This window comes from Ensifer sp. ENS06 (assembly GCF_014852205.1).
Taxonomy (GTDB): Bacteria; Pseudomonadota; Alphaproteobacteria; order Rhizobiales; family Rhizobiaceae; genus Ensifer; species Ensifer adhaerens.
Genome location: NZ_JACVBC010000012.1, coordinates 57,672 through 115,342, shown reverse-complemented (window position 1 = coordinate 115,342; position 57,671 = coordinate 57,672). Strand labels below are relative to the sequence as shown.

Here is a 57,671-nt window from a genome sequence, read left to right as displayed (position 1 = left end):
CTACCTATGCTTTGATGTGGTTTGTCTTCTCGGCCAATGCGCCGGAACATCAGGCCCTGTTCCAATCGGGTTGGTTCATCGAAGGGCTTCTTTCGCAAACACTCGTCGTTCACATGCTACGTACGCAGAAAATACCGTTCGTCCAAAGCACGGCATCAACCCCAGTGCTCCTGATGTCGGCTCTCGTTATTGCCGTTGGCATTTACATCCCATTCTCTCCGATTGGAGAGATCGTCGGCATGGTGCCGCTTCCATGGTCCTACTTCCCTTGGCTCGTTGGCACTTTGTTGGCTTACTGCATCGTCGCTCAGACGATGAAAGTCATCTACGTTCGCCGCTTCGGACAGTGGTTCTAGAGGACCAGATCAACGTCGGTGGAGCAGCAATGGTTGCTCCACCGACATGTTCACAGATTTGAAAATTCCCCAGCCGCATTCGCTCTCAAGAGGCCGAAACAGCAATAACAAAAGGATCACGGATATGTCCAAAGCTGCCGCAAGGTCACAAGTCAACTCCGGACCACACAATTCACACCGCCCAAAGCGTTTGCCGCAACGCCTCGACGGTGTACCGCGGGGCCAGAACGGGATGGCGACGCAAGTCCGTCACGCTTCCGAGCGCTCGGTTTGCTGGATGCTGGCGTTCATGGGTTCGCGTCTCCTGCACACGACCCGGATGTTGGCTCGCTATGGTATTCTCTCGCACCTACAGAGCCGACAACTCCTGCAGTGGTCGACAAAGCTGCAGAAGGCGTCGATCGGGCTCCTTCGAAGGGGCAGATGGTAGGCGCTGTTTGAGGCGGTTTGCCTTTCGATAGGAGGCCGACACCCGCTTCACGAAAAGCCCGCCCGGTGATTGACAGTGTTCGCATCCCGGTTGAACCGAGCTTATTGAAAAGGCCTGCCGTTCGGAATAGAACGTCAAGCCGCCCAGCCGCCGATCAAATGCAAAATGCGCCCCGATCCAAGCGTCAGATGCGCTCGTAATTGATTTGTCGATCGGTGCTAGTTATGAAGCCCCCCAGTAAACGGATGTCATCACGAGCAAGGGTCACGTTGGCGGGCTTTTCTGCCGTCATGGCCATCATATTCATTGCCGATACGGCCACGGAATATGCGATCGCAGCAGCAGTTTTCTATACCACTGTTGTCCTTGCGGCTACGCGGGTTTTTCAAAAGCGCACTGTGGTCATGTTGGCGTTGGTTTCCGTTGGCCTTATGATCGTCAGCTTCCATCTGACCCATTCGGGCGACTATGAGATTGGGCTTATCAATACTGTCTTCAGCGTCGTTGCGATCGGCATCACGACCTACCTCGGGCTGAAGTTGGTATCGGTTGAAGCTGCCGCGCATGAAGCCAGAGAGCGCCTCTTGCGAATTGCGCGGGTCACCACATTGGGACAGTTGACAGCGTCTATCGCTCACGAAGTCAGTCAGCCGCTCGTTGCTATTTCGACAAGTTCAAGCGCCTGCAGGCGATGGTTGGCACAAGATCCGCCAAACCTCGACAAGGCGCGTGCGGCTTTGGACCGAATAGCAGCTGATACGGATCGCGCCAGCACGATCCTGTCTCGAGTTCGCAGCCTGGCAAGAGGGGAGGCGCCTTCACGCTCCGCGTTCGATTTCAACGAAGCACTTCTTGAAATTGTTGACCTCTCGAGCGGCGAGGTAAGCAAGAACGGGATTTCGCTGATGATGTCGTTGCAGGATGGTCTGTCCCCCGCCTTGGCTGACAAGGTTCAGATCCAACAGGTTATAGGCAACCTCATTTTGAATGCCATAGAGGCCGTGCAGGAGAGTTCGAATGAGCGAAAGCTCAAGATTTCGTCGCTATCGAACGCGACCGGGATCATGTTTTCGATTTCAGACTCCGGCGCCGGTATACCGCCGGCCGCGCGCGATAATATCTTTGACGCATTCTGGACTACGAAGAAGGGTGGATTCGGGTTGGGATTGACCATATGTCGCTCGATTATTGAAGCAAACGGCGGAACGATCTGGATCGGCGATAGTCCATTTGGCGGCGCAACCATTTTATTCGATTTGCCGGTTCAAAGGATGCTATGAATGAACACGGATCTTGAGAATGGGAACGTCGTTTATGTTGTGGACGATGACCGATCCGTACGGGCGTCTTTGGCTGACCTTTTTTCATCGGTGGGGCTCGATGCGCTGACATTTGAATCCGTCAAGGAGTTCGTCGACCACTCGCTCGAGACACGGCCGGCTTGTCTTGTCCTAGATGTGCGCATGCCAGGACAAAGCGGCATCGATTTTCAACAGCGTATGGCCGGCCTAGGCCTGCGAATGCCGGTGATCTTTATCACCGGTCACGGCGATATCGCCATGGGCGTGAAGGCCATCAAAGACGGTGCTTTCGAGTTTCTCTCGAAACCGTTTCGTGATCAGGAATTGCTCGACGCGGTTCATCAAGCACTCGAAAGAGATCAACACCGCCTGCAGCACGACGCGGAAGTAGAGGAACTTCGGTCGCGCATGCTCAGCCTCTCGTCAGGTGAGAGGGATGTGTTCGAACTGGTTGTGCAAGGCCAACTCAACAAGCAGATCGCCGCAAAGCTGGACGTCAAGGAAGTGACGGTTAAGGTCCGGCGCGCCCATGTCATGCAGAAGATGCAGGCCCGCTCATTGGCGGATCTTGTTCGGATGTTCGACCGTCTGGCCCATGAACCTGCAGTCTGAACGCGCTGACCCCCTTTAAATGTGCGGACGCTTCTTCTGCAGCGAATGACCAAATATGATTTCAGTCAGCGCGTTTCTGCCGCCGCCGACAGTCGTCCGCGGACGGCGCTCTGTAGAGGCCGTATCTCCGCTGTAAAACCGCTTCTACCGGCGGAAGCATCAAGAGCAGTTTTTCACATAAGGCCATGCATTCAGTTTTTCGTGCTGCCCTCCCAGGTACCGTGCGTGACGGCTTCCTGCTTTTCCATCTCCGTGATGACGGCTTCAATCTCATCAGGGTCGATCGCTGTGCTCACAAGGGTCGCCACGATTTCAACCTTCTCAGGTCCGTGTTCAATGATCTCGACGTCGCTGACCGGATAATCAGCCTCCTCAAGTCGATCGACAAGAAGTTCCCTTATGGTCGGCATGGCGGAGCGATTGGCCATCACGCGCACTTCGTATGTTGCTTCTGCAGCTTGCTCGTTGATTGGAATGCGGTTGATCGCATTAACTAGGGGGCGCAACAGCGTATTTCCTGCCAGCACGAACACTGTCAACAAGGTCGCCTCTGCGAGCATGTCCGTTCCGGCGCAGGAACCCACAGCCGCCGAACACCAAAGCGTGGCAGCTGTGTTCAAGCCGCGAACGTTCATGCCCTCCTTCATGATGACGCCGGCGCCCAGAAAGCCGATGCCTGAGACAACATAAGAAATGACTCGGACCGCTTCAGTGGTTCCCGCAATCCGTTGTGCCAAGTCGACGAATGCTGCGGCTCCGACAGCGACAAGAACGTTGGTGCGCAACCCGGCCGTACGTTGCCGATACTGTCGCTCGGCGCCGATCAACGCTCCGAGAACAAATGCAGCCGCAAGGCTCAGTGTCGTATCCAGAAATGGTAGGAGCTCGAATGTCTGACTGAACTTCATGGTTAAACCTAAACCCGTCAATATGACACCTGCTGCTGTCCTTAGCCGAAGGCAGAATGGAGCGTTTGCTGAAGAGATCGAAGATCAGCATTGGAGAACGAGGATCGTTCAGTTGGTCATGCGATCGGTGAAAATATCTGCGCGTCCTCGGCTCCGATCTAACTTTGAAGGGAAGCTCCAGTCTTGCAGCTCGTGCGACTTCGACCGGCATGGGCCGTAACCGATTGCCCCGCAATCAATTTGCCGCAATGGGCATGACAGTGAAAGCGCTTGGAGGCAGGCAGCCTATCAAGCACCATTAACGGGAATTGCTCTGCATGGAGCGCTCTCATCGGAGCGCGCAGTGCTGAGCCTGACATTTCGAACGAGGAACGAGCACCAACTGCCGCTCATGTTGCAGTGTCAGGGAGTTGAACTGCCAGATGGAAACCAATTTGAGGCGTTCGGCCAGTGGTGCCAATTCCGCACTATGGGCGCACGCACAAGGGCAATTTTTGTTGGAGGGCCGGCGGATTTGGGCGCGAGCACGAAAGGCCGTTCCGTTCTTCATTGCATTCACCTTTGATGGCTGACTTGCAGCAAGCCATCTGATGAGGGCGAACCGATATTCTAACGGCTAGTCATCAGTTTGCGCACGCAGGCTTGCCAATTTGATTCTCGATCGATCGACGAGTTTTTTCTGTGGGGGCGACTACTGTGGCTTTCCATTTCTAATCCGATCAATCGCTGTCTATTTCCCTTGTGGACAGACAGTTATGCATTTCTACGTGATATTCAATAAATTTGTTCGAGAAAAACGGCGAAATATACGATGGTATAAGCTAGATATACATTGGGAAATCTCTTAATGTCTTTATCGATATTTGCAGTTGGCGAATAGTTTATGGCGGCCGGGAATTATTGGCCGATTTCCTGAAAAGAGAGCTAAGAACGAGGCAGCCGGGGCAGCGATGATTTTTCAACTCCTCGGCGCAACGCATTGTCGGCGTAGGTGAGATGGAGAGTTGGATAATCTTCTGTGACCGACTGTGCGGGCGTGACGGCGAGCCCGCCGGTGACGCGGGAGTCGGGCTTCAGGCACGGGGCAACGACGAGGTGGGCATTCAACGGAAAACGAGCCCAAAAGGGGGCTCGCCTCGTCCGGCAAAGCAGCGATTGAAGACGGCGGCCATTTCCGCCCTCCTGGTCAGTCGCCCACACATCAGATCCAATTATGCGGCAATCTAGTGCTGCTACAGATCGAGATCCGCCATCATGATCGGGGGAATGCGGAGCTTGAGCGGCGCACAAGCCTTAGCGATTTCCAGCCCTTCTTTGGCTGCCCCCCTTTAGAAGTACGACTTCGCGGCCAGGCTGCGCGGACCGTGCTGAATGCGTCTGGTTGTCGAGCTTGAATCTGGAAATCAACTGGGCGAGCGTGTTTACCTCATCGTCGAGTCTGTTCGTTCCAGCGGTCGACTCTTCTACCATGGCGGCGTTTTGCTGCGTTACCTGATCCATCTGGTTGACCGCCGTGTTGACCTCGGCAAGTCCTGTCGATTGCTGTCTGGAGGCAACTGCGATCGAATGGACGTGATCGTTGATTTTGACGACATGGCCTTGGATGAGCAGCAGAGCCTCGCCGGTGGCCGTTACCAACTTGACACCGGATTGAACTTCCTCGCTCGATCGATTGATCAACGCCTTGATATCCTTGGCAGCGCCAGCGGAGCGCTGCGCCAACTCGCGGACTTCCTGCGCCACGACCGCAAAGCCTTTGCCTGCTTCTCCAGCCCTTGCCGCCTCCACGCCGGCATTGAGCGCCAGAAGGTTGGTCTGGAACGCAATTTCGTCGATCACATTGATAATCTGACCGATTTCCGCCGAAGCATTTTCAATCCGACCCATTGCCGATACCGCATCACGGACCACAGCACTTGACCGCTCGGTGCTGGCGCGAGCCTCGTCTACCATGTGGCTGGCCTCAAGTGACCGTTCGGTCGAATTTTTGACGGCAGAGGTGATCTGCTCGAGGGCAGCTGATGTTTCTTCCAGTGAGGCGGCCTGTTGCTCCGTGCGGCGGGAGAGGTCATCGGATGCCGCGCGCAGTTCGCCGGTGCCGCCGCCAATTGTGTCGGTTGCGGATCTTACCTCGCTGAGAACCTTGCGTAGGCTCGACACCGCGGCGTTGACGTTCTGCTGTAGCTCGTAGAAGGCACCTTGAAAGTCGCCTTGCATGTCCTCGGTCAGATCGCCTTCCGCCAGGGCCGCGACGACCCGGCGGGTTTCCACGATTCCCCGGTCAACCGACGTAACCAGCTCATTCACGCTTTTCGCAAATCGGTTGAGATCGGGATTGGAATAGTCTTTGTCGATGCGTTTGGTGAAATCTCCCGCGACGGCCGCTGCGACTACAACGCCAATGCTCGACTGGAGGTCGGCGCTTTTCGCCTGTAAGGCCGCTTCCTGGGCATTCAGATCGCGGACCTTAATGCCATTTTGCTTGAACACTTCAACGGCGCGCGCCATTTCACCGATTTCGTCGTGACGGTCGGCGAGCGGAATGCCGGCTTCGAGATCGCCGTCGGCAAGTTTCACCATGCCATGGGTCAACTGACCGATCGGCCGCGCAATTGACCGCGACCCAAAGATGGCCGCTCCGACCAGCGTGAGCACGACCAGCACCCCAACCCCAAGACTGATGTTTAGTGCCAAGGTCTGAGCCTCGTTCATCTCGACCCCAGCCGAGGTGGCCCGGATTTTGGCAGCATCTACGGTCTCGTCGAGGAGCGTGCTCATTTCGTCAAGGAGACCAGTCATCCGGGTTGCGTCGTCGCGCTCCTTTGACAAGCTACCTGTTGACGATGACGCCAGTCGGCCATCGATGAGCTTCGATAAATCGTCGAATATGGTGAGCCAGCTTTCATTCAGGTCCAGGATTTTCTGGGTTCGGTCGATGTTCGCCTGCAGGGTCATCCCCGCCTTGGCCTGGTCCAGATATTTTACCGCCGAGGCATGACGCTTTGTGACATAGTCTTTAGCTTTCCCGGCTTCTTCAACGGTTTGAGCGAGGCGCAGCTCAAGCATGCCGGCAATCATCCCGCGCATCGAGGCTTTCGCGTCGACCAGGTCACGGGAGATGATCAATTGCACTTGGCCGAAATCGGAACTTCGTTTTACCGACTGATTTCCAAACCAGACCGATACCAACATGCCGATGACCATGAGGATGCCGATGACGGACATAGCCGTCAGTTTCGTACTGATGCGCGTAAGAGATTTTGCGAAGGTCATGTCCGTTTCCTGTTGTGGAAACAGCAAGCATCATGCCGCGTTTTCCCAGCCAAATTTGAGAATAGATTTCATTCTATCGCGTGCAAAAGTGATATGCGTAAGCTTGCGATAAGGGCGGCGATGCCGGCATCGATTGTTCGGATAACACAATATATAGATTAATTAACTGTTATATTTCTACTTCGGCTAAGCTTGGTTTGTAGTTTTATGAGATGTAATTGCAACTTGTATTATTATTTGTCACATACAATACATTTGGGGATTTTATCATACTAATAAACCGCGGCGGTCCGCTTCCAGCCCATGATGAGATCATTATGAAAGCCTCCGAATGCCACGTTCTCTGAAGTCGGACAGATCGTCGGGTTCGAACGGCTTTTGGGTGGTGCTGCAAGCGCCCAGGGTAAGCGATGCGCTTCTACATCCGGGCAGAAAATCCTGGGTTTGGTGTGGAGGCCGAGCAACTCTGATGGGCATGGCAACAATGCGCCGCCGGCGACGTTGGATCTAACTTTAATGGGTGACCGATTCGGGGCCGTGATCTGCCTGTCCGCTTCGCAGCGAAGAAGGTCGTGCAGGCCCCCGACTTTAGAGCGCGCCAAGGATGCGGTCAGCGGCTGCTACTTTCGCAAGAGCCCATTCAATTGCTTGCCCACGTTGGCATCCTCAGTCGTATTCTCCTCGAAGCGCCTCCCATTCTTCAAGGAGGGTCGCATATCGGTCGCGAAACTCGTCCTCTTCGTTCCCCGTAAGCGGATAGCGATCAATCGAAAAGGGTTCGCCGCGAATGATATCCAGAATCCGGATCTCCTCGTGAGGTACAGTGACGAGTGCTTGGCCTAATAGCCAAAGCCCGAGCCGCGCAGCCTGCTCACCCAGAACAGGGGTCTCTGAAAAATAGGGGTAGACGTAATGCTCATCACCACGACCATCGCGGGCAGACAAGATGTTATCGATCTTCACAACGGCATCGAGTCCGGGAAACGGAAAATGCGTCCCGAGCTGCCGTCCGGGCACAAAGGGTGCGTTCGTCCAGCGACGCCTCTCGTCCCACCAATGGAGGAAGCCATCCCGTAGCTGCGGATAGAGGTTTTGGCGGCGGGCATTTCCAGCTATCCGTCCATCGGTCGCAGCGTGCAGATCGTGCATGCCAAAAACATGCCGCTTCGCGTCGCTCCAGAAGGGCCCGTAGAAATCTCCACCGCCCTCGCCATGGTCCTCCGCCGCCCGTGCGCGATCCTCTCGAATGTCGGCCCGGAGCGCCGATCGGCGAGGGCCCTCCTGCAGGAACACAATCTTGAGCAGTTTGCGAAGGTGTACGCGGCGCATCGACATCTCTATCTCCCGGATATCAAGAATGAGTGGCAACCAGTTCGGCGATCTTAGCTGCGACTTCCGCCATCGACTCTTCGGCAGTGCTCAACCCAGCTCGGGAGGCCAGCAGAAGGCTGACCTGCTCAAGCTCTTCATAGGTTGTTCCGTGGGCAACTGGGACGAGCCGCTCGCGCCTTAGAAGGGCTGACAGTTCTTTGTCTGCAATGCCTTCTGCCGGTAGGCGGCGTAGCATAGCCGGGGTCACAAGAACGATACCGATGCGGGAATTCACTAAGCCCCTATCGATTGCCCGCATCATCGGTACCCCGAGGCCAAGATCCTTCTCACTGAACCACACACGGACACCCCGCGCTTCGAGCAGGTCATGCAGTTCCTTGGCAGATCCCTGCCTGTCATCCCACGCATGACAAAGAAAAACGTCTCGAAGGTCGGGCTGCGACACTGCTAGATTCTCGACATTTTCGCGAACAGGCGTGAGTGATTGCACTTGTTCGGGCGTATACCACACGGTCGAACCGGCTCCGGACCAACGCGGCTTTGCAGTGCGGCGCCCCGACCCGCCACTACTGCTGCTTCGGCCGCTGCTGCTTCCTGACGGGAAGTATGAAGAAGTCAGGCCCGAGCTGTACGCGCCGCCATATCCCCTGTAGCTGCTATAGCGACCATAGCGGCTTCCGCAAGCAGGACAGTCGGCGGCCGCAGCGGCTGATCGATGGCCCTTTACTGGAGCGGTGCATCTAGCCATATCTTTCTTCTCCTTCCTCGATCCGCCAATTTGCGAATCCTCTCACAAAAAAGACCGCGTTCTGAATGAACGCGGTCTTGGTGGATCAGCCCTTTGGTGGGTAGGGATCATTGCCATAACTGTCTCGTTCACGAATCTGACCGTTTCGGCCGTGGATCAACAGTTCAGACTGTTGGCTCTGCGCGATCGAACGAGCATGAGCCGTTGCTTCAGCTTGGGTAGAGTGAACCGCAGTGGCGCGGCTGTTCCCGGCACCCTGCACTGCCCAACCATTAGCATGCGGCACAACGTGTTGGTTCTTTCCTGACATTTTCTCACCTCCTTTCCGTCCCAATATGGACATGCCGTAAGATATGGTGAACGATCGTAGCGTTGTCAACTGCGAACGCGTCGTTCATTTGACAGAACGGCGTTTTCCACATACTGGCTGCTTCCGCAGAGCATGTAAGGGAGATCAGAAATGTCATTAGCTTCGAAGCTCAAGGAGCTTCGGTTGAAGCGCGGAGAGTCGCTACAACAGGTTGGCGATGCCGTATCAGTCTCGAAGGCTCATATTTGGGAACTGGAGAAGGGAACCAGTACCAATCCGGGACTGGAGCTTCTGAAGAAGCTTGCCGCTCATTTTAACGTGACCGTTCAATACCTCGCCGAGGACGAGAAAGACGAGCACGACCCGTCCTCATTACAGTTTTTCCGCGAGTTCGGCGGCAAGCTTTCTGATAAGGATTGGGAAACGCTGCGCGTTGTCGCTGACCGCCTGAAAGATAAGGACACGAAATGAACGACGAGCTGATGATGGATCTCGCGGACTGTGCCGCCCCAGAGTCTATCATCTCTTGCATCCTTCGCCATCACCCGGACTGGACGGCGCCAGTCCCAATCGAAGATCTGGCCCGCTCCATCAACATTATCGACATTCTGGAGATGGAAACAGAGGAGTTCGAGGGCGGCCTCACCACCGATCCAGACAAACGGAAGGGTGTCATCCTCTATAAGGCCGGGACAAAAGGTGGGCGTCGACGCTTCACCATCGCTCACGAGATCGGACATTTCTTGATCCCGTGGCATAAGGGGGATCAGCGCTGCACGAAAAAGGACATGAGCGAGCGGCGGATCGAAACGCTAGTTCAGAAACAGGAAACAGAAGCCAACCGGTTCGCGGCCGGCATACTTATGCCGAGGCCATGGTTCGTTTCCGATATGCGTAAGCTGGGCGATGCCGACGTAGAGCACGTCAAATCGCTTGCTAGACAATACGGGACAAGCGTCGAGGCGACTGTGGCCCGATATGTCGAGCTGACGGAAGATTGCTGCGCCTTCGTCTTCTCGAAAGACGGGGTTATTCGATACACTAGGGCGACCAAGGATTTTCCACCTCTGTCGGTTCGCTCGAAACATCATCTTCCAGAGCGAAGCCTATCCGGGCGATCTTCTGACCGCACACAATCCGGTCCGTCAGAATGGGCTGAAATTCAGGGGAGTGTCTGGCTAACCGGTGAAGGCCGTTCTCATTGCCCAAAAGTGCTGGAGCAGACGCTGCTTCAACGGGAGGGGTACCAGCTTACCCTGCTTTTCATTGCTCCCGATGAAATTGACGACGCCGAGGAGATCGAAGCCCTCGAAGAAAGTTGGACACCACGGTTCCGCCGTTAAGATGGCCTACCCTTGGGAGATTGCTGCTTTTACCCCCCGGCCAAGCTATTAAGCAACGTCGCGATTTTCAGGTTTTGCGACGGCGCATAAAGCCAATTTCGCTACGCCGCTCACTCGATTAAGTTTGGTCGTAGGTCATTGCCATCTGTTCAGCAATGTCCGCTTCCAGGTGTCTGCTGACGCACTCTCCATGTCTGATGTAAAGGCGCATTGCCGACCGTTGCCGACCCGTAACTGTTGCTCCATCCCCATTTTACCCTACGCGCATTGTTCTTCCACGAGTGGTGAGATGTTGCAGTTCGAATGCGGGCCAGCAGCGTTGCGCCGTATCGCTGTGAGCAAATACAGATAGGCTTGACCGCTATCGTCATGCTTGGCATACAAAGCATGGCCCTACACGCGGGCCGGTGTGCCCGCCACGCAAAGCTATGTCAGCGTTTAAATCCTAAAAGTGTCACTCCATGCCAATGGGCATGGGTCTGGCCATTAGCGGGCACATGGTCGGATCATTCCAGGATATGGATAATGACCGAAACAAAAGAATTTCGCAGACTTAAGGCTCTGGCAAAGCGACACGCGCGGGCAAACAGGATCGCGCAACATCAGGCCCTCGACCTGATTGCGGGGGAACTCGGTTTCCCTCACTGGACCAAGCTCATCGCCGCCAGCAAGAAAGGTTGGCAGATCGCTACCGAACAAATGGCGGCCCTCGAAGCCTTCGTCAAGCGCCCCCTCCCGGCGGCAACCTTCCGGGACGGTGATCCCGAAACCATGAACCGGCGCTTCGTATACCTCGAACAGGCCGAACAGGGCATGATTGGGGATCATGCATATCGGCTTCAAGAGGTTTTCCACGACGTCATCATAGCAGGTGAAGGATGGAGCATCAGGTTGCCAGAGAACCCCGGCGTGCCCCCGATCGTCGAGACATTTGCGGATCAGGAAGCGGAATGCCCTGTCCTTGATCCAGAATTCTTGCAGAGAGCACTCAGTCTGGTCAGAGATCGGGCTCTTCGGGTTCGCGCGGAAATCTCTGCCGATTGGCCCCGACGGTCTACCAAGCCTGACCTTAGTGGTGTGGTTCGACATCCGCTAAGCCGCGACGAGTCGGCCGTGTGGTTCTGTCTACATTGCGATGGAAAGATCACCGGCGCCCAGATCGCTCAAAACCTCTGGCATTGCCCAGGATGCGGGGCATCGCCTCTCGACATCTTTGACACGCCATTCTGGTCTGATGATGACGGCAAGTCTTTCCTCCCGGTGAAAACTGACGGTGCCCTGGATAGCGACGAGCCCGATTTCCGGATTGTCGATGGCAGGGCCAAGCTCGACCTGAATGAAGAGAAGATTACTCTGCTCATCCGCAGCGCTTTGCTTGATGACGCTACCAACATAAGCGAGAAGCTGGGCGCTCTTCAGGCTGAGATCAGTGTCGATGACGAGAATGGCGTCTGGATTGCTCTTGAGGAAGATTTGTGGCCGGAGGGCAAGGACCCCGTTCAGGCTTTGGCTGTAGCGGAGCTACTAGATCTTGAGGTTGAACTTGTCTCGAGTTGGTCCACGATACCTTTCGCCTGGCCGGGCCTGGGCGAGATGGCCTCTAGCACGAGTGAGTATACGCAAATGATGCTGGACGCCTATGCTCAGTATGGCGGCTCACCGGATAGGAAACCGAAGGAATCGTAATCCGCCTGCGACCAACCCTCTTGCCCAGAGAGCCATGTTAATGGGCAGGTGCGTTGGTCGCGACCGCTCCTCGCCCCATCCTCGACAACAGGGTGGCTCGAGCTGAAGGGCTGCTTTTGGGACATCGTGGAACTGGATTCAACGACCGGAATGCGGGCGCGAAGCGGCCGTCCCTGCCAGGCCACTTTGCGCTGGGACGATAGGTTGTTCGCCTTAAGCCTTGTCTCAGGCCTTAGAGCCTACAAAACGATCCTGGCCTTAACCTCGTCCCGCACTGGCGATGACCTTCACGTCTGGCTTGCCCAGTTTGTGCGAACCGCTGACGTAGTGTCCATCGAGTAGCTCCCTTTGTTCGTCCATGGACGGCGGATCACAGAATAGGCCACAACGGACAATGTGGGCGCGGACACCTGTTACCGACCAAGCAGTTAGCGCCCGTCGAAATCCAATTCTTCCGATGCCCGCTCATCTGCCCTGGTCAGCCAATCGCTGCCAGCAGGCAAATCTTCAACGCAACCTCCAGCGATCTTTCGAAAGCCGCGACCGGCAGAAACTCGTAGCGCGAGTGAAAATTATAAGCGCCGGTGAAGAAGTTCGGTGTTGGTATTCCTCGAGCTGAGAGGATCGCGCCGTCCGTGCCGCCGCGCATTGGAATCAATTTCTTTTCAATCCCGAGTCCATCCATGGCCTTGAACAGAAGAGCTACTGCACGCTCGTCAAGAGAGAGGTTCGTGGAGATGTTTCGGTAAGTGTCGTTGATTTGATAGCGGATACCACCTGAGGGATACCGTGATCCTATTCGTTCCACCGTCTCGGCGATCAGACGTTTTCGCCGATTGAAGCCATCTGGTTCGAAATCCCGGATCAGCGCGGTCAATGCTGCCTCGCTGTCATTGGCGATAAGATCCTTGAACCAAAAGAATCCTTCGCGATCTTCGGTGCATTCGGGCGTATCCTCCCGGTCGAACTGCGAGATGAAATCAGTCGCCATCAAGAGCGGATTGACCAGTGTCCCCTTCGCCGACATTGGGTGCGCACTGACGCCGGTAAAGATGATTTCGCAGGATGCAGCATTGAATGTCTCAAGAACCACCTCGCCGAGTTCGCAGCAGTCGATCGTGTAGGCGAACTCGCACGGGAACCGGGCAAGATCCAACGTCCTGGCTCCGCGCAAACCGATTTCCTCGTCCGGCACGAAGGCGACGAAGACATCTCCGTGGTGGCTGCGCTGCCGATCCAATTCGGCAAGTAGCGTCATGATGATCGCGATGGCAGCCTTGTTATCCGCACCTAGTACGCTTGTTCCGTCGCTGACGATAATGTCATCGCCCTTCCACTTTAGAGCTTCCGGATGTTCGTTGACCCGGAGCCAGATATCTTCCTCGCGGTTGAGACAAAGGTCCTTGCCTTCGAAGCGGAGAATTTGCGGGCGAACGAAAGGCGAGAGGCCGACGTCGACCGTGTCGAGATGCGCAATGAAGCCGATTGGCGGAGCGTGTGGGCGGTGACCCCGTTTGACGCCCGTCACGATGGCATGCTCATCGACGAGGATGTCCTCAAGGCCAAGTGCGCGCATCTCGTCGGCGAGCAGGGTGGCAAGCTCCGTCTGTCCTGGCGAGGAGGGGATGGATTGGGAGCGTCCATTGCTTTGGCTCTCGATCGCGGCATAGCGAAAAAACCGGCTGACGAGCTGTTGCCGAACTTCCATGTTCTTCATCTCCTGGAGCAGTTTCGGCCCTTCTTGGCCGCGTTTTTTCTGAATTGGGCCGGCTCACGGCCGTCCCCGCAGCGTCCGGAGACGCGCGAGCTGATCCGGCCATCCCCTCACAGGTTCCTCCGGCTAAAACCTGATAACGCCGACACCGTCGGAGACTCCTACATCGACGCCGAGCCTGGCGGATTGTTCGGAAAACCGCCGCAAGATGCGCTCGGCACTTTCCCGCGTCGCAAGATGCGGCGCCAAGCGTTGTTCCAGCCTGTCTGCCAACCCATGCTCGCCGCCAATGATGACGGGATGAAGGGTGATTTCGAGGAGTCTGTTATCCTCGCCGAACGAGCATAGCCCGATAACGCTCTCCCAGACCTCCGGCGCCGTCCAGGTCGATTTCTCCGAACGGACGTGAAATATGAAATTACCGAGGCTGTAGAAGATCGGCCGGCCTCGATAGACCTCGATCGGCTGCAGGACGGGCGCACCGTGGCTTACGAACATGGCAGCGCCGGCATCGATGCATCGTTTGGCAACGCCGCCGACCCAGTCGGGAACCTGATACCAGTCGGACGCCCAATGATGATGGTGCAGATAGGCGATCACCAGGGATCCGTCCGCACTCGCAGCCGTGATTGAGGCGAGATTCCTGGCAAGATCGTCCTCATCGATCCTGACGCTACGTCCAAACCTTTCCGATCGACTGAACACAGCGCGAGCGATGCCGATCTCGGTTTCGGGGTCGAGATGCGGGCGATCGTCCGGCTGGCTGTCATTGGCAAGATCGATCGCCGTATAACCGACCCTGTCGCGGATGGCTGCAAGCTGTTCAAATGCGGCTTCGTCCACTTCGATCCTCTGGGTGAGCCCCAGCCGGTTGACGCCCGGACGGCCGGGGCGATTGCCGTCAGCATTGGCGGCATACATGAAATCCGGACCGGGGCCACCGTCCATCGCGACGATGGCGACGCGCCGCCCGCCGATCGAACCCGTGTTGGCGCGCGAGACCTCACTATGATCTCTGCCGAGACCGGCATGGAGGAAGTCGCGCCTCTCCACTTCCTCGAGCGTCGACAGGACGCCGGAGGGGCCCAGGTCGAACGCATGGTTGTTCGAAAGCGATAGCGCGCCAAACCCGATCGCGCGAAGGGTATCGAGAACGATCGGATCGCTGCAGCCAAAAAACGACCCCTTAAGTGGCCAGCCGCCGTGGCTCCCGAGGATGGTCCCCTCGAAGTTCGTAAACGAGAGATCCGCCTGCCGCAGAAGGCGCTGGACTTCACGGAAGGCCGGGTCTGGGATGTCGCGGATATCGTGCTTGATGAGCGATTGGCCCGTCACGGCCAATTTGAACCTGTCATTCATTGGGTGACCTTCTGTGGCGATGCGCGCCACGCGTTTGTAGCTTGGCTATGCCGGTTGGGATCCGTCATTACGACGTGCCGCGCCGCTCAACATGTGAACCGGTGCGGGCGGGCATTGATGAGTGCACGCGTGTAGGGATTGTCGGAGCGCGAGAAGATAAAATCGGAAGTCCCGAAATCCTCGACCCGACCGTCTTTGAAGATGTAGATGGAACTGCACATCTGCTGGACGATGGCGAGGTCATGGGAGATGAAGACCATTGTCATGTCCCGCTCGGTGATGGTGTCCTTCAGAAGCTTGACGATCTCGGCCTGAACCGACACATCGAGCGCCGATGTGGGCTCGTCCGCAACGATGATCTCTGGCTCTGCCAACAGTGCGCGAGCGATGCAAACGCGCTGCTTCTGGCCACCGGAGAGCTGATGCGGATGGCGGGAAAGCAGGTTTCGAGGAAGGCCGAGCCGATCCATCATCGCCGTCACGTTTTTGAGTTCGGGATCAATATTCGCGTTGGCGGCGAAGCGGACGCTCTCGCCAAGTGTTTCGGCGATTGTCATTAGCGGGTTCAAGGATGCGGAAGGATCCTGGAAGATCATCTGCACGCGGCCGATGAGCCCACTGCGACGGCCGCTCCTTGAGATGTCGAATGCCCGTTCGCCGATCTTGATCCTGCCCGCCTGCGCTGTATCCAGACCGGCGAGGATGCGACCGAACGTCGTCTTTCCGCTTCCGCTTTCGCCGACAATGCCGGTGATTGTGCCGCGCGGCAGTTGAATTCCGACGTCACGCAGACCAAATCTTGGTTTGCTCCCGCCAAAGCTCCAGGCAATACCCTGGGGCGCAAATTGTTTCGAGACGCCTTTCGCAACGAGAAGCAGACGATTGTCCCCCAGTGTCGCTGGATCAATCCCTTGGCCGTCCTCGGTGTGCGCACTCGGGATGCAGAGCCTGGGAACGGCGGCGAGCAGTCTTTTGGTGTAGTCTTGGCAGGGCTGATCGAGAATGGTGGTCGTCCGGGCCTGCTCTACCACTTCGCCCGTCCGCATGACGAGGACCCGGTCGGTGATCTCGGAGATCACGCCCATATCGTGGGTAACGAGGATGATCGAGACACCCGTTTCCTCGACGAGGGTTCTGAGCAGTTCGAGGACTTGCTTCTGGACTGTAGCATCGAGCGCAGACGTCGGTTCGTCGGCTATGATGACGTCTGGAGAGCCGGCGAGAGCAATGGCGATGACGATCCGCTGCCTTTGTCCGCCTGAGAACTGATGCGGGTAGCTGTGGTATCTCCGCTCCGGCTGCGCAATGCCGACACGGGCGAGGAGATCCAGCGTGCGGGCGCGTGCCGCACTTCTGGAAAGTGAGCCATCGACAGCAAGGCAGGTTTCCTCCACCTGGGCGCCGACGCACATGAGCGGATCGAGCGAGGCGGTGTGGTCCTGGAAGATCGCCGAGATCCGCTTTCCCCGATACGCCTCGCGTTCCTCGGTCGTCATCATGTCCAAGACCTTGCCGTCGAAGCTGATCGATCCGGATGTCTGCTGGAACTCGGGCGCAAGCAGGCCGAGGATGGCATTGCCGACCGTCGACTTGCCGGCGCCCGATTCGCCGATGAGCCCAAGGATCTCGCCACGCCCGAGTTCGAAGCTGACATCGCTGAGGATCGTTATCGGGCCGGCCTTGGAAACATGGCGAAGGCTAAGGTTCTCGACCCGCAGCAATGGGACCAACGGAGGCGTCGAGGATCCTGCGTTCAATGGCGGCCGCAGGGCGGTGTTCACGTGTTCCACTGTCATCGCGTCTGGTTCCTTGGATCGAGGCTGCGGCGAACGTCCTCGCCGACGAGATTGATGCTGGCGATCAGACCGAAGAGGGCGAGCCCGGGAAACAGGCTGATCCAGTATTGGCCGGTCATCAGATACTGGAAGCCGTTGGCGACGGCGGAGCCGAGCGAGGGCTTATCAATCGGAACGCCGAGCCCGAGGAAGGACAGCGTCGCCTCCAGCGCCACCGCGTGGCCCACCTCGATCGGGATCAGAGTGATGGCGGGCGCAATGCTGTTTGGCAGCAGATGACGGAAGATGATCCGGAATGTCGGCAGCCGCATCAGCCGGGCTGCATCCATGTAGGGCTTCTTGACCTCGCTGAGTGCGACGCTCCGGGCGATCCGGGCATACGTCGCCCATTGCGCGATGACCAGTGCCAGGATGATCCGGTCGATGCCCGGTCCGAGCGTGACGATGGCAATCAGCGCAATCAGGATGGTCGGCAGGCTGAGCTGCAGGTCGACGAGCCGCATGATCGCGACATCGACCCATCTGCCAAAGTAGGCGGCACTGACGCCGGCCGTCAGCCCGATCAGCGCGGCGAGGGCACTACTCACGATCGACACGACCAGGCTGATGCGCAGGCCGTAGAGTATGGTGCTGACGATATCCCGGCCGAGACCGTCGGTTCCGAGCACGTAGAGATAACCACCGCTGCCGGGTGTTGCGGGAGGCGAGGACGCTTCCCAGCCAAAGATCTGCAGCGGATCGTAAGGGTTTTGCGGCGCGATCAGCGGTGCGGCAATGGCAACCAGGATGTAGCTGGCGAGCAGCAGCTTTGACGCGGTCAGAACCGGTCCGTATCGACGCTTCTGAAGCGCGCTCAGGATTTGGGCTTTCATGGCGGTCCCCTTTATGAAGACAGGCGCACGCGCGGATCGAGCACGGCGTAGAAGAGATCAACAAGGGCATTGAGCACGACGAAGGCGACTGCGATGAAGGTCAGCGTCGCCATAACCACCGGGCGGTCGAGCAGTTGGATGGAGTCGATCAAAAGCTTGCCGACGCCCGGCCACGAGAAGATCGATTCCACCACCACGGCAAAGGCGAGCATGCCGCCGAACTGCAGGCCGATGATCGTCACGATCGGCACACTGATGTTCGGCAGCGTGTGGCGGACGAGGATCCGCCGCGATGACAGTCCCTTGGCGCGGCAGAACCGGGTGAAGTCCTGGCTTTCGACCTCTATTGTGCCGGAACGCGACAGCCGGGCGATCAGCGCGATGTTCGGGATCGCCAGCGCCAAGGCCGGAAGCACGAGGTGCCAGAGCCCATTGGCGGTCAGCCAACTCCAGTCCTCACCGAGGACGCGCACGGTCGAGCCGCGTCCACCGGACGGAAGCCAGCCGGTCAGGATGGCCCCGACGAGGATCAACATCATCGCCAGCCAGAACGAGGGGATACTGAGCGCCGAAACGCTACCGTTGAGTAGGGTGCGGTCGAACAGCGTGCCTATACGCCGGCCGGCGACAAGACCGAGACCGGTTCCAAGCGGTGCTGCGATCAGCATGGCGAGCGAGGCGAGCTCCAGTGTTGCCGGCAGTTTGCGCATCACCAGTTCGAAGGCCGGCTGATGATAGATGTACGAGGTTCCGAAGTTTCCCTCGATGACATTGTCGATGAAGACCAGGTATTGGCGCCAGATCGGTTGATCCAATCCGAGCGCAATCGTTGCTTGCCGAATATCTTGCGGCGTGGCGGTTTCGATATTGACGATGTTGAAGACCGGGTTGCCGACGCTGTGAATGCCGATAAAGCCGATCAAAGACATGGCCAGAAGAAGGAGGAAGGCTTGCGACAGCCTTCCAAGTGCAACAGAAATCAAAGCCACGATCGATTACTCCGTGTCCGCCGCCGCAAGTGTCTGCATAGCCGTCGTCCAACCGCGCGGATGAATTGCATAGGAACTGATCCGCGGTCCGTAACCGACGATGTGGTGAAAATTGTAGAGCGGTATGATCGGCTGGTCGGCCATCACGAACTCCGTCGCAAGTGCGAGCGCCTCGTTTCGCCCCGGCCCTTCCTGGATGCTTTCAGCCTTTGCCAGCATCTCGTCGAAGGTCTCGTTGCGATACTTTCCGAAATTCAGCGCACCGGTTCCGCGCTCGGGGTTCGGGGACGCCAGCAGCGCATGAAGGATGATGTCCACCGCCTCGCCTGAGGTGCCGCCATACCAAGCGGCGTATTCGCCGGCCGCCCGCTTGGTATTGAAGACAGAGAACGGTGCGATTGATGGCTGGGCGTTCACGCCGATGCGGGCCCAGCTTTGCGCGATGGCCTGAAGGCTCTCGGCGTCGCCGGGATAGCGTCCGGCAGGTCCGGCGAGAACGAGGTTGAATCCATCAGGAAAGCCGGCCTCCGAAAGCAGGGATTTTGCCTCCTCATAGTTGGGCGCTACGGGCACCAGATTTGCCGATGTGCCCGGCAGACCGATTGGAAAGATCTGAGCGGCAGCCGTGCCATATCCCGCGAGGATCTTGTCGACAAGAATGCCTCGGTCCGTCGCCATCGCAAGCGCACGGCGCACCAGAGCGTTCTTGAACGGATTGGCGATCGGCTCGCCGGACTTATCCGTAACGTCCGGAAGCGTCTCTCTCGAAACGTCGAACTCCACGAAGTTGATACGTGCGGCACCAACGCTCGCGATCATGGCGCCCCGCTGCTTCAGCATGGCCACGTCGCGCGCCGGGATGGCATCGGCCAAATCGACCCCTCCGGTGCTGAGCGCCGCCACGCGGGCGGCCGGGTTTTCGATGACCCGGAACGCAACCTTTCGCCAGGTCGGCCTGCCGCCCCAATAGTCGTCGTTCCTTGTGAGCGTCAGGCTCTCTCCCGAACTCCAGCTCTCGAACCGGTAGGGTCCGGTGCCGATGGGAGGACTGCCGGCGTTTAGGTCCTCCGTTGTTGCGAAGCCCTCAGAAGGCCGGTTCATCACGAAGATGGAAGAGAAGAAAAGTGGAAGGTTCGGAACCTTGCCGTTCGTCTCAATAAGGACAGTGAGAGGATCGGGTGTCGAGACCGACTCGATCCCTTTCACATAGGAGCGAAACCCAGCGGTCGGCGGGTTCAGGAAATCGCGGATGCGCGCGATCGAGTAGGCGACGTCGTCCGCCGTGAATTCTGAGCCATCGTGAAAGCGGACGTTTGCGCGAAGCTTGAACTCCCACTGCGTGTCGGACAGTGGTCGCCAGGAAGTGGCAAGCCCCGGCTTCAACTCCAGACTCTCGTCCTGATATAGGAGGCGCTCGTAGATATGGGAAAGCAATGAAGTGTTTTCATTGAGGTTGGCGTATTGGGGGTCGAGCGTCATCAGCTTGTAGGACGTAGCGATCCGCAATTCCCCTCGCTCCTGTGCATGCGCCTGCGGGGGTGGTGCACTCCACAGAGCGACTGAGATCAAAAATGCGGAAAGCAGGGGTGGGCGACATAGGTTTCCCAGTTTCATTTGGCGTTCCTTGTTTTGGTTTTTGGTAGATTCGGAGCGCGGAGGCAGAGGCGCTCCGGCGCGTGGCTCCAAGTCGAAATGCGTGCAGGTTTGTTTTGTGAAATGGGCGACGAACCCTCGATCACGCGTGCTTTTTGAACCGTTGCTCGTTCAGCCGTTTCGAAACTCGGATGGGATTTCTGGCATCGACGGGAGATTGCGTCCGTTCGCAACGGAGGCGCTATCGATCCGCAAGAAGTCGGCGATGGCGGAACGGAGTTGCGGCCAGGGGGCTTCCTGGCTTGTAGGGGAGGGTTGCCACTTGCTGACGATGGCGTGGAGTTTGGCGACAGCGCCTGCGATTGACATTGCCGGCACCGCCCACAAGGCTTCGGCTGCCTGCTCCTCCGCGACCGATGCACGGTCCTCTGCTTTAAGGGCCTCGTTGTATCCTTGCGCACCAGCGGCTTGTTCAAGCGATGGCGGCAATACAACCGAAAAGAGCGATCTTTCGAGCCGCTGCTGGCGCAAGGTCGATTCGCTCAAATGGTGCCAGGCGATCCGCCATTCGTGCCAGAGCAGCATCGCGGGATCATCGTCAGGGGCATCCTGCAGCACGGCCAAGGGGGCTGCGAGATCATGACATGTGGGTAACGAGGCCCCCACGACGGAATGGAAGTTGCCCCGGGTGACCGGAGACAAAGTTCTGCTATTGTCGGAATCAGCCATGATCCGAGCTCCCTATAGCTTGGTTGTGGTCAGATCGGGTAGGTGTTCCAGCACCTGCCCGATCGTCGGCGCCAATGTTCCTTACAGAATGATAGAAGTCAATCAGAAAGTTTGCCTTGGATAACAACCTTCTTACGACGGAGCAATGCCGTGGAGCGCGAGCTATGTTGGGCTGGAGCCAAGCAGAGCTTGCAAAGGCCGCGAACGTCTCACGCCAGACCATCGCCGATTTTGAGCGAGGAGCTCATGTGCCTATTGCCAATAATCTTTCGGGTATTATTGCGGCGTTCGAGAAAGCGGGAATCGAGTTCATCCCGGAAAATGGCGGCGGCGTAGGTGTTCGCTTCAAGAAGTAGTGGCACGCAAAGGCTTTGCTGACCGTCCGATCCGGCCATGGATTTCCCCCAGCCTCGGTCATCAACGCCCACGTTTTTAAAGCCTGATCCTCAGACGCCCTGCTTCTTCTTGCGAATGCGAGGGCTCTTTGCGGTGCTAGAGTGCCTTGTGTACCACCTGTGCTGCTAGCGTAGCGACGAAGGCGACCAGCGTGGCTGCGGCGCAATAACGTACAACCGCCAAGCGCTGTTTTCGTTTGCCTGTCCAGTCGTAACCCAAAGATCGCCTCCTACCGTTGCGGACACAAAATTTCGCTTACCCAGAGAAATACTACAAGCGAAACGTGCGGAATTCTCACAGGCAACTGCAAAGGGCTGTAGTCGACCGATGCATTCACCGAAAATCAAGATGATTGGAACGCATTGGTGTCAGTCTTGCCGATTGCGGTAGATAGCATGGGCTGGCGCTGACGGGAGAGGGGCAGTGGCGTTGTAACATCTGATTGCCGTCGGTTCTCGATAGTTCTGCCGCAAAAAATCTCGCAATGGTTTCAGGCCACTACTCTCGGCAGGCCTCTTTCATTCATTGAAACTCCGCGGAATGTGTTTACATTGCCCACACATGGCCGTATTCGACGGCCGGCTACAATTGCCCCATCGGTGACATTGGATGGCGGTAGTTTGGAGAATCGAGATGTCCGCTCTAAAGAAAACGAAAACAGTAAACCTTCGCATCGACCCTGAAGCGCATGATCTCATTGCACGAGCGGCGGAAGTGTGTGGCAAGAGCATAACCGCATTCATGACGGAAGCATCCGTTTATAGCGCGCAAGAGGAATTGCTGGATCAGCGCTTCATTGGTGTGTCCGCCGATGTATTCGACGCTGTGAACGAGCAGTTTGCCGCTCCCGGCAAGGCACGCGACGAACTCGTGAAGCTCTTCCAGAGCAAAGTGGAATGGATGGACTGAAACTTGTCCTACCGAAAGCCGTGCCCGCTAGCCGATCATCACATCCTGGACGGTTTTCGTTCCGGAAAGCCATCGCTCGACGATTGGCTCAAGGACATGGCACGTTATAATCAAGAGCAAGGATACAGCAGAACGTTCGTGATAGCCGACGCGGACTCTCGCGTGGTCGGCTATCACTCCATTTGCGCTGGAATGATCCATCGTAGTGATGTTTCCAGATCGGTTAAGGGAGCGAAAGCTCCATTGGAACTTCCCGTTGCGGTTCTCGCGAGACTTGCGGTTACGGCAGAGCATCAAGGCAAAGGTCTGGGCCGCGCGTTGCTGAAGAACGCGCTGATGAGCATTGTCTCCGCTGCCCAGGTGGTCGCGTTTCGTGGCGTGGTCGTGCACGCGATCGACGACGACGCAGTTCGCTTCTACATGAAGCACCACTTTCAAGAAACGAAGGGGATGGAACGTCGGCTGATCCTTTCGACAAGGGACATCGCCGCGTCTCTGGCTAAAGCCACGCCCTAAGGTCGCAGCTTCATCCGTAACTGCTGACTATGATCGCTACTGTTGTGATCGCTCCTGGTAAGCAGAATGCTTGCCTTCCTGGAAGAGATCCGAGTGGTTCGGCCGAGTTCCCTTTGCGGATGTTCTAAGTCGCTGACCGCTTTTCCGCCAATGGCAGAACCATAATCAACTCAGCCGGCGCCGGGTCGTGGCCCAACAAGCCATTAGGGATCCGGCCAACCTCTACGAAGCCGTGGCGTTGATAGAAGCGCACGGCGGGCAGGCTCTCGGCATTTACCGCAAGTTCCAGCTGCAGGACTCCGTGGTCCCGAGCAAATCGCGCTACGGCGTTCAACAGAGCTGTGGCAATACCCGTCCCGCGTGCGCTCTTCCGTAGGTAGACGCTGACGAGCTTTGCGCGATGTACCAATTTCCGGGGACGTCGAAACCTGAGCCCCATGAGCCCGATGGGCTCACAATCCAAGAATGCCGCAAAAAATGGCTGATCCAGGTGCTGGCGCCATTCCAGATCGGATAGCTGCGCCCAGTCCTCAAATGCACTCGCAAATGAGTGCTGTTCGTGGGATAGCGCTTCCAGTCGGATGCGGCGGAACACGTCGACATCATCTAATGACAATCGTCTGATCACCGAACCGTGTGTGTTCGTTGACACCTCTGCCTCCATCAAAGCTCTACATTAGGCGGAAAAAAAGCCACCTGCTGCAACGCGCGGCCGCTACCAACGATCACGATCCTGCCCAGCGCCACTCGGTTGACGTGGAGGCGATCTTTCCGGTCGCGATGTGATCTGACAGCTTCGCCCAGATCGCGTCCCCGGTGAAATTGACGAGATCACCGCTCGACTGCTCCAAGGTCAGCCCCGCGTATGCCGAAAGGGCGGGCCCGGCTGCTGCGAGATTCTGGATCTCCCGAAATGGATAGCCGCCAGCAGGCTTCAAGACACGATGACCCCAAAGCCCTGGTCGGTTGTCCTTTCGCAAGTCAGTCAAGAGATCGAAATCACCAGATCGCTCAAGCCCGATCGCGGTAAGATAGCGCATAAGAGGGTAGTATACGGTCTGGCGACATCCCCCAAGCGCTCGAACGCCCGGCAACATGGAAGCCACCAGGAAAACCATGTACAGGCTTGGTAGGATCGCTCGCTGCCGAAGCGCCACTGCAATACAGTCCGGCCGGAACTTCACTGTGTAGTCACCAGCACCGCTGGCTCTGAGGGCGCCATCCTGGAGGCTGAGCGGAACGATCCTGCCTTTTTCAAGCCGCCAGAAGAGATCGGTGGTTCTACGGACCCAACCCTGCCATGGCCCCATGTTCAAGCGATCCATTGCGTTCAGGATGATCTCGGCAATCTTGCTACCACCGATGAAGCGAGCCGACATCCAGGATTCCGCGTCGTCGAGATGGTCGGCGACCAGGTCCGCGATGTCGAAATCATCGAGCTGAAGCAGCTTAATAGGGGAGGCGAGCTTGCGGCGCCAAAGCGTCTGATTGGCCGCCCTGATCGCGTCGGCTGCTGAGGCGAATTCATCTGACGGCAGTTCTGCCAGGAGATGAGCGGCAGATGCGTTTGGTGCGGCATCGCCTTTGGAATTTGAGAGAGCGAAACGATAGGAGCCCTCCAGACCGCAGAGGCTGAATGAATCCATTCGGCTGCGGGGCAAGCCGAAGACGTTGAGGGCCTCCCCTTCGAGCCAAAGCCAGCCGGGGCCCTTCTTTGCCTTCTCCGCAAAACTCACCGTCGAGGCGTTGTAGCTGATGTACCATTCCAAGCTGTGGGCATTCAGACCCAACAGGCTGAACAGATGCGTGTAGAATGCATCGGGTTCGATCAGAAGCAGGCAGTGCGGACCGGTCTGGAGTACCGGAGACGCCATCAACTGAAGGCTTGCGCTTCGAGCTTCCGCAGCATCGTAGCCGGACCTCTGCGCCGCCCGTTCGATGCAGCAGCCGAGCAAATCCCTCGCACAATGGCGCACCGGACACTCGGAACGGATTTTCCCGCCATCGTAGGCAACTGATGCGTAATCTCCAAGGGGACGCCCCCAGTAGCTGGAAACAAGGGGCATCAGGGCCGACAACGTCCCTCGCACGTCGGTCGCGAGGCAATGTTCACTTGCTTGGGGGATTGCGATCATCTCACGATGCCAGGCGCGTCGGCGCGACCCGCATCATTGCATTGGCCGTTCGCCACGTCAGAGCAGGAGCCAACGGTTCCATCTCAGTATCAACAATCGCGAGCGGCAGCTGTTCGTAGCAATACCCGGGCGGGATCGCAGGTTTCAACATCAATGAAACCAGCTCCAGCACGGAAGCGCGGGAGTTGGCTGACACGATGGTGTAGAAGTTCCCGCTGTTCCAGGTCACCACCGAGTATCGGAAAAATGCCCTCAGCGCGGCGACCGTCGTGGCCAGATCGACTTGAAGGTCCGTCATGGTGCGGAGCACTTCATCCTTCTTCTTTAGGATGTGACCTGTCGAGAAGAAACGGGATTTAAAAAGCTCGTCTTTTTGGCGCTCGCGCTCCTCATAGATGTCGCTGTCTTCGTGCGCGAGCTTCTGCACCTGTACGAGGATGCCGCCAGGTCGCAGGCGCGGGACGACAAAACCCAACTGATTTATGCGGTCGCGATCGTACATCTGAAACGTCGTATCCTCCATGAGAACGTCAAACCCGCCCCGAAATGGGAGAAGAGCTTCGTCGGTCGCATAGCGATTGTCGTCCAACTCAAAGAATGGGCCGTGGAAGAAGCGCACATGCTCACTTCCCCGGTTTGCAAGGAACCATGCCCGATTTGCGTCGGTTGGGCTGCAGCAGAGCGCCTCAATGCGACCGTTGGCGAGCGTAGCGAGCGTGCGTGCGAGGCAACCAGTTCCTGTGCCCAGCGTGTATATGGTCGTTGGGCAAGCCGCGCGCGCCCAGGTTCGCAGACAGAAGGATAGTATCGCAGCGCCCAAGCGGCATTCCTCTTCGAGCCGGTAGGGAATGCTCGCAAAGTAGTGTCGGTCAAAAGGCCCCCAGAGACGCCGCTGCGTATCCGAGAAAACTGCGCTCTCGAGATCGAAGTCAAGCAGGCTCATATCCACTTGGGGTTCGGCAATGTCCGGCGCTCCACCCTGACCGCTTGCGGTTCGTTCGAAGAACGCTGCGAATGACGTGAGCCTGGGAGCGTTCTTCCAGCGTTCAATCGTCCGTTGATCCACCATAGCCATCTCCCAATCCAGCTGGCGGTTGGCGCGCTTCATCGAAGCAGCATCGAGATGTTCGGTTGCCGCCAGCATGCCTTTCGTGAGGTCCTGGTTGCCATCAGTGGACTGAGGCGAAGGGGCAGCCAATCTACCGAATTCGGTAGCTTGACCTTTCCAGAAGTCGAGGAAAAAACCCGATCCGAGAATGCGATCGAGGGCGGTCAGATGTTGATCAACTCGAGGAAGCTTGCCTTGGCAACCGCGTGATAACTTGTAACGGCACCGAGTTTGAGCCTTGCAGACCGCAGGTAAAGCTTTACCGAGTTTTCCGAGATGCCGAGGTCAGCTGCGATCTGTTTCGAAATCCGACCTCTCGCAATCAGTTGAAGACATTGCCCTTCGCGCCGCGAGAGATCACGATAACGGCCAGCGTCGCGAAGGCCGGTGACAGAAAGGACCGTCTCATGAAGATGGTGGGAAATGATCATAAGTTCGTAGGTGCACGAAGCTCGTAGCCGCAACCAATCGCGCCTGGATAAGGTCGAGGTTACGGAAAAGAGGCCGCGCTCGCCTCTCGGGCCGCGGACAGGGATCGTCAGGCCATGCGGACCGATGTCGTAGGAGCGCGCTTCTTTAAATAGAAGGGATGCCGATGCTGGCCGCCGATCAAGTGAAGACCAGTCAATCGGCATGAAGCCCCACCGGACGACTTCAATGACGGGGTCTATATTGAAGTATTGCCTGTTTACGTAAATCTCGGTCCACGTATCCGGATAGGTCGTGCAGCAATAGGGGTACGAGTTCGAATTCCCTGCGCCGCGAACGACAAGGAATGTCATGTGCGACAGGCCGTAGCGCATGCAAACCTCGCCCAATGCAGGCTGAAGGTTCTCGCGATGCTTCGCTGCCTGCAAAGTCCTCAAGGACAACGACAGTCTACGGTGATCGATCAGCGGCAGGACGCCTCGGTTCGTTGCCATTTTGCCCATAGTTCGAGCCTGACACTTAAGAGCGAAAGACCGGATCCTAGCGTCAGCGCCCGGGCAGGGGAATTGTAGGAAATACAAGTGGCGGATCTGATCGGAGAGACACAAAAGGAGCGTGGCGCGGTGCATCTCGTGAACCCCCGCCGGCTTTTGGCCCCGCGCCTGCCACCATCGCCCTTCTGTCCCGTATTGGCCGTTTGACCGCTTCAAACACAGCAGGGGCGATCGGACAGTGCGCGCATTAAACGGACGGAGCGGTCGGGCGCCTCATGATCAAGTACGGAAGGGGTGTCATAGGCTGCATTGGAGCACGCTCGCTTTGCGAAGTGTAAGGCTTCAACCTCTCGCCAGCGCTTCGACAGGACGCAAGCGCGCGGCTTTCCGCGCGGGGAAATAGCCAAACACGATCCCTATAAGCAACGCCGTAACGCAGCCAACGGCGACTGCTTTGACAGAGATGGCCATCGGAATAGGCACAGCCAGATATGGCATCAATGGCTCCAGGACCAACGCGATGGCGACGCCGGCGCCGATACCAATCAATGTAACGGTCAATGCCTCAATCAGGAATTGCATGAGGATATCGGTGGGTCGAGCACCGACGGCCATCCGCAGGCCGATCTCGTTTGTTCGCTCGCTGATGGAGACCAGCATGATGTTCATCACGCCGACCCCGCCGACGAGAAGAGCTATAGCCGCGATTGAGGCAACAAGAATCGAAAGCAGGCGTGTTGTTGATTCAATGGTTCGGCGCATCTGCTCGCTATTGAATGTAAAAAAATCCCGAACCCCATGCCGCTTCTCGAGGAAGGCGATCAGGGCCTGCTCTGCCGAAGCGCTGTCCACGCCCTCATTGAGGCGGACCACTATTTCGTTCAATCCGGCGGTTCCCGAAATCCGTGCAAACATGCTCATGTAGGGAACGTAGACCTGTGGCCGCCTGTCTTGACCGAGGCCGCCGGACAGCTTTTCTGTCACGCCAACGACAACGAAGGGAACGCCGTTGACGATGAGGACCTTGCCGATCGTGTCTGGTGCGTTCTTGAACAGGACACCCCAGGCATTATGATCAATAATTGCCTCTTGAAGAGCGCTCGTTTGAACGTCGCCGCCAAAATGATTCCCTTGAGCTATGGGCCGCTTTGTGACTTCGAAATAGGCGTTGCTAACTCCGGAAATTGTCCCGCTCACGACTCGGCCATCAAACATCAGTGACCCTGTCTTTGTAGCCAAGGGGGTGACGCTGTTTATGTATGTCTGTGTCGCCAGGGCGATCGCATCGTCAGGATTGAGTGTGGTGACTTTCTGCGCGTTCTCATCATCCCATCCCGTACCCGGCATTATCGAAATGGAGTTCGCGCTCAAGCTATTTATTTGTTGTAAAACCATGCGCTGGCCGGCCTCGCCCATGCCCACAACTGCAATCACCGCGACGATACCGACGACTATACCAAACAGGGTGAGGGCGCTGCGGAGCCTGTGCGCCGTGATCGATCGATAGGCAATAATCGCGGCCTCAAGCATTCTTCTGAGGAAGCTCAGAACGGGACTGGCGTTGTCCTGCTGCACCTCAAATGTAGAGAGCCCTGCTTTGTTCTGGGCCGAACGATTGTCAGAGACCACCCGGCCGTCATGGAGTTCAACAATACGATCTGCATGCTGCGCGATTGCCATGTCATGGGTGACCATGATGATGGTGTGCCCCTCAGCATGAAGTTTTTTCAACAGATCCAGAACAGCGACACCGCTCTTTGAATCGAGTGCTCCTGTCGGCTCATCGGCAAGAATGACCTCGCCGCCGTTCATCAGGGCACGCGCAATCGAGACTCGTTGTTGCTGACCTCCCGACATTTCCGAAGGGCGGTGGTCAAGTCGGTCTTCCAGTCCAAGCTCACTGAGCAGACGCCGGGCACGGGCGTGCCGCTCCCATCGTGAGACGCCGGCGTATACAGCAGGCATCTCGACATTCAATATCGCGGTCAAAGATGCCAGAAGATGATACTGCTGAAACACAAATCCGAAATGTCTTCGGCGAAGCTGTGCCAGCGCGTTTTGGTCGAACCCTGAGACGTCCTGACCCAGAAATCTGTAGGTGCCTGTTGTCGGGGCATCCAGACATCCCAGGATGTTCATCAGTGTCGACTTGCCCGAGCCGCTGGCGCCGACCAAGGCTACAAACTCGCCTCGATCAATAACAAGCTCAACATCCTTCAGCGCCGAAACTGTCTCAGTTCCCAGCTGAAAAGATCTCCCCATGCGCCGTAGTTCGATCAGATGTACCATTTTCAATCCGCAGGTAGCGGTGCGGCCTGATTGAGCAAAACCGTCTCTCCCAGGCGAAGACCTTCTAGAACCTGGGCCTGCACCCGATCGGTGAGCCCGATTTTGATTTTGCGTTCCTTGACTGCTCCGTCTTTCTCGCGAACCTTCACAAGGTGTGATCCATCCGATTGCCGTACCGATAGGGCCGACCAAGGCACGCGCAAGGCATCTTCCGCACGCCCCACGGTGATGTGGACCTGCGCGGTCATTTTTGTGCGCAGTTTGCCCGCAGTGTTCTTCACTCGGATAATCCCGTGATAGTAGACGGCACTCTCCTTGGCGGCGTCCTGGGCGGTTTCTGGGGTCGTTTCCTTGGCGATGGATGGTGGCGCAAAGTCGACGGCCTCCAGGGAGGCATGGTAGCGAGCTTGCGGTTCTCCTATTATGGTAAACCATGCACCTTGGCCGGGAGTCGTCCTCCAGACATCCGCTTCTGAGATACGAACCTTTACGACCATCTCATCCAGATTGGCTACTACCGCCACCGTCGGGGCCGTTTGCACGGAGTTTAGCGTCTGCCCCTGTTCGACTGGGACCGCAACCACTTTGCCATCCATGGGTGCAGTAATGCGAGTGTAGGCCAGATTGGTTTCAGCAGTCTCCAAGTCCACCTCACTCAGCTTGATTTGGGCGTCAAGAGAGGCGAGCTCCGCTTTCAGCGTTTCGAAAGTGACCTGTGCTTCTTCGAGCACCGTCCTCGAGACTGCGTTCTGTTCGATAAGACTGTGTTGCCGCCGAAAAGTCGATCCGGCATGCTCCATCTTTATCTGTTTCACGCGCCGCTGGGCCTTCATATCCTCGACCTTCGCCTGTGCCACGCGCAGAGCATTCTGCTGCGGCACAGCATCAATTTCAGCCAGCAGTTCTCCCCGTTGTACCGTCTCACCTGTGCGTATGTGGACAGTCTTGATTTGCCCCGAGACCTGGGCTCCGACCCGAACCATGGACGAGGGTTCCAAGGTTCCAAGCGCCAACACTTCTTCCTCAATCGGACCACTCGTGACCGTAGCGGTCATCGGACTGCCAGGTTCACCTTCCGAGGCGGATGGCGAGGTCAAAAGCACATAGGCTACAAGCAGCGACGCTGGTGCCAGTGCGGAGAAGAAGAGCTTTAATTTCACAGCATCCAGCCTCTATTTTGCTGCTGTGTCGCGAGCGACACGAGCCCAACAAGCTCCGGTGCGACAACGCCCAAGACAACCTTCCCGTGCATTCTCGTTCGCCATACCGTCTTGACAGGAAAAGAACAAGGGCAAATCGATGCACTCGAACAATTAGTGGAGATTTCTAGTCACGTTTAATTTATCATCCTGCAAGCTACCCATGGTGGTTATCTCCACTAGCTCCCTTATAACGTGCTATTGGAGGGGTATTCGATCAAATTCTGCTGACGGGACCAGTCGGAAATCTAGGAAACTGCGTTTCGAGCCTGCTACCGCTGTCTCCGTGATAGCCTTCACTTGGTTCCGCAGAATGGAGAAAGGAGGCGTAATGCGGCTATCGGAAGACCGATCTAAGGCCACTGATATTTTGTCCGAGATACGTTGGACTATTGTCTCCAAACCCCTTCTGGCTCGCCAGGAAATAAGGGTATCGGACCTTGCTGTCGAACTGGGAAGCAGCACTACGCCCGTGCGTGAAGCACTCTCGCAACTGGTGGGAGAGGGGTTGGTAGAGCTCGTGCCTCATAAGGGCTTCTATCAAATGGCGGTCAACCTAAAATCGACCAAGAGCAGCTACGGGCTATTGGAAGCCATCGTCCATCATAAACTCAAAGCGTCGACCTCGGTGAAAGAATACCACGTCGAAGCTCTGGAATCTTGGGCGCAAAGCTCGTTCGCTACGGTAGCACGGGCGGGTGCCGTGATGGAGTTCTACGGAGCTCTGCTCTCGCATCCCTGCGACCTAGAAGCAAAACGAGTGGTATCTGCGCTTTGCCTGAAGACGAATTTCGTGCGGGAGCGCATTTTGTCCGAGAATAGGCTTTGGGAGAGGAGCGTCCAATGCTCGAAGTCCGTGGTCGAGGCAGTTCAGAATGAAAAATGGAACGCGGCTTCTCAAGCTTTTCGGAAGTTCAGTAAGCTGAAGAAGGCTCAAATAGAGCCTGTTTTCAATTCGTTTGCTCTCAGCTTTCTGACCGATCGCTGAGCGATTTTTCTCGCCCAGGCCGCGCAATAAATCTCTACACAGCCAAGGAGTGCCAACGTGATGCCGGTAGAACTCTGGCCGACGTCAACCTTCTTAAAGGCGCTCACCACGACCTCCTTGGCGATCACTCCGTTCGACAAAAACACACCGCTTTCAAGCAAGTCCAGATAGTTCTCACGATGTACCTGTAGCCCCCGTAAGACCCCCGCATCAAAGGAGCCCTTGGTCTTCCTCCATAAAACTTTGCTGGCGCTATACTTCGATGCGAGCCGTCTCAGGATAATGCGGTCATTACGCTCGGAGAAACTCTCGTAGGACTTTAAGGCGAGTGCCGAAACCACAACGGGTGGTGCCAAAAATGGATTGATCCGCCTTATCCCGGACCGGCCGACTGGGGCGGTCACCTCCAAAAGGCTATCCAATGCCTTTAGTATTTCCCGATCCCTCGCGGCGTAGGCAGAGAGTGAGCTTCGATTTCCGAAGTTCCTTGGCGTGTCGCCAAAAAGCTCATTTGCGGCACCGACCTGACGCGTATCTGCTCCCGGTCCCCGGGGTAACGAAAGCCGGCGCGACATCGCTTGAGCTAACAGGCGGGGCACCGAGCCATTGTGCAACCGTGCAAGCCGGAGGCATGTTCGTAGCGCCAAGGACACGCCGCCATCACGAAATGCATCATCAATGACGTCTATATCTGGCACGGCATGAAAAAGAAGATCGCCACCTTCGCCCTCTAGGATAGTTGCATCGTGGCCAACCGCTTGCTGGAGGGCGCGATTGGCGCCAAGAAACATCAATTCCTGGCTTAGTGCAGGCGGCAAAGTTTTCGGCTCAATCTCCGAGAAGGGTAAGCATCCCTCGACATCGATAGGAATGAGTTCCGCATCGATGTCGGCTGCAATTTTCTCTGCGAACGCCTTCTCGTGGTAATCTGGGGAAAGAGAGGTGTAGAGGTGGACGGCTTTCAAGGGAGTGTTTGCGCCTATAGCCTTGCGTGCGAAAATACCGCTTGCCGAAGAATCCACGCCCCCCGACAGGGCCAGCGTCAGGTTCGGTGAAGTCGCAACCACGTGATCGTAAACTTCGGCGATCGCATCTTCGCAGCGCACAGTTTGCGTTGTGGCGGTGGGTTTCGGCCAGAACTTTTGGGTGACATGGGTGTCACCGGCCGTCGATACGAGAAGAGCACAACCTGGGGGGACGACATTCACGCCGAGAAATGGAGTTTGTCCGCGTGTGCCAAACTGAGTTGCTGCAAACTCGATGAGGAATCCCATGTTCCATTCTATCCCCCTATGAGAGACTATCGCTTCGAGTTCGGTATCGAGCAAAAGACCATGATCAGTTTTTGCATAAAACAGCCTAACGGTATAACCGCTGTCGGGGACGAACAATCGGTCACCCGTATTGTTGTCAGTCAAGATCGATACGCTTGATCCCCACATGAGGCTGGGCAGATCCTCTGCCGCTTTGAGGAGATCTGTCCTGGACATCACGGATGCAATCCGCCGCCTTAGCTGAGGAGCGCATACCGGGATGCCTTGGCATTGCCAAACATCCAGATTTAATGGGAACTCCGGCTGCCCAACCCTCAACAGGAGGTCGTCGGGACTGGAGCTTTCGGCCCACCGGCCTCTGCTAAGACACCACCTCGCAGGCGCCATCATGTTCGTGGTCTTTCTGGTATCCGGTAGAGTTCGCCATAAACTGCTTGCAGATCGGGCTCGTCCCCCCAAACCGTGCCATTGATCTCTACCCACGCGTGGGCCACGAATGGTAGCGGTCGCACACCGATAACCAATTGCGCATCGACTCCCTCTCTTCGAAATTCGGCGGCAATTGCGAATGACATCTGGAGGCAGGCGATTTTAAGAGGGGACCAAAGAGAAGCTTTGAGGTAACGCTCGGGAATCCGCAGGGCATGCAGTTTCTCTTCGCCAACAGTTGAGGAACCGTCCAAATCGGGTTCGTTGAGCTTTTGCAAAGCAGTAAAGCCTTGCACTTGAAGAACCGCCGCATGCCACGTCAAACGCGTGAGCAATCTTAGTTCTGTCCTCGTTGCGCTACGACCGTTGAGGGTTCGGCTCGACCACGCCTCTGAGCTGAACTGATGGAACCTCATCTTCCTGTAATCGAAGATCTGACCTGAAGCCTCTCGCTTATCGTCATTAACGAGAACCCCGTCTTCGATAAGGGGATCAAGAACAACGGGCGACGGCGTACTGCCCAGCTCGAAAAAGACCTGTCCCAATTCGTGAGCAATGGCAGTGTCGTACAGTAAATATCTGCCGCGAATGATGTCCAGGACGATCGCCGTTCTTTCGAACAAAGCCACACGGTGCTGAGCTTCGATTTGCATTACTATCCCCAAAAGACAGTCATGGCGCCCATGAAGTGCTCCATCGGCGCCATGGCTGCAATCAGCGTGTTCCGGTCTTCGAGATGACCAGGCGGTCTGGTGTCTGGAAACCAGGCCGCCCGTGAGTTGACTGCACGGCGTTAAGAACAACGGCATTTGGCCGTTGCGCGCTGGCGACAAGATGTCCAATAATCTTCGTCATGTCTGACTCCATCGGTTGGTGCTGAGTGCCTTTTGAATTGGTCTTAAGGCACCTCAGATTTCCCTCTAAACAACCAAGAACCGCAACCCCTGAGGGAAAATATATAGTTGAATGCAATTGATAATATATTCCGCCTTATTTCCCTCGTTCGGCCATAATGATGCGGCGTTAGATACAATCGATCGACGATCGTAGTTATTCAGGAGAAACGATGTTCACTCACTGCGGAAGGTTTCAAAGATAATCCTCATTTTGCAACGGCGCGCGAAGACCCAGGTTTCTGCCTGTATCGTTGTTCGTGAGCCTCATCACCTCGGAGTGACCCATGGTTGACAACGCGGCAGCGCCGCCGCTGAAACCTGTTGCCTTCTCTCTGCTCGGCACATTTTGGCACGACGCCCGCACCACGCTCGTGTTAGTTGTGGGTGCAGCCCTTGTGGGCGCTGTAACAGCCGTCGTAGCGCCGGTGCTGTTTTCTTGGGCGATAGATGCGCTTGCCGCGAGGGGCCAAACCAGCGAAGCGCTTTCGCTCATCTTCCTTTATGCTGTGATCTTCGGTGTTTCGACAGCGGTGAGTCAGGCCGCCCGATACCTGACTTTCATGTGTGGAGCGCGGCTCAGTTTCATAGCGGATTGCGCCTTCTTCTCCAGGCTCCTGGCAAAAACATCAAACTTCTTCCTGGAGCACAATCAGACCGAAATAGGCAATGCCCGAAATGAAGGGGGCCAAGCTCTCGGTATCATTCTGCAGTTCGGTATCGGCGGCATCCTTCCCGGCCTGGTACAGATCGCAGTCACCATAGCGCTGCTCGGTGGTGTTCTGAGCTGGGAAATTGCTCTTATCGTTCTCGTCTACGGGATCGTCATAATCGGTCTGGACTATTTCAGGGCCGCGCGGGTCAATCCATTTCTCGACGCGGCAATCGACAAGTCTCAGGAGAATTCACGCCTGGTGGGCAATGCGGTTGCGGTGATCGAAACCCTCCGCCACACGCGTGGTGAAACATGGATGGCTCGTCGCTTCACTGCAAGCGCCGGCGACGCTTTCGCCAATTGGCGTCGCTACTCCCTGGTGAGCAGCCTCTTTTCCGCAGTCAGCGGTATTGCGGTCGCGTTGCAACTCATCGTCACCTTTTTCATCCTCGTTCCTCGCTTCGAAGCCGGGCTCATCTCGATCGGTGAACTTGTCCTTTTTAACACCTTGCTCCTGCAACTGAACGAGCCATTCAACCTCGTGGGTCAGGCCATCAAGGAAAGCGCTGACGCCGTTGCACGGTTTCGTCCCTTTGCTTCAATGTGGAATGCGCCGGAGGAGACCGAGCATCGAGAGGCAAGGCGCTTCCGATCCTCCACGGGCGCAATCGCTTTTGAGCGCGTCAGCTTCCACTACGCAAACGGTCGCGGTGTGAACGATCTGTCGTTCCTGGTTCGCCGCGGTGCGCCTGCCTTTCTTATTGGGGAAACCGGATCAGGAAAGTCTACGGTTCTAAGGATGCTTCTGAAGGACGTGCGGCCTGTTCAAGGACGTATTCTGATTGATGACACCGATCTGGCAACGGTTACACGGGACGACTGGTTTTCCCAGGTGGGGGTCGTACCGCAGGATATCGCGCTTCTTAACGACACCCTTGCAGTCAACATCGTGCTTGGACGTCCCTTCGACGAGAGTCGCCTGCGTCGCGCCGCCGAACGGGCGTCGATTCTCCAACGCATCGAGGCCATGCCCCAGGGTTTTGATACAGTGGTGGGTGAGCGGGGCATGAAGCTTTCCGGCGGCGAACGCCAAAGGATAGCCATCGCACGCGCGCTCTACGGAGAGCCGAGCATCCTTATCCTTGACGAGGCAAGTTCCGCTCTCGACGGGCAAACGGAGGCCGAGATAATGGACGGATTGAGAGCTTTGGCCGGCAACCTCACGATCTTGTCGGTGACGCATCGGACCTCGATCATTCATGCTGGCGATCAAGTGATTCGGCTCAACGCCCAGCTACTGCATCAATAGGGGGGCGAATTGCGCAGGACGATGCGGGAAAGTGCCAAACGCTGCTTCAATCTGCATGAAAACCTGTTCTCCAGCTCCTAACTGTACCTTTCCCCCTGAGGTCAAGCGGCGCAGGCGCAAAGCTTCGCAGGAGCTGCGACTGCGACCAATTTGGATGTCGTGCCCGCTGAGAATTGTGCTATTCCGTCGAGCATACTTCAGGTTGTCGACTGCGGTGGACCGATAGTCGTTTCTATTAAGGAAAGCTGGTGATGGCCGTTCCGCTAAATAAAACTGAGCTACTGAATGCGATAAACGTTAACTTCGACAAGCTGGTGCGAGAGCTCGAAAACGTTCCTTCGGGCCTATTGAGCGAATGCAGCATGGAAGGACACGCCAAAGGGACGAAAATTAATGTTGCCAATCTGGTCGCGTATCTGGTTGGCTGGAATGAACTGGTGCTGAAGTGGCTGGAACGAGATGCGGCGGGTGAGCCGATCGACTTCCCCGATACAGGCTATAAGTGGAATGAGCTTGGAAGGCTCGCGCAGAAGTTTTACCACGACTATGACAGTCTCAGATATCCGCAGCTTCTTGAACGCCTTAGAGGAGCCAAGGGCCGGATCGTTTCTTACATTGACCTCCACGACAACGCTCACCTCTATGAGCGCTCTTGGTACGAAAAATGGACCATGGGCAGGATGATCCAGTTCAATACTTCGTCGCCTTATGAAAACGCGCGTGGTCGTCTTCGAAAGTGGCGAAAATCTAAAGCTGTGTAGCGCACGGATCAGGCGTTGAGATGAGAGCCTGCAGTTCCCTGCTTTCCATTCAGTATCATTGTCAGCTTGTCACGTGCGACCTCTCAGCTGGTTGCTATGAACATGCCACTCCTTTCGTCTTTCCATGGGCACACAGTTCAAAAGGCGTGGCAAATTGGTCGAACTTGCCCGGTATCGTCGCTGCCGGAGCAGAAAAGATCGATGTACATCGGATCCATGTTTACCGACCTAGCGCCCTGGGCTTAGACGCCTTTGGCGAAACAGATTTGACTTGTAGGGCAAACGTCTCTGCCTCGTCCAACCGTGCCATGTCGATTCCGTGTTGGTATCCCAGCATCGTCAAGTGCCTTGCAAGGACTCCCGATGCAAGATTACCCGAGGCACCCGGAGCATAGGGGCAACCGCCGAGTCCGCCCGCAGCGCTGTCGAATATGCCAATGCCGTAACCCAGCGCAACGTCTACATTGGCAAGCGCAAGGCCGGACGTATCGTGAAAGTGGCATGCCAAAATTGAAACCGGGATCGACTTCAAAATCTCGGCCAACATTTTGCCGACGCCGTCTGGAGTAGCGCAGCCGATTGTATCGGCAACTGCGATTTCAGTGCAGCCGAGCGCGACAAGGCGATCGGCAACAGATCGCGCTGACCATGGGTTTATGGGCCCTTCGAAGGGGCAATCCATCGCACAGGACACATAGCCTCTTACAGGAATGCCGTGCCGCGCGGCGAGTGCAAGCACCGGCTTGAAACGCTCAATGCTCTCTTTGATCGTGCAATTGATATTCTTGAGGGTGAAGGTCTCCGATGCGCTTGTAAACACCGCAAGCTCCTGGGCGCCGGCCTCGATTGCCGCGGCCGCCCCTTTTTCGTTTGGCACCAACGCGGAAAGAACGAGGCCAGGACGTCGCTCAGCTCTCCGCATGACCACGTGGTGGTCGGCCATTTGCGGGACCCATCTCGGCGACACGAAGGCGGCCGACTCGATCCGCGAAAACCCGGCATCTGCGAGCAGCGCGATCAGTCCAAGTTTGTCCTCGGTCGAGATCACCCGCGTCTCGTTTTGCAATCCGTCGCGCGGACCAACTTCGACAATGGTCACTTTTCTGTCCTCGCTCATCAATGGACAGCCGCGTACATTATCATTTCTTCGGTCGCGTCCTCGATCGACATTTCCTCGACGATGCGCCCCTGTCGCGCCACAAGAATTCGATCCGAGATTGCCAGGATTTCTGGCAGGTAAGAGGAGATGACCACGACCGCCGCGCCTGCATCCGCCAACTGCTGAATGAGCTGGTGGATTTCCGCGATGGCGCCGACATCGACGCCTCGGGTTGGCTCGTCGAAGATGATTATGTCTGGTGCCTGGATAAGGCTTTTGGCAATGACCACTTTTTGCTGATTCCCGCCCGAGAGTTCAACTACCTTGGCGCTCTGCCGGATCGCGCGGATATGAAGTTTTTCCATCCAATGCGCGGCATCGCGGTGCGCCTGAGCCATTGTCACTAACGAAATGGGATTGCCACACTTTGTGGAAATCCAATGGCGGACAACAACGCCGGTCAATGGCTGATGAAAATGATCGAGCCGCCATCTCCGCGCTCCTTGTTTTGCGGGCACGGGCTTGGTCATCGATCAGGCTCCGCCGCGCATTTGGTCCAGCAGTTCCTTAGCGCGATCAACCCGAACATCGTGATTGGCTGCAAGGGCGGCGGCGACCTTTTCGATCTCGTCGCCGGAGGCACCGGCGACAATCGCGATATTGCGTGCATGCAGCGCCATGTGGCCCTTTTGAATGCCTTCGCTCGCAAGCGCGCGAAGGGCAGCCATGTTCTGCGCGAGCCCGACGGCAACCGTCACTTCAGCTAGTTCCTGCGCACTCCCGACACCGAGAATTTTAAGTGCTGCTCTTGCGGCCGGATGCGTCTTTGTCGCTCCTCCTACAAGACCCAGCGCCATGGGCATTTCAATTGTTCCGACGAGATTGCCCTTGGCGTCGATTTCCCATTGTGTCAGCGACGTATATCGCCCGGATCGGGTTGCCCAGACATGTGCGCCTGCCTCAATCGCGCGCCAGTCATTGCCGGTCGCAACGACAACGGGGTCAATACCGTTCATGATGCCCTTGTTGTGTGTAGCCGCCCGGTAGGGGTCAACGATGGCGAAGGCACAGGCCTCAACGATGCCACTAGCAATACGATCTCCATCATATTCCTTCGTCTTGAGGGCCTGCGGCGCAATAGAGACCATGGCACGCGCCAGACGCAGGTCAGCATAATTTGACAGTATCCGCAGGCGAACTATGCCGCCCGTGATAGCTTCGATCATGGGCGCTACGGTCTCCGCCATGGTATTCACTGTGTTTGCGCCCATGGCATCGCGCACATCCACGAGCAGGTGCACGGCGATCATTGGGCCGACCGCCGTCTTGTCGAAAACATGTACCTCGATGTCCCGGCAACCGCCGCCCAGCGAGATAAGAACCTTGTCGCGGGCATTGGCCGCAGCAATGATGGCGTCGCGCTCTCTAAGAACCCGGGCACGGGCGCCGTGAGGATCGCTGAGCTGCAGAACCTGTACCTGGGCCCGCATGATGGGTCCGGTGCTGGAGGTGTGGAAGCCGCCACATCCGCGGACGATCCGTGCCATGTACGATGCGGCGGCAACCACGGAAGGCTCTTCGACAGCCATGGGAATTAGGTAGTCCCGGCCATTGACCGTGAAGTTGGTGGCGACACCGATCGGTAATTCAAATGTGCCAATGACGTTTTCGATCATGCCGTTGGCCAGTGCCAGCGGCAGTCCGCCGCCGGCGAATACGCGCTTTTCGTCGTCACTGAGCGCGGTTGCTTTCGCGACGCGGTCCAGTCTTTCGGCCGGCGCTAGGTTGCGCAAATTCTCAAGACGCGAGTTCGCAGCGGGGCGGAGCCCGCTCCTCTCGAATTCGGCCACGGCCGCCTCCCATGAAGTATCAGTTTTCCTCTTGAACCGCAGATGATCATCTTGGTATCGTGATGCAAAGGTACAGTTTGCAGAAATTGTCCAGAAGTGTACCCAGAGGATTTGCCGATGGTTTCAGAACAGGCCAGGAGGGCGCGCGGGACCACCCTGGTGGAATCTCTCGTGTCTCAATTACAGCAAGAGATCGTTCGTGGCAGTCGCATGCCTGGCACCCGGCTATTGTCGATCCGCAAAGCTGCGGCCGAGTTCGGTCTTTCAAAGAACACGGTCGTGGAAGCCTACGAGCGACTTGTGGCTTCGGGCCACATCGCTGCACGCCCCGGGTCGGGTTTCGTCGTCAACTCCAGCGTCACTGTCGAAGCCGGCTCGCGTCCAACGCATGTTGCGGAGGCCGTGGATATCGCATCGCTACTGAGCGCGCAGCTCGACCAGAGCTTCGAAATCCGTATCGGTGACGGCCGTCCGCCGGCATCTTGGACAGAACAGTCCGAGATCAAACGCCATCTTGGTGCCTACGGGCGAATGCTATGGACGGACGAGGACGCCGATGCTTATGGCTCGGCGCTCGGCTTTCTGCCTCTGCGCCAGCAGATCGTTCGCCGTCTCGGCTCCCAGCAGATCCAGGCGCGGGAAGACAATATTCTGATGACGTTCGGCGCCAACCATGCGCTTGACCTGATTATTCGGGGGATGCTGTCACCCGGTGAGACGGTTCTTGTCGACGAGCCCGGATACTATCCGCTATTTGCAAAACTGGCGCTTGCGCAGGTCAGAATGGTTGGCGTCAGACGGACACCTGAAGGTCCCGATATCGAGGACTTCGTCGCCAAGGTCGGCACAGAAAGGCCGAAACTCTTTTTTACGCAATCGCTTGGTCATAACCCGACAGGCAGCTCGATCACGTTGCCGGTTGCGCATGCGCTTCTGACTGCGGCCCGTGGCGCCAATCTGACCATCGTGGAGGACGATCCTTTCGCCGATTTGCCCGTGGCGATGAGCAATAGGCTTGCAACGCTCGACCAACTCAATACTGTGATCTCTGTCGGCACATTCTCCAAAACCCTTTCGGCAAGTCTGCGCTCAGGCTTTATTGCCGCGCGAAGGGATACCATCGCAACGCTCGCCGAATTGAAGATGCTGACAACCGTCAACAGTTCTGGGCATATCGAACGCCTATTGCATCGCCTGCTCGTGGACGGGCACTATGACCGTCACCTCAGGCGGTTGATACGGCGCGTCGAAAATGCATCGCAACGGGTGCAGGTGAGCCTGCGGCAGGTGGGTTGTCAGGTTTTTAGCCACGCGGTTGGAGGCTACTATCTCTACCTGCTTCTGCCCGGGGGCATCGACGATATCGGCCTTGCCCGTGACGGAGCCAGGGAAAGCATCTTCATCGCACCTGGCAGCGTTTTTTGCGTCGACAAGAGCAACCCACTGGCGAAAGCAATCCGGCTGAATGTCTCACGCGCCGATGATCCGAGGTTTTATGATTTCTTGCTTCGCAAGCTCAGTTGAGCCTGCCTGACGTGGGGTCAATGAGTGCAAAACGTTGCGCCGCAAGGTCCTAGCGCTGGCTTCCTCCGCCACAATGTGAAGCAGCCTCTTGTCATAGCGCAGCCGCTGTTCCTCGATGTATCTGTAGTCGTCTGCATTGCCGTCGCCGTGCGACCGGAAACAGGAGCTGAGCACGATTAGGGTGTTGCGCTCGGCGAAGTCCGCGATGACGGGAAAATCCTTGAAGGTACGCGGGCTGCCGTGCACGACAACAACCAATTCTGCCGTAACAGACGCGCTGTGGTAGTTAGCCGACACATGCAGGCAGTATGATTAACAAGCGTCAGCACGGGCGCGGTACACGGTGATGCTTCCCAGATCGTAGAGACCGAAGGGAACTGCTGCACCGATACGAAAGGGCGCCGCGCTGAGGAGGTTCGATGCCAACCGCGCATTTCCTAGCCATCTGACGCAGCTTTGCTAAAACAAGGAACCGGTGAAGCTAACCCTCGACTGCGCGGCAATCCGATCACTACGTTCCGTTCAGTGGCAAGGTTCGAATGCTCAGCCGCTGAGCATTTCGAGATGATGCAGGTCCGCGAATGGCTACAATGTCAGAAGCCCGCGTTCGCGACTGGGCAAATCCGTTATCATCTGAATGCCAGATTAAAGTCTCGCGAAACAGTATTGGAAACGATGTTCGATGCTGGCTGATACTGCATTGGTAGCCGCTGACGGAGACGCCTAGGGCGTCCGCAAAACGGGAGGAACCAATGGAACTTACAGCCGGATTGTCAACCGCGCCCACTCAGATCGACGAAGCGCAATTGCTCCCTTGTAAGCGAGAGCGAGTATTTGCCGAGCAGAACGGTATAACACCGGTATGTGGTCGCCGAACGATATGTGCAGCCTGCCGCCGAATGGCTCTTCCGCAGGCAACCGATTTGCAGGAAACGTGCTGAGGCTGACGACCATGTCACCTTCAATACTGAGAACGCCCTGTCGTCACACAACAGCCCACTAAGCGTTGAGGACGGCAGCCTTCTAACGGGATCCATGCGCAGCGGCATGGCATAATCGATCCTGCGGCCCGTCGCCCGTGTCGTGTGGGCAAAATCATATCAGTGACGACCGAGAACACTACGACACCGAGAATTGCTGGACAGAGAAGAAGGATCTCCTTCGCACTGCATCTGCGGCTTCGATGCCCGTGTATGCCTCGGTCGGTCTTCTTCACGCGATAAGTCTGGGCAGAAGTCTACAGGCTCGCAGCATTTCTGAACAGGTTATCAACCTGGCGGTGCTCCATGTCCGCTGGCAAGGGTTGGTCGCTCGCGGAGAAAGTCACCCAATCCAAGTTTGCAAATATCGTGGGTCGAGAGGGAAAGGTGCGGTCCACGGCAAGCCCTTGAGGCTCACGCGGTGATGATCCTGCGCCTGCGCCAGCAGTGGCTCTTTGCTCACGTTTTCCTCCCATGTGAATGATTTGCATTCAAGCTACGCCTGTGAAAGCTGGCTTTGCTCTGCAAACTGGTCAACGAGGTATCGGCCGATCGGCAAGGCAGCGGTCGCGGCCGGCGAGGGCGCATTGCAGACATGCAATGTGCGGCCTGTCTTGCGGATTAGGAAATCGTGAACAAGGGTACCGTCCTTGAGAACGGCTTGTGCCCGCACTCCGGCCGGATAAGGCCGCAGGTCGTCGATGTGGAGATTTGGACAGTATCTTTGACATTCCGCCAGATAGCGGCGCCGGAAGATCGAATTGCCGAACTCGCGGATTGCCGATCGCCAATTGCTACCGATGACCCGCCAGAACCCCTCGAACATTGCCATCTCGGCAAGATCCATCGCGCTTATCTTCGACCAATCGTAACCTTCTCTGGCTAATGCCAACACTGCATTTGGGCCTACGGTGACATACCCGCCGATCATTCTCGTGAGGTGGACGCCCAGAAAGGGCAATGCTGGATCTGGAACCGGATATATAAGATGCTTGACGATATCGTTGTGCTTGGCCGGAAGACGGTAGTATTCACCCCTGAACGGCACGATGCGAAAATCCAACTCGATACCGCACTTGCGCGCTAAACGATCCGCGTGAAGACCAGCGCAAAATATTGCGTAATCTGCATGGAAGTCGCCTTTGGCAGTTTCAATGGAGACCGTGCCGATCTCCTCGCGTACATCTGTCACGGCAGCGCAAGTCGTGACTATTCCGCCCTTGGACGCGATAATGCTTGCCATTTTCTTGGCCATCGCCGGATAGTCAGCGATACCGCTAGACGCTACATATATTGCTCCTTTCCCGACGATATTCGGCTCCCTTTGCCTGAGCGCCTCCTCATCCAGGCGCAGCGGAGATAAACTATTTTTGATGCAGCGATCGAAGAGCGCATCAAGTCTTTGGAGACCGATGCCATCCGTGGCTACGATGAGCTTGCCACACTGATCAGTGGGCAAGTTATGCAGCCGACAAAAGTCATAGGTCGATTGCGCGCCCTCGCGGCAAAATTTCGCTTTGAGGCTACCCGGAGCATAGTAGACACCGGCATGGATAACACCGCTGTTGTGACCGGTTTGGTGACCGGCAACGGTTTCTTCCTTTTCCAGGACAGTGACACGTGCCTCTGGAAAACGGTCTAGGATTTGCATCGCAGTCGAGAGGCCTACAATGCCTCCGCCCACAACAATGATTTTCTTTTCCATGCCGGGGATCTCACGCAAGGGAGTTATTTGGTCGTGAGCATACCGCGCTGACGCATAAGCTCTCGATGAAGTTCAGGATGCTTCTGAAATGCGGCTCGTCCGTGCAGCCAAAAGTAGTTGTTCAGCACGACTAGGTCGCCCACAGGCAAGGGGATTTCCTTTGTTGATGGCGAGCTTTCCATCGAAGCCGACAGCTCCCTGAGATAGATGGCTTGCTCAATCGTTTGCGGCTGCGCAAACTGATCGATGAAAGAAATGCAAAGGCCGTAGTCATTTTCAAAGAAGGTCGGACGTTCGACCGCAGCCTGGACGTTCTTCGAACCAGGAGCCTTATAAGTAAGGGCATGGCGGCCTAGCTCGTGATTGAGGAAGGTATCCCGCTCGGACCAGTCGTCGATATGTAGTAGGCGCGATTCACCACCGACCGCATTTTCTTCCGCAAATTTCATCATGAGCAGCCAATCAGTTGCTTCGTCAACGAAGGTACCATCGGTGTGCAAAGTAAACAGCCGATAAGCCTGCCTGAGATAGGAATCGCTACTGTCGGTATCCTTCACCAAGAACCTCGCATAATAGGTTCCTGACATCGCATCGTGGTTGCCCGGCCCAAGAAGGTGACCGATCGCAGTGCCGAACTTTACATATTCGGCGTCGCTAACGGTCGCGCCTTCGACGCCCAAGGTAAATCCACCGGACTTGCGATCGTTGACGATAGCTCGAAGGGTCGTGCCAAGCTGTCCGCCGAAGCCTTCATCGAGCGTTTTGGCGAGACTGAAGCGCATAAACGGGACGTATTCGAGGTTCTGGACGTTTACGCCCTGGACGGTATCGAGGAAAGATCGCACAAGCGATGGGTCGAGCTTGATATGGCGCAGGCGTTCATGCACCGGGTGCTTCTCAATTGAAAAAGTTGCTTCATGGATGTTCTGCTTTGCAGCGGTAGCCATAATTGATCTCCTCTAGTAGCCGGGAAAACCACCGGTCATAAACAAGATCACCTTTTGTGGTTATCGCTTCCAATTCTAATTCAATGTGTTTTAATCACCAATCCAGATCAAAGTGGGGGCGTATGCTTGATATAAGACAGTTGAGATACTTTCTCGCAGTGGCCGACGACCTTCATTTCACACGCGCGTCCGACCGGCTTCATATCGCGCAGTCGGCCTTAAGCACTCAGATCAAGCAACTTGAAGAGCAGCTCGGTGTGCGATTGCTTGAGCGAAAGAAACGTGCCCTCGTCGAGCTAACCGATGCGGGGAGGCTGTTTGCGGTTGAAGCGCGTCGGGTGATTGAACAGGTCGAGCGAGCAGAAACTGTTGGCCGGCGCGCGGGACGAGGCGAACTTGGTCACATTGAGATCGGCTATGTCGCTTCTGCCTCGTTTTCAGGTGTTATGCCTTCGATTATTTCGACGTTCAAAAAGCGCGCGCCGGAAGCATCGTTCCGCTTGGCGGAGATGGAAACACCAAAGCAAATTGAAGCGTTGAGGGAAGGCCGTATAGATATCGCCTTCATTCGGCCGCGCCACCACTATCCCGAGGGAATTACCGCTGAGGTGATATTCCAGGAAAGGTTGCTTCTTGCCGTTCCAAAAGACCATCCGCTGGCGTCTCAGGATGAGATCAGGTTGCCGAACTCCGAGACTTTTATAGTACCAGCTTTCGATGAGCGAAACGGTTTCATGGAATATGTCGCTGACTTCGTAGCAGGGACGACGCTTCAGCCACAGAAGACCTTGGGCGTGCGTGATTTCCTGACCGCCTTGAGCCTCGTTGCGAGCGGGAGCGGGATCGCGCTGGTACCTGCGTCGTTGCGGTGCGTTGGAATGGCGAACGTCGCCTATTGCGGGATCAAGAGCTACGACAGGACTGTCGGACTTGCCATTGCCTATAGAAACGAGCGTCCGGAACCTTCCGCCAAGGCATTTGTCCAGGCCGCGCGCGAAACGAAATTTACTGTCGAATAGAGCTGCGGGCCAGGGAGGATCTCTATTCAGAATCCCGCCTGTCATGCGTGCAACTCTTTCCGTGCGAATTTCGGTTGCGCGGTCTGTCGGGTGAAGCTAGCTAGAATGGTTAAGACTAGTGCTCATAATATTGAGCATTGTTCGCTGGTGGAGATATTGGCTTATGGCCGAAGACGAATTTGACGTTGGCAGACGTCTCAAGGCGCTAAGGACCGCTGCCAACTTGTCGCAGCGCCTGCTTGCAGATCGTGCGCAAGTGCCGCACGCTCAGATTTCGATAATCGAACAGAACAAGTCCAGTCCTTCGATCTCAACATTGCGAAAGATTCTGGGTGGGCTAGGCGTCAGCATGTCCGACTTTTTCGAAGAGGATCAGGCAGGTACCTCAATTGGACCATTCTTTGGTCCCGAAGACCTAGTAGATCTCACGTCTCGCATCGGCAGAAATGGCTCCCTGTCACTTCGCCAGGTCGGAGATGCAAAATCACACAATCTCCAAATCCTCCACGAAGTCTACGGACCTGGCGCAGATACCGGCGAGGCGTTCCTGCAGCACCCATCAAGTGAGGGCGGAATCGTGATTCAAGGGGAGGTCGAGGTAACAGTAGGAGATCAGGTTCGGGTTCTACGCGCTGGGGAATCCTATCTGTTTGACAGTCGGACGCCTCATCGCTTCCGCAATCGTACGTCCGCCGTAGCCATTGTCATTTCAGCGTGCTCTCCGCCATATTTGTGACGCTCATTATTATAGGCATATTGCTTAAAATAATGAGCAATGCTAATTGTCCTCATCCAAACACCAATGGGGACAACTATGGACCAGCGTCAGCTACTGCGCACCCGCCAAGAAAAGGCAGTCACTTCCGGGGTGGCAACGAAGTCAATTTTTGTAAAGAGCGCTGAAAATTCCGAAGTCTGGGACGTTGACGGGCGTAGGTTTATTGATTTCGCAGCGGGTATCGCCGTCAACAATACAGGCCATCGGCATCCCCGTGTGATGGAGGCGGTAGCCCAACAGTTTCAACAGTTTACTCATACGTGCTTCCATGTAGCGCCGTACGAGAGTTACATCAGGCTCGCGGAACGCCTCAATGGTCTGGTAGACACCGGCGAAGAAAACCGAACCATGCTCGTGACCACTGGTGCTGAGGCAGTGGAAAACGCGATAAAAATCGCCAGGGCCTATACCAAGCGCTCGGCGGTCATCGCATTTTCTGGAGCTTTCCACGGACGCACGATGCTGGGCATGGCCCTCACGGGAAAGGTCGCCCCCTATAAGAAGGGCTTTGGACCGTTTCCGGCGGAAATCTATCATGTTCCGTTCCCAGCGGCGTTTTCCGGCGTCGGGGTAAAAGAGACCCTGTCGGCGTTCGATGGTTTGCTGGCATCAGATGTAGATCCTGATCGAGTTGCGGCCCTCATCATCGAACCCGTTCAAGGAGAAGGCGGATTTAATGCTGCTCCACTTGAGCTACTGCAAGAACTTCGCGCCCGTGCCGATAAACACGGGATGGTGCTGATCGCTGACGAAATCCAGGCCGGAATGGCACGGACCGGAAAAATGCTTTCCATCGAGCATTCTGGAGTGAAGCCCGACCTCGTCACGCTTGCCAAGGGTCTCGCCGGCGGGTTTCCCCTGTCTGCGGTTGTGGGAAAAGCAAAGATCATGAATGCTGCGCCCGCAGGGGGGCTCGGAGGAACCTATGCCGGCAATCCGATTTCCATAGCTGCCGCAAACGCTGTTCTGGATATCATCGCAGACGAAAAGCTATGTGAACGCGCCGCTTGGATCGGACAGATGATTGGCGGCCGCTTGGAATCCATTGCCAGCCGTCAAGGAATGGCGCGGATTGGTGATGTGCGCACGAATGGTGCAATGATTGCGTTCGAGTTGATCGATGACGCCGATGGCAAGATCGCAGCGCCTCAATTGGCGGCCCAAATTGTCGCTGAAGCGGAGCAACGAGGCCTGATCATTCTCTCGTGCGGAACGAGATACAATGTCGTGCGCCTGTTGCCGCCCCTGACAATTTCCGAGGAAACTCTTGATGAGGCTCTTGATCTCCTTGAAGCATCAATCGATGCCGCCTTTTCGAAGGTCCCCGTCCTCGAAAGTGAAGAAGGTCGGTGATGACGGGGCTGCATCGAAATCTGATTGCCGGCGAGTGGTTAGGTAGTGATGGTGCTCCAAACCTCAATCCTTCCAACACCAACGACGTCGTGGGCATTTACGCAAGGGCCTCTCAAAAGGAGGCGAGAGACGCAATTCATGCAGCAAGGGCAGCGTATCCCGGCTGGTCTCGCTCCGGTATTCTGGAGCGGCATACTCTCCTGAGGAAGACGGCGGATGAAATACTCGCGAGGAAAGATGAGCTTGGAAGGCTTTTGTCCCGTGAAGAAGGTAAGACTTTGGCCGAAGGTATCGGCGAAACAGTACGGGCGAGCCAGATCTTCGATTTTTTTGCTGGCGAGTGCCTAAGGCTTCCCGGTGAAATAGTGCCGTCTGTACGATCGAACATCGGCATCGAGATAACCCGGGAACCGGTAGGGGTTGTCGGTATCATCACCCCTTGGAACTTTCCCATGGCCATTCCCGCATGGAAGATCGCCCCAGCGCTGGCCTATGGAAACACGGTTGTATTCAAGCCTGCGGAATTGGTTCCCGGGTGTGCTCACGCCATTGCCGAAATCCTGCAGCGCGCCGGTTTGCCAAAGGGCGTGCTAAACCTGGTCATGGGCAAAGGATCGGATGTTGGTCAAGCGATGCTCGACAGTCCGGATGTGAACGCTATCACGTTTACGGGCTCGACGGGCATTGGGCAACGTGTTGCGGCATCTTGTGTGGAGCACAAGCGCAAGTACCAGTTGGAAATGGGCGGGAAGAACCCGTTCGTTGTGCTGGATGACGCCGATCTGACAACCGCGGTCGAGGCTGCTGTCAGTTCTGCCTTTTTCTCAACTGGCCAGCGGTGCACCGCATCCTCGCGCATTATCGTAGCCGAAGGTATCCACGACCGGTTCGTGACCGCGGTAGTTGAGCGTTTGAACGGCCTCGTGATAGATGACGCATTGAAGCCCGGTACAAATATTGGCCCTGTCGTCGACGAGAGCCAGTTGCGGCAAGACGTCGAGTACATTGAGCTGGGCAAGCTGGAGGGTGCTAAGCTTGCGTTTGGTGGCAACAAACTGCAGCGCGAGACCCCGGGGTTCTATCTGGAGCCGGCATTGTTCACCGAAGCCACGAACGAAATGCGTATTAGCCGGGAGGAAATCTTCGGACCAGTCGCGACAGTGATCCGTGTGAAGAACTACGAAGAGGCGCTTGCTGTCGCAAACGATACACCGTTCGGCCTCTCGGCGGGTATCGCCACAGCTAGTTTGAAATACGCTACCCATTTTAAACGCAATGCCGAAGCGGGAATGGTTATGGTCAATTTACCAACTGCCGGCGTCGACTTCCATGTGCCTTTCGGTGGACGAAAGTCATCCTCCCAAGGGTCGCGCGAACAAGGCACCTATGCCGCAGAATTCTTCACGACGGTCAAGACGAGCTATACCAGTAGTTAAAAACCTCCAGCCGACGCACCATGGTTGGCTGCCCACTTGCTGCGCTGTCCGACGCTGACCTGAAAAGAGACGTCTCTGTTTGCACCGTCTCGTAACGCGCCAACCCGCTTTCCCATTTCGCACAAGACTTTCAAGCCGCTGGTAAGGCCAGCTCGCGCTTGCGGCCAAACGCCATGCGATTTTACGGCAATTCCAACGGCCAAAATAGTTGTCAGTTCGGTCGGGCATTTCCTATTGGTTGGAATCGTTGTAGCATCAGGTACTGGGTACAAACTAACTTGGCGGCTCCTCGGAAGCGGAGCCGCTTTTTCATTTTACGGAAGTATGTACCTGATCGTCATGACGCCAGTGCGAAAGCGACCATCCGCGGGGGGTGCCGAGGCATCCGTGCTGCCGCTTTGCGTCGGCGGTGACAGCTGACGCCCTTGCCGTGTTGCGCGCCGTCGCAAAGAAGGGGCCGGTTGGATTGATCCACTTCGATGCGCATTTCGACATCAACGACACGTTGACGGCGCTAGGTACGGGCACGCCTGAAATCGGTGGATTCACGACACGACAAACCCAACAGCTTGTTCGGCTACTTGATGATCTGCGCCTCGTGGGTGCAGACGTGTTTGAGGTTGCCCCACTAGTCGATCGTGTCGGCATGATTTTGATGGCTACGGAGCGATCATGTTCGAATCAATGTCCGTCTTGGTGTGGAAAGTGAAGCGCCATTGCAGGCCCCGAGAAGGCGGGGGGCACACGCCCGGATCGTGTCAGCGCCAGGTGGGACCTGACATGTCTGCTGCGATAGGAGGTATTGTGCCGGGAGAGGATGCGATACTCAGCATATCCACTAGCGCGGACGCCCAGCCCCGTTCCGACCGGCTGGGCCGGGTTGGCTGCCGGCGCTTTGGCAGGGTGAGGCTGGCATCAAGCACTCGCACAGGAGGAGAAGGTTATTCGGAAACCCCACCTCGTTTGTTGCGGGGTTTCCGAGAGCCAAGACTTAATCAGAAGTTGCGTTGAAGGCGAACGAAGCCCGAAACGTAGTCGCGGTCCGTGGTGGCCGTCAGGTCTTCCTGATTGTACTGAACCGAGATACGGGTGGCCAAGCCTTCGGTGATTGCGTAGTCGAGGCTCACGCCAGCGCGCCACTTGTCGAGGGCGTTGTCGAACTCGACGCCGTTCTTGAGGCTATCCCAATATTGTACGCCGGGGGTGATCTTCAGCTTGTCGGTGGCCTTGAACGCGTAGGACGCAGCAACGGTCCATTCCGACGCCTTCCAGTAGGTGTTCGGGTCCGAAGCCCAAACGCCGGCGAACTGGAGCTGGCCCGGGCCGAGATCTGCAGAGAGCAGTGCGCGAATTGCGCCCTCTTCGACTTCGGTGTCGTAGCCGCCGAGGAGATCGAAGGAAACGCCGCCGACGGTGGCCGAAACGATAGCTTCTACGCCAATCCCGTTCGCCTTGGTGGACCATCCCTCGAGCTCGTCAACGGCGACGCCAGCCTGAAACGAACCGCCGTCATAGAGGTAGGAAATCGAGTTGAACTCGGTGACATTACCGATCGAGTCGGTTTCGCCGTTCAGGCCCTTATCCCACCAGCCGTAGAAGAAGCCGGCCTTCAAACCGCCGAGCTGGATGTAGGCTTCGTCGACGTTGATCATACTGTCGCCGAAGTCGGTGTCGTTGTCGGCGTTGAATTCAGCGGCGAAGAAGCCGTTGAGCGTGCCGTACTCGGTGTCGCTCTTGGCGGAGAACGAGAGGTAGGCACGCGAGAAGGCATCCCAGTCGGACGTGCCGGCGTTGCCCCAACCTTGGCGGCCGTTGACTTCGTCAGGGCCGAAGGAGGTCTGGAAGCGAAGATAGCCGCCGATCTTGAGGCAGGTTTCGGTGCCTGGGATGTAGAAGTAGCCCGTGCCGAAAGCGTCGCAAACGCGAACGTATTCCATGGGCTCCGGCTCGGCTGCGACGATGGCGTCGGCTGCTTGGGTGCTGGAGACTGCTGCGAACGCAGCAGCGGAGCCGAGAAGAAAACTCTTAGTATTCATCGTAATGATGTCTCCCTTCTGGAGGTGATCAAGGGCCGCTCAAGGGGATCCTAGATCTAACGGCGCCTCGTTCGCGCTGCGGCGAAATAGACCATCGATGCGATGGGCAGCCGATGTAAGGTATCATCTACATTTCATATGAATATAAATTGTTTATCTTAAATATGCTCAAGATCAAAAACGCGCAAAGCTCGCGGCAATTATGTGACGAAACTATTGTCGTTATATGTATAAACCTATTTGTAGTTTTCTTTCTCCATTAATGCAACTATTTGAACTTGCGTATATCTGAAAATGTGTGTAGTTGTATTTTGAAATGGTTGATCTTGCGCCATATATACGCTACATTCTTTTTGCCCAAGAGAAGTGGGCCTCCAGTGCCGCGTCGCCAGCAAGCACAGGCTGGCGACGCATCTTTTCGCCTATAACGATGTGCGCTCGCTATACCGGAAGCGACATAGTTTTCCCGCTCTGCTGATTCTCTGGCGCAAGCAAGATCGTTGCGGCACGGCACACGCCCCCGAGGTCTTTGATCGTCGGCTGTCAGGTTCTCGCTCCGAAAGCAGCGATCTTCTTGGAAGGACTGAAGCCTAGCGCGTCGACCAATCAGCGGCGAAGCAGAGCAATTGCTTCACCACGCAAAACGCCAATGCCACGGTTATCACCGCACTTTCGAGCATCGGTTCGACTCTAGACAGGTCGCGCTAGTACTGACCCAGCGGTCTACCACAACATCCACGAAACCCGTGCTTCGGGCGCATTCTGCAAACCCGAACTCAACCTTGAGAACGAGGCGCTGACGACCAACCCTAACTCTTCCGAAATGATCGCCCTGAGTCTTGTGAGGTTCGAGCGCGTGGCATCCATCGCGCTGGTAGTGAGACCGTCATAGCTGCCCCCGAAGTGCATCCCGGCCGACTCGCTACGCGCGAAGATGAGAACCGACAACGAAAGGGCCGCTGGCGAAAGTCTTGACAATAGACCCTTCACGCTCGCTCCATTCTTTCCCGAGATCAGCCAGGGGGCGGCCAACTCTTGGCTGGAGTGACGGAGTGCGCACGCACCTGTCGACCTGCACGAAATCCCTGACATTGAGCGGAGCAATGGTCATATCGAACAAGCGCCGACGGAGAGGTCTCGACGGGCTTTCCTTTGTCCGCCAAGGGGTCGGCTGACAAAAAATGGTCAGGGGGCCGCTGCCCAGACTGTGTGTCCGTTAATCTATTGTTAATGGGTTGAGTGCAACTTTAGCTGCATTCTCTGGTACGCCATACCCTCATTGGTTTCTCAGTCTGTCGGGACTGGGCTCACTTTAAGCGGCTGACGAACCATTGGTTTCTCTTATTACACACGCGTGGATTTGTTCGGTATGACAATGACTTCTCTTGCGGTCCGGCTCAGGAGTCGTGCGCATTTTTCTGTCAAGAGAGGTGGAAAGACCGTTACCATCATTGGTACTGCCGCGCGCCGCAGAAGCCAGGCGAGACAACGAGTTGCCCTTCTTATTGTAGGGTTTGCAACGGTCTTTTTGGTGGTTGGCGCACGTCTCGCCCAGTACGGCCTAGCTCAGCCTGCCGAAACAGCATCTATTGGTAATGGCGCCCACACCGCTGCGTCTCGTCCCGACATTATCGACCGCAACGGAGAACTCCTGGCAACCGATCTCAATATGGTATCGCTCTATGCAGAGCCTCGAAAGATCGTTGATGCCGATGAAGTTGTGGAGAAGCTCGCAACAGTCCTTCCCAATTTTGACTGGCAAGACACGCACAGGAAGCTTCGATCCAATTCGGCGTTCCAATGGCTGAGACGACAGCTCAGCCCAAAACAGCAGGCCGATATCCTTGCCCTTGGCATTCCAGGCATCGGCTTTCGGCCGGAGAAGCGGCGCTTCTATCCCGGGGGGCCGACGGCTTCGCATATTATAGGCCACGTTAATGTGGACAACCAGGGCCTACAGGGCATGGAACGCTACATAGACCAGCAGGGTCTTGCGGATCTGCGTGCGGCGGGAATGACGGGTGATGCGCCGCTTGAGCCAGTGAAGCTTTCGATAGATCTCCGGGTTCAAAACATCGTACGCGATGTCGTCGAACGTGCCATGACTGCTTATCAGGCGGAAGCGGCGGGGGCCGTGGTTCTGGATGTCGAGACCGGCGAGATCCTCGCCATGGCGTCGGTCCCCGACTACGATCCCAACCAGCCATCGCGGACATTGCCAGACGGCGGCATCGACAAGGAATATGAAAAAGGCTGGTTCAACCGAATGAGCAATGCGACGTTCGAAATGGGCTCGACCTTCAAAAGCTTTACGCTGGCCATGGGCTTGGACACGGGAAAGATCAATCTCAATTCAGTCGTGGACGCTTCTCGCCCCATCCGAATGGGCGGCTTTACAATCAAGGATTTTCGCGGAAAACGCCGTCCTCTCTCCATTCCAGAGGTATTCCAATACTCGTCCAACATTGGGACTGCTGCGGTTGCAGACATGGTTGGCATTCAGGGGCATCAAGCCTTTTTGACCAATCTCGGGCTCTTGTCCAAATTGGAAACGGAATTGCCTGGTGTGGCTACGCCCACACAGCCTCGCATCTGGAAGAAGATCAACTCGGTTACGATATCTTTCGGGCATGGTGTTGCAACCACCCCATTGCAGACAGCAGTGGCTGCCGCCGCTCTCATGAACGGAGGATACCTTATTCCTCCAACTTTCCTGCCACGCTCCCAAGAGGAGGCGAAATCGGTTTCCCGCAGAGTTATCAAGGAGACAACCAGCTCGGACATGCGGTTCCTCTATAACTGGAACGGAGTGAAGGGCTCCGGCCGTAACGCCCAAGTCGAAGGTTTCCATGTCGGGGGAAAAACCGGAACGGCCGATAAAGTCATTAACGGGCGCTACGCTAAAGACATAAACTTCAATGCGTTTGTCGCAGCGTTTCCGATGGATAAGCCCAAATATATCGTTCTTTCGATTATCGATGCTCCTCGAACAGGCGAGCATGGCGGACGAACCGCGGCATCCACGGCAGCACCGATGATCAAGGCGATCATCGGTCGTACCGCGCCTATGCTAGGCATCGAGCCCTACTTCGGCAATGATCTCGAGCCGCAGTTGCTGGCGAATTATTGAGTGCTCAATGGTAGTGGGCGCAATCGCGTGCCGAGGAACTCAGGCAAGCGCACGCTTCGTGAGCGTCCCAAGCCCCTAGCACTACAACATCACCGCTTTCAATATCGCTATTTCCGAAGCGTCTCTCCTCGGTGGGATTCTCGTTGAGGGTCCGGGCCACCAGAACGAACTTGTCCCGGTCGTAGCCAACAAGGTCTTTGGGTGACCGACCATTCCGTCCGGAGGATCGTCTTCCGACCGTAAGCGCCGATCTGGGTAACCATTACTGGGCTCATGGATAATGGCGGCATATCAACTTTGACAATCAAAGCAAAGCAGATCGCCCTGCGCTCACAGACGATGAGCGAAACCATGCCCTGTTCCGGCGGCATGACCTTTGATCGAGGTCTCGCTGTCGCGCGCTTGAGGTCCCTGAGCGAGAACGGTCACCAGCTTCTCGAATGTGGTGGAAACGGTCTAAACCAGTTCGTTCTTTGAGGCAGAGACGGCCACTCTGGTTTTCTTTGGAGTTTGCTCCGTAGGCGGGACGAGAGGCACGCTTGGGGCGCAAAACTCCCATCCTATCCCAGCCCGATGGTCGTAGGGCTTTCCCGTCTGAAGGCACCGATGCCAAAACGACGTCCGGGTTCGCGACACCGAAACTGAGCGAAGCACTTTAAAGGCGGCGTGAGGTTCTTGGCTGTTGTTCAAAGCTCGGGCGAGGCGATTTTCATTTTGCAGCAGCCAGCAGGTTGATCGCCGTCGTGAAGGTGACGCTGGAGGAGAAGCGACGATCGGCGCGCGGTCCACAATTGCTGTCGAGGTTTCTTTGCTGGTCGAATCCTTCCACCTCAATAACCATGTTCGGGATGGACAAGATGCCGAAGCGGCTGGTTGCACAAATACGCATCCAAATTGCTGAGGAAACGATCAAGGAAATAGTTGCCCTTCTTGCTGCCTAGCCATGAGATATGAGGGCTAATGAAGACGTTGGGGTGCGAGTAAAGCGAGTGTCCATCGGGTAGCGGTTCAGGCGACGTCACATCCAAGGTAGCGTAACCGATTCTGCCGCTATCGAGCCCGTCGAGAAGGGCCTGCTGATCGACCAGACCGCCGCGCGAGATATTGATGAGATGCAGGCCGGGTTTGGCCTGCGACAGGAGCACGGCATTGAACATGCCTGCCGTTTCCGATGTGAAGGGCGCGGCAATAACCAGATAGTCGGCCCGAGTGATCACGGCTTCGGGGCTGAAGCATGGTGTGACACGTTCAGGCACCTCGTTCCAGCTGCCTCGGCGGTAGGCCACGATGTTCATGCAAAAAGCGCTCGCGCGTCGGGCGATTGCCTCGCCGAGCGCGCCGAAGCCGATGATACCCAGCGTACGTCCGTAAAGGCCGCCGATCTCGGGGCGATTCCAGTCCGCGGGTCCGTAAGCTCGGATCTCCTCCAGCTTCTTCTCTCGACGGAGAAGGGCTGCGAAAACGAACTCGGCGATCGGCGCTGCATTAAGCCCGCGTCCGCAAGTCATGATGCAGCCGCTCTTCAATACTTCGGGATAGATTTCGACCCCTGTCGCTTCCGTCTGTACCCATTTGAGCTTGGGCGGCAAACTGAAGTCCGGCGGACAGTTGCGCCATGCCGAAGCATTGGTCACCAGGATTTCGGCCCCTTCCGGCAGATCCCAAGGGCGGTCGGGCTGAATATGGTCCAGGACCACCGGCGCCGAACAATGGCGCGCTACGGCGGAACCGAATTTTGCGCTGACCTGATTGATGATAACCGGGTTCTGTCGCATCGATTGCCTCCTTTCTGCTAAGTCGACGCCGCGATCGCAGCAGACTCCGTTCGCCGGGCAAACTGCGATCTTTAAAATGCCGATAGAATGATGAGCGCACGGCGGGAAACGACGTTCGCGTCGTGCGATGTTTGCGGCTCGGCCGGTGTCAGCCAAGGAGGGTTTGACGCCGTACCTTGCTCTCGTCGATGACAAGACCGAGACCATGCCGATCATCGAGCTTGATCTTGCCGGAAACCGGCTTCACCGGATCTATGAGAAAGTGCTGCCAGCCGACGTTGAATTTTTCGAGATTCTCGACGAGCGGGCAGAGATCCGGCGGCTGCGAGGCCACAATATGGGCGCAAACCGCGATGCTTTCGCCGTGCGGAATCACAGTCTTTCCATAGGCCGATGCCAGCGCGCAGATCGAGATCATCTCGGTAATGCCGCCGCACCACATCGGATCGGCTTGCACAATGTTCAGTGCCTGGCGCTGAAGGAGATCGAGGAAGCCCCAGCGGGTGTATTCATGCTCTCCGCCCGCGATACGCACGGGCGATCGGCGGGTGATTTCGGCCATCTGGTCGATCATGTCGGGAAGGACCGGCTCTTCGATCCAGGCGGGGTTCCAACGCGCTGCGGCGGCCGCGAAATCGAGCGTATAGGGGACGTCCCAGCTGTTCCAGGCGTCGAACATCAGCGCGCAGTCCTCACCAGCGCCAGCGCGGGCGGCTTCGACCAGGGCAAGGTTCTTGGCAAAGCCTACCTTGCCTTCGCCGGGCCCATGGCGGAAGAACCATTTCTGGCCACAATAGCCCTGATCCACAAAGCTTCGCGCCTGTGCCGTCACACTTTGCGGATCGACCGGGTAGGCGAGAGCCGAGACATAGGCCGCCATCTCGCGGCGCGTCGGGCCACCAAG

At 56.6% G+C, this 57,671-nt stretch carries 46 protein-coding genes and 2 pseudogenes (2 of these 48 cut by a window edge); 20 read left to right on the top strand and 28 right to left on the bottom strand.

Annotation, left to right across the window (positions count from 1 at the left end; translation table 11 throughout):
- The 3 genes from mgtA to IB279_RS29205 form a co-directional block, all read left to right on the top strand.
- Window positions 1-356, top strand: the 3' portion of a protein-coding gene (gene mgtA, locus IB279_RS29215) for a magnesium-translocating P-type ATPase (RefSeq protein ID WP_192340263.1). It extends 2,359 nt beyond the left edge of the window; 356 of the gene's 2,715 nt are visible here — the last part of the coding sequence; its start codon lies beyond the left edge, outside the window; it ends in the stop codon at window positions 354-356.
- Window positions 357-1,010: 654 nt separating this feature from the next.
- Window positions 1,011-2,066, top strand: coding sequence for a sensor histidine kinase (locus IB279_RS29210; RefSeq protein WP_192340262.1), 1,056 nt, complete (start codon window positions 1,011-1,013; stop codon window positions 2,064-2,066).
- The gene (locus IB279_RS29205; protein WP_192340260.1) at window positions 2,067-2,699 is read left to right on the top strand and encodes a response regulator transcription factor; all 633 of its coding nucleotides are present in this window, start codon (window positions 2,067-2,069) and stop codon (window positions 2,697-2,699) included.
- A 191-nt stretch (window positions 2,700-2,890) separates the two neighbouring features.
- Here IB279_RS29205 and IB279_RS29200 read toward each other — a convergent pair whose 3' ends face one another.
- From IB279_RS29200 to IB279_RS29180, 5 genes are all read right to left on the bottom strand, one after another.
- Entirely contained in the window at window positions 2,891-3,607 is a 717-nt protein-coding gene (locus IB279_RS29200; RefSeq protein ID WP_192340258.1) for an MgtC/SapB family protein, read from the bottom strand.
- Window positions 3,608-4,900: 1,293 nt separating this feature from the next.
- A complete protein-coding gene (locus tag IB279_RS29195) occupies window positions 4,901-6,880 on the bottom strand; it encodes a methyl-accepting chemotaxis protein (protein ID WP_192340256.1) in 1,980 nt (659 codons plus the stop codon).
- Between the two features lie 666 nt (window positions 6,881-7,546).
- On the bottom strand, window positions 7,547-8,215 hold the full coding sequence (locus tag IB279_RS29190; RefSeq protein ID WP_192340254.1) for a hypothetical protein: 669 nt from the start codon (window positions 8,213-8,215) through the stop codon (window positions 7,547-7,549).
- A gap of 16 nt (window positions 8,216-8,231) precedes the next feature.
- Entirely contained in the window at window positions 8,232-8,723 is a 492-nt protein-coding gene (locus tag IB279_RS29185) for a toll/interleukin-1 receptor domain-containing protein (protein WP_309142321.1), read from the bottom strand.
- A 322-nt stretch (window positions 8,724-9,045) separates the two neighbouring features.
- The gene (locus IB279_RS29180) at window positions 9,046-9,270 is read right to left on the bottom strand and encodes a DUF2188 domain-containing protein (protein ID WP_192340250.1); all 225 of its coding nucleotides are present in this window, start codon (window positions 9,268-9,270) and stop codon (window positions 9,046-9,048) included.
- Between the two features lie 150 nt (window positions 9,271-9,420).
- On the opposite strand from IB279_RS29180, the gene IB279_RS29175 reads away from it, so the two are divergent.
- From IB279_RS29175 to IB279_RS29165, 3 genes are all read left to right on the top strand, one after another.
- Window positions 9,421-9,741, top strand: a complete 321-nt coding sequence (locus IB279_RS29175; RefSeq protein WP_088680529.1) for a helix-turn-helix domain-containing protein — start codon at window positions 9,421-9,423, stop codon at window positions 9,739-9,741.
- Window positions 9,738-10,613 carry an ImmA/IrrE family metallo-endopeptidase gene (locus tag IB279_RS29170; RefSeq protein WP_192340248.1) on the top strand — a complete coding sequence of 292 codons (876 nt, stop codon included), beginning with the start codon at window positions 9,738-9,740 and terminating at the stop codon, window positions 10,611-10,613. The genes IB279_RS29175 and IB279_RS29170 overlap by 4 nt, the downstream gene beginning before the upstream one ends.
- 525 nt (window positions 10,614-11,138) lie before the next feature.
- The gene (locus tag IB279_RS29165; RefSeq protein WP_192340246.1) at window positions 11,139-12,299 is read left to right on the top strand and encodes a hypothetical protein; all 1,161 of its coding nucleotides are present in this window, start codon (window positions 11,139-11,141) and stop codon (window positions 12,297-12,299) included.
- A 478-nt stretch (window positions 12,300-12,777) separates the two neighbouring features.
- Here the strand turns inward: IB279_RS29165 and pepT are convergent, their stop codons facing one another.
- The 7 genes from pepT to IB279_RS29130 all read right to left on the bottom strand — a co-directional run bounded on the left by pepT (window position 12,778) and on the right by IB279_RS29130 (window position 21,351).
- Window positions 12,778-14,007, bottom strand: coding sequence for a peptidase T (pepT, locus tag IB279_RS29160; RefSeq protein ID WP_192340244.1), 1,230 nt, complete (start codon window positions 14,005-14,007; stop codon window positions 12,778-12,780).
- A 132-nt stretch (window positions 14,008-14,139) separates the two neighbouring features.
- On the bottom strand, window positions 14,140-15,372 hold the full coding sequence (locus IB279_RS29155) for a CapA family protein (protein WP_192340242.1): 1,233 nt from the start codon (window positions 15,370-15,372) through the stop codon (window positions 14,140-14,142).
- An 86-nt stretch (window positions 15,373-15,458) separates the two neighbouring features.
- Window positions 15,459-17,168 carry an ABC transporter ATP-binding protein gene (locus IB279_RS29150; protein WP_192340240.1) on the bottom strand — a complete coding sequence of 570 codons (1,710 nt, stop codon included), beginning with the start codon at window positions 17,166-17,168 and terminating at the stop codon, window positions 15,459-15,461.
- Complete coding sequence (locus IB279_RS29145) at window positions 17,165-18,040, bottom strand: ABC transporter permease (protein ID WP_192340238.1); 876 nt, start codon at window positions 18,038-18,040, stop codon at window positions 17,165-17,167. Before IB279_RS29145 ends, IB279_RS29150 begins: the two co-directional genes overlap by 4 nt.
- An 11-nt stretch (window positions 18,041-18,051) precedes the next feature.
- Complete coding sequence (locus IB279_RS29140; RefSeq protein ID WP_192340236.1) at window positions 18,052-19,029, bottom strand: ABC transporter permease; 978 nt, start codon at window positions 19,027-19,029, stop codon at window positions 18,052-18,054.
- A 6-nt stretch (window positions 19,030-19,035) separates the two neighbouring features.
- Window positions 19,036-20,643, bottom strand: a complete 1,608-nt coding sequence (locus IB279_RS29135; protein ID WP_192340234.1) for an ABC transporter substrate-binding protein — start codon at window positions 20,641-20,643, stop codon at window positions 19,036-19,038.
- A 150-nt stretch (window positions 20,644-20,793) separates the two neighbouring features.
- The gene (locus IB279_RS29130) at window positions 20,794-21,351 is read right to left on the bottom strand and encodes a hypothetical protein (protein ID WP_192340232.1); all 558 of its coding nucleotides are present in this window, start codon (window positions 21,349-21,351) and stop codon (window positions 20,794-20,796) included.
- Window positions 21,352-21,515: 164 nt separating this feature from the next.
- Between IB279_RS29130 and IB279_RS29125 the strand changes: the two genes are divergently transcribed.
- The 3 genes from IB279_RS29125 to IB279_RS29115 all read left to right on the top strand — a co-directional run bounded on the left by IB279_RS29125 (window position 21,516) and on the right by IB279_RS29115 (window position 23,172).
- A complete protein-coding gene (locus IB279_RS29125; RefSeq protein WP_192340230.1) occupies window positions 21,516-21,707 on the top strand; it encodes a helix-turn-helix transcriptional regulator in 192 nt (63 codons plus the stop codon).
- Between the two features lie 673 nt (window positions 21,708-22,380).
- Window positions 22,381-22,656 (top strand): DUF1778 domain-containing protein, encoded by a 276-nt coding sequence (locus tag IB279_RS29120; RefSeq protein ID WP_192340228.1) that lies wholly within the window; start codon window positions 22,381-22,383, stop codon window positions 22,654-22,656.
- Window positions 22,657-22,659: 3 nt separating this feature from the next.
- The gene (locus tag IB279_RS29115) at window positions 22,660-23,172 is read left to right on the top strand and encodes a GNAT family N-acetyltransferase (protein WP_246802178.1); all 513 of its coding nucleotides are present in this window, start codon (window positions 22,660-22,662) and stop codon (window positions 23,170-23,172) included.
- Between the two features lie 124 nt (window positions 23,173-23,296).
- Here the strand turns inward: IB279_RS29115 and IB279_RS29110 are convergent, their stop codons facing one another.
- The 6 genes from IB279_RS29110 to IB279_RS29085 all read right to left on the bottom strand — a co-directional run bounded on the left by IB279_RS29110 (window position 23,297) and on the right by IB279_RS29085 (window position 30,787).
- A complete protein-coding gene (locus IB279_RS29110; RefSeq protein ID WP_192340226.1) occupies window positions 23,297-23,836 on the bottom strand; it encodes a GNAT family N-acetyltransferase in 540 nt (179 codons plus the stop codon).
- Between the two features lie 61 nt (window positions 23,837-23,897).
- Window positions 23,898-25,307: a hypothetical protein gene (locus IB279_RS29105; RefSeq protein WP_192340224.1), complete on the bottom strand. Its 1,410-nt coding sequence runs from the start codon at window positions 25,305-25,307 to the stop codon at window positions 23,898-23,900.
- 1 nt (window position 25,308) lies between these two features.
- The gene (locus tag IB279_RS29100; protein WP_192340386.1) at window positions 25,309-26,376 is read right to left on the bottom strand and encodes a class I SAM-dependent methyltransferase; all 1,068 of its coding nucleotides are present in this window, start codon (window positions 26,374-26,376) and stop codon (window positions 25,309-25,311) included.
- Window positions 26,377-26,579: 203 nt separating this feature from the next.
- Entirely contained in the window at window positions 26,580-27,311 is a 732-nt protein-coding gene (locus IB279_RS29095; RefSeq protein WP_192340384.1) for a LuxR family transcriptional regulator, read from the bottom strand.
- Window positions 27,312-27,680: 369 nt separating this feature from the next.
- Window positions 27,681-29,627: a MacB family efflux pump subunit gene (locus IB279_RS29090; protein ID WP_246802177.1), complete on the bottom strand. Its 1,947-nt coding sequence runs from the start codon at window positions 29,625-29,627 to the stop codon at window positions 27,681-27,683.
- Between the two features lie 2 nt (window positions 29,628-29,629).
- On the bottom strand, window positions 29,630-30,787 hold the full coding sequence (locus tag IB279_RS29085; protein ID WP_192340222.1) for an efflux RND transporter periplasmic adaptor subunit: 1,158 nt from the start codon (window positions 30,785-30,787) through the stop codon (window positions 29,630-29,632).
- Window positions 30,788-31,157: 370 nt separating this feature from the next.
- Between IB279_RS29085 and IB279_RS29080 the strand changes: the two genes are divergently transcribed.
- The gene (locus IB279_RS29080) at window positions 31,158-31,814 is read left to right on the top strand and encodes a GntR family transcriptional regulator (RefSeq protein ID WP_192340220.1); all 657 of its coding nucleotides are present in this window, start codon (window positions 31,158-31,160) and stop codon (window positions 31,812-31,814) included.
- On the opposite strand, the gene IB279_RS29075 is transcribed toward IB279_RS29080, so the two are convergent.
- Window positions 31,760-33,304, bottom strand: a complete 1,545-nt coding sequence (locus IB279_RS29075; protein ID WP_192340218.1) for an asparagine synthase-related protein — start codon at window positions 33,302-33,304, stop codon at window positions 31,760-31,762. The two genes, IB279_RS29080 and IB279_RS29075, sit on opposite strands and share 55 nt — an antisense overlap.
- Window positions 33,305-33,474: 170 nt before the next feature.
- On the bottom strand, window positions 33,475-34,170 hold the full coding sequence (locus IB279_RS29070) for a lasso peptide biosynthesis B2 protein (RefSeq protein ID WP_192340216.1): 696 nt from the start codon (window positions 34,168-34,170) through the stop codon (window positions 33,475-33,477).
- A gap of 527 nt (window positions 34,171-34,697) precedes the next feature.
- Between IB279_RS29070 and IB279_RS29060 the strand changes: the two genes are divergently transcribed.
- Both IB279_RS29060 and IB279_RS29055 read left to right on the top strand, forming a co-directional pair.
- Window positions 34,698-36,374, top strand: coding sequence for an ABC transporter ATP-binding protein (locus tag IB279_RS29060; protein ID WP_192340212.1), 1,677 nt, complete (start codon window positions 34,698-34,700; stop codon window positions 36,372-36,374).
- Between the two features lie 251 nt (window positions 36,375-36,625).
- Window positions 36,626-37,135 carry a ClbS/DfsB family four-helix bundle protein gene (locus tag IB279_RS29055; RefSeq protein WP_192340211.1) on the top strand — a complete coding sequence of 170 codons (510 nt, stop codon included), beginning with the start codon at window positions 36,626-36,628 and terminating at the stop codon, window positions 37,133-37,135.
- Between the two features lie 220 nt (window positions 37,136-37,355).
- Here the strand turns inward: IB279_RS29055 and IB279_RS29050 are convergent, their stop codons facing one another.
- From IB279_RS29050 to IB279_RS29040, 3 genes and pseudogenes are all read right to left on the bottom strand, one after another.
- A complete protein-coding gene (locus tag IB279_RS29050; RefSeq protein WP_192340209.1) occupies window positions 37,356-38,252 on the bottom strand; it encodes a hydroxymethylglutaryl-CoA lyase in 897 nt (298 codons plus the stop codon).
- A pseudogene (locus IB279_RS29045) lies at window positions 38,252-38,623 on the bottom strand (ATP-binding cassette domain-containing protein); the annotation flags it as partial. The pseudogene IB279_RS29045 and the gene IB279_RS29050, both read right to left, overlap by 1 nt.
- A 144-nt stretch (window positions 38,624-38,767) precedes the next feature.
- Window positions 38,768-40,084, bottom strand: coding sequence for a hydroxymethylglutaryl-CoA reductase, degradative (locus IB279_RS29040; protein ID WP_192340205.1), 1,317 nt, complete (start codon window positions 40,082-40,084; stop codon window positions 38,768-38,770).
- Window positions 40,085-40,201: 117 nt separating this feature from the next.
- Between IB279_RS29040 and IB279_RS29035 the strand changes: the two genes are divergently transcribed.
- On the top strand, window positions 40,202-41,608 hold the full coding sequence (locus IB279_RS29035; protein ID WP_192340203.1) for a PLP-dependent aminotransferase family protein: 1,407 nt from the start codon (window positions 40,202-40,204) through the stop codon (window positions 41,606-41,608).
- A 1,476-nt stretch (window positions 41,609-43,084) separates the two neighbouring features.
- On the opposite strand, the gene lhgO is transcribed toward IB279_RS29035, so the two are convergent.
- Window positions 43,085-44,293: an L-2-hydroxyglutarate oxidase gene (lhgO, locus tag IB279_RS29030; protein WP_192340200.1), complete on the bottom strand. Its 1,209-nt coding sequence runs from the start codon at window positions 44,291-44,293 to the stop codon at window positions 43,085-43,087.
- Between the two features lie 23 nt (window positions 44,294-44,316).
- Complete coding sequence (glaH, locus tag IB279_RS29025; protein ID WP_192340198.1) at window positions 44,317-45,240, bottom strand: glutarate dioxygenase GlaH; 924 nt, start codon at window positions 45,238-45,240, stop codon at window positions 44,317-44,319.
- Between the two features lie 83 nt (window positions 45,241-45,323).
- On the opposite strand from glaH, the gene IB279_RS29020 reads away from it, so the two are divergent.
- The 5 genes from IB279_RS29020 to IB279_RS38015 all read left to right on the top strand — a co-directional run bounded on the left by IB279_RS29020 (window position 45,324) and on the right by IB279_RS38015 (window position 50,535).
- Window positions 45,324-46,259, top strand: coding sequence for a LysR substrate-binding domain-containing protein (locus IB279_RS29020; protein WP_309142324.1), 936 nt, complete (start codon window positions 45,324-45,326; stop codon window positions 46,257-46,259).
- A 163-nt stretch (window positions 46,260-46,422) separates the two neighbouring features.
- On the top strand, window positions 46,423-46,995 hold the full coding sequence (locus tag IB279_RS29015) for a cupin domain-containing protein (RefSeq protein WP_192340194.1): 573 nt from the start codon (window positions 46,423-46,425) through the stop codon (window positions 46,993-46,995).
- Between the two features lie 78 nt (window positions 46,996-47,073).
- Window positions 47,074-48,390: a 4-aminobutyrate--2-oxoglutarate transaminase gene (gene gabT, locus IB279_RS29010; RefSeq protein ID WP_192340192.1), complete on the top strand. Its 1,317-nt coding sequence runs from the start codon at window positions 47,074-47,076 to the stop codon at window positions 48,388-48,390.
- On the top strand, window positions 48,390-49,826 hold the full coding sequence (locus tag IB279_RS29005) for an aldehyde dehydrogenase family protein (protein ID WP_192340190.1): 1,437 nt from the start codon (window positions 48,390-48,392) through the stop codon (window positions 49,824-49,826). The genes gabT and IB279_RS29005 overlap by 1 nt, the downstream gene beginning before the upstream one ends.
- Before the next feature lie 373 nt (window positions 49,827-50,199).
- Window positions 50,200-50,535 (top strand): arginase family protein, encoded by a 336-nt coding sequence (locus IB279_RS38015; protein ID WP_309142320.1) that lies wholly within the window; start codon window positions 50,200-50,202, stop codon window positions 50,533-50,535.
- A 286-nt stretch (window positions 50,536-50,821) separates the two neighbouring features.
- Here the strand turns inward: IB279_RS38015 and IB279_RS28995 are convergent, their stop codons facing one another.
- The gene (locus tag IB279_RS28995; protein WP_192340186.1) at window positions 50,822-51,862 is read right to left on the bottom strand and encodes a porin; all 1,041 of its coding nucleotides are present in this window, start codon (window positions 51,860-51,862) and stop codon (window positions 50,822-50,824) included.
- Window positions 51,863-52,583: 721 nt separating this feature from the next.
- Between IB279_RS28995 and IB279_RS38220 the strand changes: the two are divergent.
- A pseudogene (locus IB279_RS38220) lies at window positions 52,584-52,754 on the top strand (aspartate dehydrogenase); the annotation flags it as partial.
- A gap of 477 nt (window positions 52,755-53,231) precedes the next feature.
- A complete protein-coding gene (locus IB279_RS28985) occupies window positions 53,232-54,992 on the top strand; it encodes a penicillin-binding protein 2 (RefSeq protein ID WP_192340184.1) in 1,761 nt (586 codons plus the stop codon).
- Window positions 54,993-55,822: 830 nt separating this feature from the next.
- Here the strand turns inward: IB279_RS28985 and IB279_RS28980 are convergent.
- Both IB279_RS28980 and IB279_RS28975 read right to left on the bottom strand, forming a co-directional pair.
- Window positions 55,823-56,767 (bottom strand): NAD(P)-dependent oxidoreductase, encoded by a 945-nt coding sequence (locus IB279_RS28980; RefSeq protein ID WP_192340182.1) that lies wholly within the window; start codon window positions 56,765-56,767, stop codon window positions 55,823-55,825.
- Window positions 56,768-56,915: 148 nt separating this feature from the next.
- Window positions 56,916-57,671, bottom strand: the 3' portion of a protein-coding gene (locus tag IB279_RS28975; RefSeq protein ID WP_192340180.1) for an enolase C-terminal domain-like protein. The gene runs 438 nt beyond the window's last position; 756 of the gene's 1,194 nt are visible here — the last part of the coding sequence; the start codon falls outside the window, past its right edge; the stop codon is at window positions 56,916-56,918.

What these genes read in the sequence shown, in the direction of transcription:
- IB279_RS29130 (WP_192340232.1), bottom strand. Translation starts at nt 21,351, where the DNA reads ATGGCTGATTCCGACAATAGCAGAACTTTGTCTCCGGTCACCCGGGGC.
- IB279_RS28995 (WP_192340186.1), bottom strand. Translation starts at nt 51,862, where the DNA reads ATGAATACTAAGAGTTTTCTTCTCGGCTCCGCTGCTGCGTTCGCAGCA.
- IB279_RS29060 (WP_192340212.1), top strand. Translation starts at nt 34,698, where the DNA reads ATGGTTGACAACGCGGCAGCGCCGCCGCTGAAACCTGTTGCCTTCTCT.
- IB279_RS29070 (WP_192340216.1), bottom strand. Translation starts at nt 34,170, where the DNA reads ATGCAAATCGAAGCTCAGCACCGTGTGGCTTTGTTCGAAAGAACGGCG.
- IB279_RS29015 (WP_192340194.1), top strand. Translation starts at nt 46,423, where the DNA reads ATGGCCGAAGACGAATTTGACGTTGGCAGACGTCTCAAGGCGCTAAGG.
- IB279_RS29120 (WP_192340228.1), top strand. Translation starts at nt 22,381, where the DNA reads ATGTCCGCTCTAAAGAAAACGAAAACAGTAAACCTTCGCATCGACCCT.
- IB279_RS29210 (WP_192340262.1), top strand. Translation starts at nt 1,011, where the DNA reads ATGAAGCCCCCCAGTAAACGGATGTCATCACGAGCAAGGGTCACGTTG.
- IB279_RS29005 (WP_192340190.1), top strand. Translation starts at nt 48,390, where the DNA reads ATGACGGGGCTGCATCGAAATCTGATTGCCGGCGAGTGGTTAGGTAGT.
- IB279_RS29075 (WP_192340218.1), bottom strand. Translation starts at nt 33,304, where the DNA reads ATGTCCAGGACAGATCTCCTCAAAGCGGCAGAGGATCTGCCCAGCCTC.
- IB279_RS29135 (WP_192340234.1), bottom strand. Translation starts at nt 20,643, where the DNA reads ATGAAACTGGGAAACCTATGTCGCCCACCCCTGCTTTCCGCATTTTTG.
- IB279_RS29190 (WP_192340254.1), bottom strand. Translation starts at nt 8,215, where the DNA reads ATGTCGATGCGCCGCGTACACCTTCGCAAACTGCTCAAGATTGTGTTC.
- IB279_RS29170 (WP_192340248.1), top strand. Translation starts at nt 9,738, where the DNA reads ATGAACGACGAGCTGATGATGGATCTCGCGGACTGTGCCGCCCCAGAG.
- IB279_RS29055 (WP_192340211.1), top strand. Translation starts at nt 36,626, where the DNA reads ATGGCCGTTCCGCTAAATAAAACTGAGCTACTGAATGCGATAAACGTT.
- IB279_RS29145 (WP_192340238.1), bottom strand. Translation starts at nt 18,040, where the DNA reads ATGAAAGCCCAAATCCTGAGCGCGCTTCAGAAGCGTCGATACGGACCG.
- IB279_RS29105 (WP_192340224.1), bottom strand. Translation starts at nt 25,307, where the DNA reads ATGATCGCAATCCCCCAAGCAAGTGAACATTGCCTCGCGACCGACGTG.
- glaH (WP_192340198.1), bottom strand. Translation starts at nt 45,240, where the DNA reads ATGGCTACCGCTGCAAAGCAGAACATCCATGAAGCAACTTTTTCAATT.
- IB279_RS29195 (WP_192340256.1), bottom strand. Translation starts at nt 6,880, where the DNA reads ATGACCTTCGCAAAATCTCTTACGCGCATCAGTACGAAACTGACGGCT.
- IB279_RS29050 (WP_192340209.1), bottom strand. Translation starts at nt 38,252, where the DNA reads ATGAGCGAGGACAGAAAAGTGACCATTGTCGAAGTTGGTCCGCGCGAC.
- IB279_RS29090 (WP_246802177.1), bottom strand. Translation starts at nt 29,627, where the DNA reads ATGGTACATCTGATCGAACTACGGCGCATGGGGAGATCTTTTCAGCTG.
- gabT (WP_192340192.1), top strand. Translation starts at nt 47,074, where the DNA reads ATGGACCAGCGTCAGCTACTGCGCACCCGCCAAGAAAAGGCAGTCACT.
- IB279_RS29155 (WP_192340242.1), bottom strand. Translation starts at nt 15,372, where the DNA reads ATGAATGACAGGTTCAAATTGGCCGTGACGGGCCAATCGCTCATCAAG.
- IB279_RS29125 (WP_192340230.1), top strand. Translation starts at nt 21,516, where the DNA reads ATGTTGGGCTGGAGCCAAGCAGAGCTTGCAAAGGCCGCGAACGTCTCA.
- IB279_RS29035 (WP_192340203.1), top strand. Translation starts at nt 40,202, where the DNA reads ATGGTTTCAGAACAGGCCAGGAGGGCGCGCGGGACCACCCTGGTGGAA.
- IB279_RS29205 (WP_192340260.1), top strand. Translation starts at nt 2,067, where the DNA reads ATGAACACGGATCTTGAGAATGGGAACGTCGTTTATGTTGTGGACGAT.
- IB279_RS29110 (WP_192340226.1), bottom strand. Translation starts at nt 23,836, where the DNA reads ATGGAGGCAGAGGTGTCAACGAACACACACGGTTCGGTGATCAGACGA.
- IB279_RS28985 (WP_192340184.1), top strand. Translation starts at nt 53,232, where the DNA reads ATGACAATGACTTCTCTTGCGGTCCGGCTCAGGAGTCGTGCGCATTTT.
- IB279_RS29080 (WP_192340220.1), top strand. Translation starts at nt 31,158, where the DNA reads ATGCGGCTATCGGAAGACCGATCTAAGGCCACTGATATTTTGTCCGAG.
- IB279_RS29180 (WP_192340250.1), bottom strand. Translation starts at nt 9,270, where the DNA reads ATGTCAGGAAAGAACCAACACGTTGTGCCGCATGCTAATGGTTGGGCA.
- IB279_RS29165 (WP_192340246.1), top strand. Translation starts at nt 11,139, where the DNA reads ATGACCGAAACAAAAGAATTTCGCAGACTTAAGGCTCTGGCAAAGCGA.
- IB279_RS29100 (WP_192340386.1), bottom strand. Translation starts at nt 26,376, where the DNA reads ATGGTGGATCAACGGACGATTGAACGCTGGAAGAACGCTCCCAGGCTC.
- lhgO (WP_192340200.1), bottom strand. Translation starts at nt 44,293, where the DNA reads ATGGAAAAGAAAATCATTGTTGTGGGCGGAGGCATTGTAGGCCTCTCG.
- IB279_RS29175 (WP_088680529.1), top strand. Translation starts at nt 9,421, where the DNA reads ATGTCATTAGCTTCGAAGCTCAAGGAGCTTCGGTTGAAGCGCGGAGAG.
- IB279_RS29020 (WP_309142324.1), top strand. Translation starts at nt 45,324, where the DNA reads ATGTGTTTTAATCACCAATCCAGATCAAAGTGGGGGCGTATGCTTGAT.
- IB279_RS29200 (WP_192340258.1), bottom strand. Translation starts at nt 3,607, where the DNA reads ATGAAGTTCAGTCAGACATTCGAGCTCCTACCATTTCTGGATACGACA.
- IB279_RS28980 (WP_192340182.1), bottom strand. Translation starts at nt 56,767, where the DNA reads ATGCGACAGAACCCGGTTATCATCAATCAGGTCAGCGCAAAATTCGGT.
- IB279_RS29150 (WP_192340240.1), bottom strand. Translation starts at nt 17,168, where the DNA reads ATGACAGTGGAACACGTGAACACCGCCCTGCGGCCGCCATTGAACGCA.
- pepT (WP_192340244.1), bottom strand. Translation starts at nt 14,007, where the DNA reads ATGGAAGTTCGGCAACAGCTCGTCAGCCGGTTTTTTCGCTATGCCGCG.